This is a genomic window from Pseudomonas sp. Sample_23, assembly GCF_004307595.1.
In the GTDB taxonomy this organism is placed as follows: Bacteria; Pseudomonadota; Gammaproteobacteria; order Pseudomonadales; family Pseudomonadaceae; genus Aquipseudomonas; species Aquipseudomonas atacamensis.
In genome coordinates this window covers 1-56,079 of sequence record NZ_RCNX01000040.1, presented here as the reverse complement: position 1 = coordinate 56,079, position 56,079 = coordinate 1, and the positions used below count along the sequence as shown (strand labels likewise).

Sequence of the window (56,079 nt, the reverse complement as noted above, 5' to 3'; positions counted from 1 at the left end):
CCGATGGCATCGAATACGACGACGCTACCGAGTCCGACATCGAAGCTGCACTGTCGCGTCTGAACGCGCTGAACAACCGTACCGACGGTGAAGACGTTGCCACCCTGCGTCGCGAGCTGCAAAGCTGCATGCAGAACTACTTCGGTGTATTCCGTACCGGCGAATACATGCAGAAGGGCATCGCTCAGCTGGCCGATCTGCGCAAGCGTATCGCCAACGTGAAGATCAACGACAAGTCGCAAGCGTTCAACACTGCACGTATCGAAGCGCTGGAACTGCAGAACCTGCTGGAAGTGGCTGAAGCTACCGCCATCGCGGCCGAAGTACGTAAAGAGTCCCGCGGCGCTCACGCCCGTGAAGACTTCGAAGACCGTGATGACGAAAACTGGCTGTGCCACACCCTGTACTTCCCGGGTGACAAGCGCGTCACCAAGCGTGCCGTGAACTTCTCGCCGAAGACTGTTCCGACTTTCGAACCTAAAGTCCGGACTTATTAAGGGTGACCGCCATGTTGCAAGTCAGTGTTTATCGCTACAACCCTGATCAGGACGCCGCGCCGTTCATGCAGGATTTCCAGGTCGATACCGGTGGTAAAGACCTGATGGTGCTGGACGTGCTGGCCCTGATCAAAGAGCAGGACGAAGGTTTCTCCTATCGTCGCTCCTGCCGTGAAGGCGTCTGCGGCTCCGACGGCATGAACATCAACGGCAAGAACGGTCTGGCCTGCATCACGCCGCTGTCTGCCGTTGTAAAAGGCAACAAGCTGATCGTTCGTCCGCTGCCAGGTTTGCCGGTTATCCGTGACCTGGTCGTCGATATGAGCATCTTCTACAAGCAATACGAGAAGGTGAAGCCTTACCTGCAGAACGACACGCCGGCTCCGGCCATCGAGCGTCTGCAGTCGCCAGAAGAGCGCGAAAAGCTCGACGGTCTGTACGAGTGCATCCTGTGCGCCTGCTGCTCGACCTCTTGCCCGTCCTTCTGGTGGAACCCGGACAAGTTCCTGGGTCCAGCTGCGCTGCTGCAAGCCTACCGCTTCCTGGCAGACAGCCGCGACACCAAGACCAGCGAGCGTCTGGCTTCACTTGACGACCCGTTCAGCGTTTTCCGCTGCCGGGGCATCATGAACTGCGTCAACGTATGTCCGAAAGGCCTGAACCCGACTAAGGCCATCGGTCACATCCGTAACATGCTGCTTTCGAGCGGCGTGTGATTCAGCTGCTGTAACCGTTGCACCGTAGAGGCTGTGGCGCGGGCTTCAACCCGCGTCATGGCTATAACCAGAGCCGTAGCCATAAGCTGCAGCTCTTCTTTTGAAGAAATGAGACAAGCAGGGGCATCCGGGCTGGTACCCGGACTATCAGTGTGATCCTAGGTGGCTTGTTTTAGTCGCTGCATTCGGACTTCTGCAAGTTTGCTCGGTGTCGACACCGATGGTGTTCCCCTAACCGAGGGTGACCAAGCATGCAAGAAAGCGTGATGCAGCGCATGTGGAACAGCGCCTACCTTTCAGGTGGAAACGCTGCCTATGTGGAAGAGCTTTATGAGCTCTACCTGCACGACCCTAACGCTGTGCCAGAAGAGTGGCGCACCTACTTTCAGAAGTTGCCAGCCGACGGCAACTCTGCCACTGATGTTTCGCACTCGACGATTCGCGATCATTTCGTGCTGCTGGCAAAGAACCAGCGCCGCGCCCAACCGGTTTCCGCCGGCAGCGTGAGCAGTGAGCACGAGAAGAAGCAAGTTGAAGTGCTGCGATTGATCCAGGCCTACCGTATGCGTGGCCACCAGGCAGCCCAGCTTGACCCGCTGGGACTGTGGCAGCGTCCTGCACCTGCAGACCTGTCGATCAATCATTACGGCTTGACCAATGCCGATCTTGATACGACCTTCCGTGCCGGCGACCTGTTCATCGGCAAAGAGGAAGCGAGCCTACGCGAAATTCACGAAGCGTTGCAGCAGACATATTGCCGCACCATCGGCGCTGAATTCACGCACATCACCGATTCCGAGCAGCGCCAGTGGTTCCAGCAGCGTCTGGAAAGCGTGCGTGGTCGTCCGACGTACTCCGCCGACATCAAGAGCCACCTGCTTGAGCGCGTGACTGCCGGTGAAGGCCTGGAAAAATACCTGGGCACCAAATACCCGGGCACCAAGCGTTTCGGTCTGGAAGGCGGCGAAAGCCTGATTCCGATGCTCGACGAACTGATCCAGCGTTCCGGCTCGTACGGCACCAAGGAAGTCGTCATCGGCATGGCCCACCGTGGCCGTCTGAACGTACTGGTCAACACCTTCGGCAAGAACCCGCGCGAGCTGTTCGACGAGTTCGAAGGCAAGAAGAAGGTCGAGCTGGGTTCCGGTGACGTTAAATACCACCAGGGCTTCTCGTCCAACGTGATGACCACCGGCGGTGAAGTTCACCTGGCCATGGCGTTCAACCCGTCCCACCTGGAAATCGTTTCCCCGGTGGTTGAAGGTTCGGTGCGCGCCCGTCAGGACCGTCGCAACGACCTGACCGGTGAGAAAGTTCTGCCGATCTCCATCCACGGTGACGCGGCATTCGCCGGTCAGGGCGTGGTCATGGAAACCTTCCAGATGTCGCAGACCCGCGGTTTCAAGACCGGCGGTACCGTGCACATCGTGATCAACAACCAGGTTGGTTTCACCATCAGCAACCCGCTGGACTCGCGCTCCACCGAGTACGCCACCGACGTTGCCAAGATGATCCAGGCGCCGATCCTCCATGTGAATGGTGATGATCCGGAAGCCGTGCTGTTCGTGACCCAACTGGCCATCGACTACCGCATGCAGTTCAAGCGTGACGTGGTGATCGATCTGGTCTGCTACCGTCGTCGCGGCCACAACGAGGCCGACGAGCCAAGCGGCACCCAGCCCCTGATGTATCAGCAGATCACCAAGCAGCGCACCACCCGTGAGCTGTACGCTGATCGCCTGACCCAGGCCGGTGTGCTCGACGCTGAACGTGTTCAGGCCAAGGTCGACGAATACCGCAACGCGCTGGACAACGGTCTGCACGTGGTGAAATCGCTGGTCAAAGAGCCGAACAAAGAACTGTTCGTCGACTGGCGTCCGTACCTGGGCCACGCCTGGACCGCGCGTCACGACACGCGTTTCGATCTCAAGACCCTGCAAGAACTGTCCGCCAAGCTGCTGGAAATTCCGGAAGGCTTCGTCGTTCAGCGTCAGGTCGCGAAGATCTACGAAGACCGTCAGAAGATGCAAGCCGGCGGCCTGCCGATCAACTGGGGTTACGCCGAAACCATGGCGTACGCGACCCTGGCGTTCGAAGGTCACCCGATCCGCATGACCGGTCAGGACATCGGCCGCGGTACGTTCTCGCACCGTCACGCTGTGTTGCATAACCAGAAAGACGCGGGCACCTACATTCCGCTGCAGAACCTGTACGACGGTCAGCCACGTTTCGACCTGTACGACTCGTTCCTCTCTGAAGAAGCGGTACTGGCATTCGAATACGGTTACTCGACCACCACGCCAAACGCGCTGGTGATCTGGGAAGCCCAGTTCGGTGACTTCGCCAACGGTGCTCAGGTCGTGATCGACCAGTTCATCACCAGCGGCGAGCACAAATGGGGCCGTCTCTGCGGTCTGACCATGCTGCTGCCACACGGTTACGAAGGCCAAGGCCCTGAGCACAGCTCGGCACGTCTTGAGCGTTACCTGCAGCTGTGCGCCGAGCACAACATTCAGGTGTGCATGCCGACCACGCCAGCGCAGATCTACCACTTGCTGCGTCGTCAGGTGATCCGTCCGCTGCGCAAGCCGCTGGTCGTGCTGACGCCGAAGTCGCTGCTGCGCCACAAGCTGGCCATCTCGACACTGGAAGATCTGGCCGAAGGTTCGTTCCAGACCGTGATCCCGGAAATCGATGCACTGGACCCGAAAAAGGTCGAGCGCGTGGTTCTGTGCAGCGGCAAGGTCTACTACGACCTGCTGGAAAAACGCCGTGCCGAAGGCCGCGAAGATATCGCCATCGTGCGTATCGAGCAGCTGTATCCGTTCCCTGAGGACGACTTGAAAGAAGTCCTGGCTCCATACACCAACGTCAAACACGCCGTTTGGTGTCAGGAAGAGCCGATGAACCAGGGTGCCTGGTACTGCAGCCAGCATCACTTGCGTCGCAGCATCGCCAACCTCGACAAGACTCTCGTACTTGAGTACGCGGGCCGTGAGGCTTCGGCTGCGCCAGCTTGTGGTTACGCATCGATGCACGCCGAGCAGCAGGAAAAACTGCTGCAAGATGCTTTCACTGTTTAACGCCTTCGCGCTGACTGAAACCGAATTTTAAGGACCCACAGATAATGGCTATCGAAATCAAAGCCCCGTCATTCCCGGAATCGGTTGCCGATGGCACCGTTGCCACCTGGCACAAGAAACCAGGTGAGGCCGTCAAGCGTGACGACCTGATCGTCGACATCGAAACCGACAAAGTCGTGCTCGAAGTGTTGGCTGAAGCAGACGGCGTGCTGGGCGCAATCGTTGCCGAAGAGGGCGCTACCGTTCTGTCGAACCAGGTCCTGGGCTCGATCGAAGAGGGCGGCGCTGCTGCTGCCGCTCCTGCCGCCGCTGCTGCTCCGGCTGCTACTGCCACTGCCGCACCGGCTGCTGCCGATGGCGAAGATGACCCGATCGCAGCTCCTGCCGCGCGCAAGCTGGCTGAAGAGAACGGCATCAACATCGCTTCCGTTGCCGGCACCGGCAAGGGCGGTCGTGTGACCAAGGAAGACGTGGTAGCAGCAGTTGCTGCGAAGAAAGCCGCTCCGGCTGCCGCGCCTGCCAAGGCTGCTGCTCCTTCGGCTGCTGCGCCTGTGTTCGCTGCTGGCGACCGCATCGAGAAGCGCGTACCGATGACTCGCGTACGTGCCACCGTGGCCAAGCGTCTGGTTGAAGCCCAGTCGAACATGGCGATGCTGACCACGTTCAACGAAGTCGACATGACCGAAGTCATGGCCCTGCGTTCGAAGTACAAGGACCTGTTCGAGAAGTCCCACAACGGCGTACGCCTGGGCTTCATGTCGTTCTTCGTGAAAGCGGCCACCGAAGCGCTGAAACGCTTCCCGGCTGTCAACGCGTCGATCGACGGCGGCGACATCGTTTACCACGGCTATGCGGACATCGGCGTTGCCGTTTCCAGCGACCGTGGCCTGGTGGTACCGGTTCTGCGTAACGCCGAGCTGATGAGCCTGGCTGAAATCGAAGGCGGCATCGCAACATTTGGCAAGAAAGCCCGTGACGGCAAACTGTCGATGGACGAGATGACCGGTGGTACCTTCACCATCACCAACGGTGGTACCTTCGGTTCGATGATGTCGACACCGATCGTCAACCCGCCGCAGGCAGCGATTCTGGGCATGCACAACATCATCCAGCGTCCGATGGCCATCAACGGTCAGGTCGTGATCCGTCCGATGATGTACCTGGCTCTGTCCTACGATCACCGCCTGATCGATGGCAAAGAAGCTGTGACCTTCCTGGTGACCATCAAGAACCTGCTGGAAGATCCGGCTCGTCTGTTGCTGGATATCTAAAAAGCAGCTGCAAGCTTTCAGCTACAAGCCTCAAGCTCAAGGCGAGCGGGTGGACTTGCAGCTTGAAGCTTGCGGCTTGTAGCTTTATTGCTAAAGAGGATTTTTTGAATGTCGCAGAAATTTGACGTAGTAGTGATCGGTGCCGGCCCTGGTGGCTATGTAGCGGCCATCAAGGCTGCTCAGTTGGGCCTGACCACTGCCTGCATCGAGAAGTACACCGACGCAGAGGGCAAGCAAGCCCTGGGCGGTACCTGCCTGAACGTGGGTTGCATTCCTTCCAAGGCGCTGCTCGACAGCTCGTGGAAATACAAGGAAGCCAAAGAGAGCTTCAACGTTCACGGTATCTCGACCGGCGAAGTCAAAATGGACGTCGCTGCGATGGTTGGCCGCAAGGCTGGCATCGTCAAGAACCTGACCGGCGGCGTTGCCACCCTGTTCAAGGCCAACGGCGTTACTTCGATCCAGGGCCACGGCAAGCTGCTGGCCGGCAAGAAAGTCGAAGTCACCAAGCCGGACGGTTCGGTTGAAGTCATCGAAGCGGAAAACGTCATCCTCGCGCCAGGTTCGCGTCCGATCGACATTCCACCGGCTCCGGTTGACCAGAAAGTCATCGTCGATTCGACTGGCGCTCTGGAATTCCAGTCCGTACCTAAACGTCTGGGCGTGATCGGCGCTGGCGTGATCGGTCTGGAGCTGGGTTCGGTATGGTCGCGTCTGGGTGCAGAAGTGACTGTTCTCGAAGCACTGGACACTTTCCTGATGGCAGCGGACACCGCTGTTTCCAAGGAAGCGCTGAAAACCCTGACCAAACAGGGTCTGGACATCAAGCTGGGCGCTCGCGTTACCGGTTCGAAAGTCAACGGCGAAGAAGTCGTCGTCAACTACACCGATGCCAACGGCGAACAGACCATCACTTTCGACAAGCTGATCGTAGCCGTTGGTCGCCGTCCGGTGACCACTGATCTGCTGTCTGCCGACTGCGGCGTGGAAATCGACGAGCGCGGTTTCATCGCGGTCGATGACCATTGCGTCACAGCTGTACCGGGCGTCTTCGCCATCGGTGACGTGGTTCGCGGCATGATGCTGGCCCACAAGGCGTCCGAAGAAGGCATCATGGTTGTCGAGCGCATCAAGGGCCACAAGGCTCAGATGAACTATGATTTGATCCCTTCGGTTATTTATACTCACCCGGAAATCGCGTGGGTTGGCAAAACCGAGCAGGCGCTGAAGGCCGAAGGCGTTGAAGTCAACGTCGGCACCTTCCCGTTCGCCGCTTCCGGCCGTGCCATGGCTGCCAACGATACCGGTGGTTTCGTCAAGGTCATCGCCGATGCCAAGACCGACCGCGTATTGGGCGTGCACGTGATTGGCCCGAGCGCTGCAGAACTGGTTCAGCAGGGCGCGATCGGTATGGAATTCGGCACCAGCGCTGAAGACCTGGGCATGATGGTCTTCTCCCATCCGACCCTGTCCGAAGCCTTGCACGAAGCTGCTCTGGCAGTGAATGGCGGCGCCATTCACATTGCCAACCGCAAGAAGCGTTAAGACATAATAAGAAACCACGGCGGCAACGGCCCGTCGTGAGCCTTGCGAGCAAGACTCACCGCGGAATGTCCGCCGGACGCAGTCTTGCGTAGCCCAGCTACGCAAGCAGCAGTCACAGGTGGCGCGGCACTCAAACGAGCGCAGCGCCGAATGCGCAGTACCTAACGAAGACGGTAAAAAGCATGAATCTTCACGAGTATCAGGGTAAGCAGCTGTTCGCTGAATACGGCCTGCCAGTTTCCACTGGTTATGCAGTAGACACCCCGGAAGCAGCAGCAGAAGCTTGCGACAAGATCGGCGGCAACGAGTGGGTCGTCAAAGCCCAGGTTCACGCCGGTGGTCGCGGTAAAGCGGGCGGCGTAAAGCTGGTTCGCAGCAAAGAAGACGCCAAAGCCTTCGCACAGCAGTGGCTGGGCAAGCGTCTGGTGACTTACCAGACTGACGCCAATGGCCAGCCAGTCACCAAGATCCTGGTTGAATCGTGCACTGATATCGCTAAAGAGCTGTACCTGGGCGCTGTCGTTGACCGTTCGAGCCGTCGCATCGTGTTCATGGCTTCCACCGAAGGTGGCGTGGACATCGAGAAAATCGCTCACGACACTCCAGAAAAAATTCTCAAGGCCACTATCGATCCACTGGTTGGCGCTCAGCCATCCCAGGGTCGCGAGCTGGCATTCCAGCTGGGTCTGGAAGGCAAGCAGGTCACTCAGTTCGCCAAGATCTTCGTCGGACTGGCCAAGCTGTTCAAAGACCACGACCTGGCTCTGCTGGAAGTGAACCCGCTGGTGATCAAGGCTGACGGCGATCTGCACTGCCTCGACGCGAAGATCAACATCGACGCCAACGCCATGTACCGTCAGCCTAAGCTGAAGGCTTTCCACGATCCGTCGCAGGACGATCCGCGCGAAGCGCACGCTGCCAAGTTCGAACTGAACTACGTAGCCCTGGAAGGCAACATCGGCTGCATGGTCAACGGTGCCGGTCTGGCCATGGGTACCATGGACATCGTCAACCTGCATGGCGGCAAGCCAGCCAACTTCCTCGACGTAGGTGGTGGCGCTACCAAGGAACGCGTTACTGAAGCGTTCAAGATCATCCTGTCCGACCAGAACGTCGCGGCAGTACTGGTCAACATCTTCGGCGGCATCGTTCGCTGCGACATGATTGCCGAAGGCATCATCGGCGCTGTGAAAGAAGTCGGCGTGAAAATCCCGGTTGTTGTTCGCCTTGAAGGCAACAACGCTGAGCTGGGCGCTAAAGTACTGGCAGAAAGCGGTTTGAACATCATCGCTGCTACCAGCCTGACCGACGCTGCTCAACAAGTTGTCAAAGCTGCGGAGGGCAAATAATGAGCGTCCTGATCAATAAAGGCACCAAAGTTATCTGCCAGGGTATTACCGGTTCGCAAGGTAGTTTCCACACCCAGCAAGCCATCGAATACGGCACCAAGATGGTTGGTGGCGTAACTCCAGGCAAGGGCGGCACCGAGCACCTGGGTCTGCCAGTGTTCAACACCGTTAAAGACGCAGTAGCTGCCACTGGCGCTACCGCCAGCGTGATCTACGTTCCGGCTCCGTTCTGCAAGGACTCGATCCTGGAAGCGGCATTCGGCGGCATCAAGCTGATCGTCTGCATCACCGAAGGCATTCCTACCCTGGACATGCTGGACGCCAAAGTTAAGTGCGACGAGCTGGGCGTAGTCCTGATCGGCCCTAACTGCCCAGGCGTGATCACCCCAGGCGAATGCAAGATCGGCATCATGCCAGGTCACATTCACTTGCCAGGCAAGGTCGGTATCGTTTCGCGTTCCGGCACCCTGACCTACGAAGCTGTGAAGCAGACCACTGACGCCGGTTTCGGTCAGTCGACTTGCGTCGGCATCGGCGGTGACCCGATCCCGGGTTCTAACTTCATCGACATCCTGAAGCTGTTCCAGGAAGACCCGAAGACCGAGGCGATCGTGATGATCGGCGAGATCGGCGGTTCGGCTGAAGAAGAAGCGGCTGCCTACATCAAGGCTAACGTGACCAAGCCGGTTGTTTCCTACATCGCTGGTGTGACTGCTCCTCCGGGCAAGCGCATGGGCCATGCTGGCGCAATCATCTCTGGCGGCAAAGGCACTGCAGACGAGAAATTCGCTGCGCTGCAAGATGCAGGCGTTAAAACCGTGCGTTCGCTGGCAGACATCGGCAAGGCCTTGGCCGAGCTGACTGGCTGGGAAGTGAAGAAGTAAGCTTCGGCTGACTTTTTAGCTCCAGCAGCAAAGGCCACCTTCGGGTGGCCTTTGTCGTTTCTGGCGTATGAGAATTTTGAGCGCTGTTGTGGCGAGGGGATTTATCCCCGCTGGGCTGCGAAGCGGCCCCTATGCTAGCGTCCATGATCAGTCAGGCAGTTCCAGCTCGGATTCTTTGGGACTGCTGCGCAGTCCAGCGGGGATAAATCCCCTCGCCACAGGTTTGCTGTGATGAATACGTGTTCTCTGTATGAAAAATAGATATGTAAACGCGACACGGAAACGTCGCGTATCGGATAGTTCGCCCTCCAACAGTGCGTTTGTCAGCCAAATTCGTTAGGCTGGCAGCCATTTTTGCGTCCGCCGCCCACAAGGCAGCCACGCGCTTTAAGGGTCAGTCCCATACGGATCGACAGCATTTCCCTAATCCAACAGGGCAATCCCCCTCTAAATTCCGATTTCAGTAGTGTGGTATTACCTTAATGAAAGTTTTGAAAGGTCAGGACATCCTGGCACTTGGTTTTATGACGTTTGCCCTGTTTGTCGGGGCCGGTAACATCATTTTCCCGCCGATCGTCGGCTTGCAGGCCGGACCTCACGTCTGGATGGCTGCGCTGGGCTTTCTGATTACCGCCGTTGGTTTGCCGGTGGTCACCGTGGTGGCGCTGGCCAAGGTCGGCGGCGCGATGGATGCGCTGAGCAGCCCGATCGGCAAGATCGCCGGCGGTATCCTCGCGGCGGCATGCTATCTGGCTGTGGGTCCGCTGTTCGCCACTCCGCGTACCGCGACCGTTTCCTTCGAAGTGGGTCTGGCGCCGTTGACCGGCGAGAGCCCGCTGGCGCTGTTCCTCTACAGCTCGGTGTACTTCCTGCTGGTGTTCTTCATTTCGCTCTACCCTGGGCGTTTGCTGGATACCGTGGGCCGCTTCCTCGCGCCGCTGAAAATCATTGCGCTGGCAGTACTGGGCATCGCCGCGTTCGCCTTGCCGGCGGGTGACATCGGTCACGGCACTCCAGAGTATGTGGCGGCACCGTTTTCCCAAGGCTTCATCAATGGTTACCTGACCATGGATACCCTTGGCGCACTGGTATTCGGCATCGTTATCGTCAACGCGATCCGCTCCCGTGGCGTCGAGTCGCCAGCGCTGATCACCCGTTACGCGATCATTGCCGGGCTGATTGCCGGCGTCGGTCTGGCGCTGGTCTACGTCAGCCTGTTCCGCCTCGGTTCCGGCAGCCATGAAGTCGCGGTCGGCGCCACCAACGGCGCGGCGGTGTTGCATGCCTACGTGCAGCACACCTTCGGTTCGCTGGGCAGTGGTTTCCTTGCGGTGCTGATCTCGCTGGCGTGTCTGGTCACGGCGGTTGGCCTGACCTGTGCCTGTGCTGAGTACTTCAGCCGTGTGCTGCCACTGTCCTACAAGACGCTGGTGATTATCCTCGCAGCGTTCTCGCTGCTGGTCTCCAACCTTGGTCTGACCAAGCTGATTGCTTTCTCGATTCCAGTACTCACCGCGATCTACCCGCCGTGCATCGTTCTGGTCGCACTGAGCTTCTGCAAGGATTTCTGGCATGAGCACGGGCGCATTCTTGGCCCGGTGATGCTGGTTTCCTTCGTTTTCGGCACCATCGACGCCCTGAAAGGCGCTGGTCTGGCTGACTGGATGCCAACTCAGCTGACCCATCTGCCGCTGAGCGAGCAGGGTCTGGCGTGGCTGGTCCCGTGCGTGATGACCCTGGTAGTCGCCGTGGTCTGTGATCGCCTGCTGGGCAAGCGCAGCGAAGTCACTGCCTGACGGGGTTCGGACCCGCCACAAGTGGGTCAGCCCCGGTTAAACAGAAATGCCCCGTATCAATCGATACGGGGCATTTTTTATCAGAGCTGATAATCCTCAGCCCAGATAACGTACGACCAGAGCTCCCACATTGACGTTGTCGCTGTCACGGCTCAGGAGTATTCGCTTGTCGGGCTGCACTGCCACCGAGATCCATTGCATACCGGGCCCCATAGAGTGAGTTACGTATCCCTTGCCATCTCCAAAGGTTGTGTCCAGTTCACCCGTTGCCAGATAGCGGCAGGCAAGCATTTGCTCCCTGGTTATTTGCCCTGTACTCCCCACCACAACCAAGCCATCCTCAGGCTCCCCACTTAGATCGAACAAAGTGCAACCGTCGGTTAATCCAAGATCAGTGACTACAGGCTTACCCTGATTGAATGCGAGATTTGGTCTACCGTTCGGGTTGTACGCGGCCATCATTGCTTTGCGTCCTTTACCCCAAACGTCGTCAGGAGATGTGTCGACCTGGCCAGCAACAAAGAAGCTGCCGTCAGCACGTAACATCAGGCTTCGTACGCTGGCCGGGTAATCCGATGGAATGTAGACGGTCCCGGTGCCATCATCGCCGAAGTCTTTATGGGATGTTCCATCGACGTTCAGGCGCACAATCTTTCCTTCTCCAGCCCTCGAACCTGCGACTGTGATTACTCCATCCTCTGCCACTGAAATCGAAGCAATGCCCATTGCAAGGTCCAGCCAGCCTTTGTTGTTGAAAGCGGTATCGAAATCTCCTTTCTGATCAAGTCTGAACAGTCGGTCGCTTTGACCGACGAGGATTTTTTCATCAGCAGTCAGTACTAACCTGGTTCTGGATTGCGACTTGATGGAAGCTTCCGGTTTTGGCAATTGCGATTCGGACTGTGGCAGGAAAGGGACGTAAACCGTCCCATCGGGACCGAAATCGCGATCTCTTGCACCATCAGCGAAGAATCTGGCAAGGGCAAATCGAGTTCCTTGGTCCTCATCATATTGATACCCAAAAAGCAGCGCCTTACCGTCTTTATAAAGACAGGCGCCAGTTCCGCTGGCTTGTCCCGAACCTGTAAACGTACCTACGATCAAACCGTTTTCGTTGAAGCCAGTATCGTTAGTACCGTCCGCCAGTAATTGCGCCAAATGAAAACTGACCTTGCCCTCTACAACAGTTTGTCCCACGAGAAGGATCTTTCCATCCGGGCGCAAGCCTGCGATGTTCAAAGCCTGGCTTCCCGCAGCAAATGAATCGGCGTACCCCCGGTTGCCAAACGTTGTGTCAATGGGCAGCGCAGCGTTCAAAGGTGTCATGCTCAAATCCTTGTCTGATAGGGGAGCGGTCAGTGTTCCCGTTTGAGAAAACGACCTTATGCCTCGCCATACCCTCGGCGCTACTGTCAGAGTTGACAGGTATAAGCCTTTGAAAGCTGATAGCTGCGGTCTATTTTTGAATGTATTTGACTCTTCAATGAGCGTGTCTTTTTACGAGCCAACACGTCGAAACGAAGTGTTCCCTCCATCATTCCTCTTGCTCAGGACAACGAATGTCGTTCATCCAAGCCAATCTGATCCACTTGCTCGCCGCCGTCTGGTTTGTCGTCTGCTGGGGCGGTTACACCCGTTATGCCACCTGGAAGGCCCGTGATACGGCGTGTCTGGCCAGCGTGTTGCACCTTTACCGCGAAGACTGGATGCGCCGCATGCTGCTGCGTGACAACCGCATCGCCGATGCCAGCGTGATCGGCAATCTGGAGCGCAACGCCTCGTTCTTCGCATCCAGCACGCTGATCATCCTCGCCGGTATTCTCACCGTGCTCGGTGCGTCCGACCGAGCTGTGTCGTTGTTGGCGGATATTCCGATGGTGCAACAGGCCTCGCAAGGCATGTCGGAGATCAAGTTGCTGTGCCTGGCACTGGTGTTCGTCTATGCGTTCTTTACTTTCAGCTGGTGCATGCGCCAATACAACTTCGCGGCGATTCTGGTCGGTTCAGCGCCGATGATCGGCGAGCGCCAAGTGACCGAGCAGGAACGCAAGGCCTTCGCTTCACGGGCGGCGCGGGTGATTTCGATGGCGGCCAACCAGTTCAACTTCGGCCTGCGCTCTTATTACTTCGGCATGAGCATGCTGGCGTGGTTCGTCAGCCCGTGGCTGTTCATGATCATGAGCGCGGGCGTGGTGGTGGTGTTGTATCGCCGCGAGTTTCATTCCGACGTTCTCGATGTCATGGTCTATACCCCTACAGAGGCGCCCGTCCCTGAGGCGAACAAAGAGGCTGTTTGATGAGTATTCCGTTCTGGTGTGTGTTTATCAGTGCTTTATTGATCTACGTGGCGCGCATGCCGGTGGCCAAGGCCATGAAAGAGCAGGGCGGGTATGACAATCACTTGCCTCGGCAGCAGCAGGCGCAGTTGACCGGCTTCGGTGCGAGGGCGCTGGCGGCCCATCAGAACAGCATCGAGGCCTTCATTCTGTTCGCGGTCGGTGTGCTGATGGCGCACACCACGCAAACCGCGGGTTGGCTGATCGATGCGCTGGCGATCATCTTCGTGATCTCGCGAGTGTTCTATCTGTGGTTCTATCTGGCGGATCTGGCGAAGTTGCGCAGCCTGATGTGGCTAGTTGGCTTCATCTGTTCGTTGTTGCTGATGATTAGTCCGACTTTTAGAACCGTGTTGCTCTAACCGGTAAATCGCAGGCAAAAGAAAACCCGCACTTGGCGGGTTTTCTTTCACACCACAAAGCTTATTGCTTTTTGGCGGCTTCTTCTTGAGCAGCGGCGTTCGATTCAGCCTGAGCTTTGGCAGCTTCGGCGTTTTCTTTTGCTGCGTCGTTCACTTTATCCTGAGCTTTGTTCATGTCTTGCTGAGCTTGCTCAGCATGTTGGTTGGCATCTTGAGCTTTGTCCTCGGATTTTTTATCGCAGGCAGCGAGACCGAGGGAAGCGGTCAACATCAAGGCAATAGCTAAAGTCTTACGCATGGGGTGTATCTCCTTATGGAAAATAACTACTGGCCTTAAGAACTCGGCGCTACGGGTTAAGTTCCTCAATTGTTTCAGATATATAAGTTTGTTTTATCACGGAACTTTTGCCGCTTTTCTCACTACTGGCACAAGGCCCAAACGCGAGTAATTATCACATGGCCGAAAACCCCGTTTTTGAGCGCGCGACGCGCTTTTTATCGGCATTGCGACACTGTCAGGTCTTGGGTCTGCAAGTGCACAGTGCCTCCAGCGAAGGGCTGACGGTGATCCTGCCGTACAGCGAAAAAATCGTCGGCAATCCCGAAACCGGTGTCATTCATGGCGGCGCCATCACTTCATTGATGGACACCGCCTGCGGCATGTCGACCCTTTGCGTGCTGCCGGAGTTCGAAGTCTGTCCGACCCTCGATCTGCGCATTGACTACATGCACGCCGCTGAACCGAACAAAGCGGTGTACGGCTTTGCCCAGTGCTATCGCGTGACCACCGACGTGATCTTTGCCCGTGGTTTTGCTTACCAGGACGATCCCGAGCAACCGATTGCCCACGTCGTCGGCACATTCATGCGCATGGGCATCGGTCTGAAGGGCAGCAAGGGTTTCGCGGGCGCGATCAAGGGAGCGAGCCAATGAGCAACGATCTCAGGGAGCAGCTGCAACAGGCTCACGCGCAGGGCGATTACGCGCCGCTGCTGGCGTTGATTCCTTATGCCGGGCTGATCGGTATCGAATGCTCGCGAGTCGGCGATGAGTTGCTGTTCAAGCTGCCGGCGAACAAGGACAACATTGGTAACCCTTTATTACCGGCGATCCATGGTGGCGTGATTGCCGGGTTCATGGAGCTGGCCGCAGCCCTGCATTTGCTGATTTTCACCGGCACGCCGGGTGTGCCGAAGATCATCGATTTTTCCCTCGATTACCTGCGCGCCGGGCAGTTTCGCGACACTTGGGCCAGGTGTCAGGTCTGCCGTCAGGGCCGTCGCGTCGCTAACGTAGCGGTCACTGCCTGGCAGAGTACCGAGGCCGAACCGATCGCCACCGCCCGCGCGCACTTCAAAATTGATGAGCCCTTGAAATCCTGAACAGCGCCCCCAACTCAGATGACAACCCGCCGCAGACCATTTCGGGTCGCGGCCACTGCCATCTGATTGGAGTTTGATGACCATGAGTGTGGAAACTCAAAAGGAAACCCTGGGCTTCCAGACCGAGGTAAAGCAGCTGCTGCACCTCATGATCCATTCGCTGTATTCGAATAAGGAAATTTTCCTTCGCGAATTGATCTCGAACGCCTCTGACGCTGTCGACAAGCTGCGCTTCGAAGCCCTGGCCAAGCCTGAGTTGCTCGAAGGTGGCGCTGACCTGAAAATCCGTGTGAGCTTCGACAAGGACGCCAAGACCGTCACCCTCGAAGACAACGGTATCGGCATGAACCGTGACGATGTGATCACCCACCTGGGGACCATCGCCAAATCCGGCACCGCCGACTTCATGAAAAACCTGTCCGGCGATCAGAAGAAAGATTCGCACCTGATCGGCCAGTTCGGTGTCGGCTTCTATTCGGCCTTCATCGTCGCCGACAAGGTTGACGTTTACAGCCGTCGCGCCGGCACTGCCGCCAGCGAAGGCGTGCACTGGTCGTCGAAAGGCGAGGGCGAGTTCGAAGTCGCCACCATCGACAAGCCAGAGCGCGGCACCCGCATCGTCCTGCACCTGAAATCCGGCGAAGACGAATTCGCTGATGGCTGGCGTCTGCGCAACATCATCAAGAAGTACTCCGACCACATCGCTTTGCCGATCGAACTGCCGAAGGAAGTCACTGCGGCCGAAGGCGAAGAGGCTCCAGCCGTTGAATGGGAAACCGTCAACCGTGCCAGCGCCCTGTGGACCCGTCCGCGCACTGAAGTCAAAGACGAGGAATACCAGGAGTTCTACAAACACATCGCTCACGACTTCGAAAATCCGCTGTCGTGGAGCCACAACAAGGTTGAGGGCAAGCTCGAGTACAGCTCGCTGCTGTACGTGCCGGCCCGCGCACCGTTCGACCTGTACCAGCGTGAAGCGCCGAAAGGCCTGAAGCTGTACGTGCAGCGTGTGTTTGTGATGGATCAGGCCGAGTCGTTCCTGCCGCTGTACCTGCGCTTCATCAAAGGCGTGGTCGATTCCAACGACCTGTCGCTGAACGTGTCGCGTGAGATCCTGCAGAAAGACCCGATCATCGATTCGATGAAAACCGCGCTGACCAAGCGTGTGCTCGACATGCTGGAAAAACTGGCGAAGAACGAGCCTGAGCAATACAAAGGCTTCTGGAAAAACTTCGGTCAGGTCATGAAAGAAGGCCCGGCAGAAGATTTCGCCAACAAAGAAAAAATTGCCGGTCTGCTGCGTTTTGCATCGACCCAGGGCGACGACGGCGAGCAGGTTGTCGGTCTGGCTGACTACCTGGCCCGCGCCAAGGAAGGTCAGGACAAGATCTACTACCTCACCGGCGAAACCTACGCGCAGGTCAAGAACAGCCCGCACCTGGAAGTCTTCCGCAAGAAAGGCATCGAAGTGCTGCTACTGACCGATCGCATCGACGAGTGGCTGATGAGCTACCTCAGCGAATTCGACGGCAAGACGTTTGTCGATGTGGCGCGCGGTGACCTCGATCTGGGCAATCTGGACTCGGAAGAGGACAAGAAAGCCGCAGAAGAAGTCGCCAAGTCCAAAGAAGGCCTGGTCGAGCGTCTGAAAACTGCTCTGGGTGATTCCGTGGCTGAAGTCCGCGTATCCCATCGTCTGACCGATTCGCCGGCCATTCTGGCCATCGGCGAACAGGACCTGGGCCTGCAAATGCGCCAGATCCTCGAAGCCAGCGGGCAGAAAGTCCCGGATTCGAAGCCGATTTTCGAATTCAACCCGAGCCACCCGCTGATCGAGAAACTCGATGGCGAGCAGAGCGAAGAGCGTTTTGGCGACCTGTCGCACATCCTCTTCGATCAGGCCGCCCTGGCGGCGGGCGACAGCTTGAAGGATCCGGCCGCTTACGTGCGCCGGCTGAACAAGCTGCTGGTTGAACTGTCGGTTTGATCACGTTGTAGGAAAAACCCGCTTCGGCGGGTTTTTTCGTTCTGGTGTTTACTCAATCAGGAGTCAGAAATGAGCCAAGTCACTGTACGTTCCGTGGTCTATCAGATTGACGGCCAGGCCTATGAAGGTCGCCTGGCGTTCGATGCCGAGCATAAGGCTGCGCGCCCGGGTTTGCTGATGGCGCCGAACTGGATGGGCGTCAGCGCCGGTGCCGAAGACATCGCCAAAGCGGTAGCGGCCAAGGGTTACGTGGTGCTGATCGCGGATGTCTACGGCCAGAGCGTGCGTCCGCAGAACGCTGATGAGGCGCTGGCAGCGATGATGCCGCTCAAGGACGACCGCGCGCTGTTGCGCAAACGTCTGCAAGTGGCTTTCGAGCAATTGCAGAGCCAGGGCGAAGCCGCGGTGGATACTTCGAAACTGGCGGTGTTCGGTTTCTGCTTCGGTGGTTGCTGTGCGCTGGACCTGGCCCGCACGGGTGCGCCGGTGAAAGCGGCGGTGTCGTTCCACGGCACGCTGGATTCGCCGAACCCGGCGGATGCGCAGAACATCAAGGGCTCGGTGCTGGTGCTGCATGGCGCATCCGATCCGTTGGTGCCGAAGGAGCAACTGCCAGCGTTCGAAGAGGAAATGAACGCAGCGAAGGTCGACTGGCAACTGTTCAGCTACGGCGGCGCGGTGCACTCGTTTACCGATCCGCACGCCAACGTACCGGGCAAGATGATGTACGACGAAAAGACCGCCAAGCGCGCGTTCAAGTCGATGCATGATCTGCTGGATGAAGTGTTCAACGGTTAAAAGCGAAAAGCGAAAAACCCCTCACCCTAGCCCTCTCCCGGAGGGAGAGGGGACTGATTGGGGGGGCTCGGGAGTGGCGTCGACCTGAACGTGAATAGGCGAATCCATAATCGCCGAGATTTTTCAGGTCGATGTATAACGCAAGACACCTCACCCCAGCCCTCTCCCTCTGGGAGAGGGCTGGGGTGAGGGTAAGCGGCCTAGCGCGGTAATTCGATCCGCTCGACTTCCCCCGGCACCGTCGGCCAATCCTTGGCCGCCCACTTGCGCCGTGCCTCATCAATCGCCGCCGGATCACTAGCAACAAAATTCCAATTGATCCGTCTCGGTCCGTCCAGTGCCGCGCCGCCGAACACCACCGCGTGCACATCGCTTTCGGCAAACAGGCTCATCTCTTCGCCGGCCGGCAACACCACCAGCGCATGCGGCTCGATCGCCTCGCCATTCAACTGCGCATCCCCGCTCAACACATACACCGCGCGTTCTTCATGCTCGGCCGGAATCAGCAATGTGGTCGCGGTCTGCATCTTCACTTCCGCATACAACGTAGGAGAAAGCACCGGCACCGGCGATTCCAGGCAAAAGCCTGACCCGGCAATCATGCGAATCTGCACGCCAAGGTTATCGCTGACCGGCAACGTCGCTGCCGGGTGATGGCTGTAATGCCCCGGGCCCTGTTCGTGCGCCTTGGGCGAGGCCAGCCAGACTTGCAGGCCGTGCAGGGTGAAGGTTTCGGCGAGCAGTGGCGCAGGCGTGCGCTCGACGTGGGCGATGGCGCTGCCAGCGGTCATCCAGCTGACATCGCCGGCGCCGACCACTTGATCGGAGCCCAGACTGTCCTTGTGCTGCAATTGCCCTTCGAACAGATAGGTAAGTGTCGACAGGCCAATGTGCGGATGCTGTCGGATGTCCATACCTTTGCCCGTCGGATAAATCGTTTCGAGCATGTGGTCGAAAAACACGAAAGGCCCGACGTTGCGGCATTTGGCTGACGGCAGCGGGCGCAGAATCGGCTGGCCTTCAACGTCTTCGGCGCGCGGGCGGATGATCAGGAGTGGCGTGTCCATGGTGCATTCCAGGCTGAGCGGGTGATGCCAGAAGCATAACCCGCCGCTGGCATCGGGAGGATTATTGGCTGTCGAAGCCTTGTGGTGCGTGAGTTTCGATGCTGACTTCGCTGGTGGTCATCAATTTGTGAATCGGGCAGCGATCGGCCACACGCAGCAGTTCCTCGCGCTGGGCGTCGGTGAGTACGCCTTTAAGGGTAAGGGTGACATGCAGGGCGTATTTGCCTTTCTGTTCCTGGCTGTTGTCGCGCTTTACCTCGACTCCCACGCCTGTCAGCGGGATGTTTTTTTTCTTCGCATACATCTTCACAGTCAGCGCTTTGCAGGCGCCCAGCGCAGCGTCGAAGTAATCGTGTGGCTCTGGTGCGGTGCCTCCACCTCCGGCGGTTTTCGGTACATCGGCAAACAATTCGTGGTCGTCGATCTGGACGGTGTGACGAAAACCTTCGGCAGAGACGGTATTGACGGTAACAGTCATGGAAACCTCACAGGCGGCAGGAGAAATCGTTCGATCAAAGCAGACCTTGCAGTTATAGAGCATTCGCGGCAGTGGGCGTTCCGCTTTTCGGCAGGGATGAACCCTTGTCGTTCGGGCGCGGTCTAGGCTATGCCCATCTGCCGGAGATTACTTGTGTCCTTGTCTCGTCTGAGTCTTGCCTGTCTGCTGCTGTTCGCTGGCAGCGCCAGTGCCCGCGAATACACCTACAGCGATGCGCACCTGCATTACGTGGATTTTTTCCAGGAAAGCGCCGGCATGCAGAAATTGCTCACGGCAATGAAAGAAAATTCCATCGAGCACGTGATGATTTCCGGCATTCCCGTGGCGAAGAAATGGCATGAAGACGAACCCAAGCGCCCGCGTTATTACGCCGGCGATGACGCCGATGCCTATTGGTACAGCGCCACCGATGTGATCATTGCCGATGCGGTGCAGAAACTGGCGCCGGAGCAGCGCCAGTACTTTCATCCATTCCTGTCCGGCTTCAATCCCAATGACAAGAATTCCGCCGCGCACATTCAGCGCATGCTCGATCTGTATCCGGGGTTGTGGCAGGGCATTGGCGAGGTGTTCACCCGGCACGATGATCTGACGGCGCTGACCTCCGGCGACACACCCCGGGCCAACAACGAGGCGATGACCAAGATCTATCACCTCGCCGCGGAAAACGATCTGCCGGTGATGCTGCATTCCAACATCACCTCCAAGCGTGAGAAAAATCCGCTCTATCTGAAGGAAGTTGAAGAGCCGCTGCGCAATCATCCGCACACGCGATTCATCTGGGCGCACGCCGGCACCAGCGCCGAGATTCATCGGCATCAAACGCAATTACCGTTTTTGTTGCCAACCCTGACGCGCATGCTTGAGGCTTATCCAAACCTGTTTATCGACCTGTCGTGGAGCATGCTCACGCCGTACTTGCTGGACGAGCAGGGCAAGCCGCGCGCCGAATGGCTGGCGCTGGTGGAAAAGTATCCCGAGCGCTTCATGCTCGGCTCTGACGTGGTAGGACGGTTCAACAAGCTCGGTGAGGAAATGCACAGCTACAAACCATTTCTCGATGCGCTGCCGGAGGCGGTGGCGCGCAAAGTCGCGCGCGATAACTTCCTGGCAATACTGCCGCGCAACACAGAAAAACCCGCTGCTCCGCGCTGAAACGTCAAAGCCACGGGTTCGGACTAGCCGCTCGTCTGCCTATCGCTTTTTCGTCTTATGCAATTTCACGGCAATGCCGATACCTTCTAAAGCAACCCGCTGCAGGCTGATGCAGCGCTTTTGGAAGGAGCCAGAGTGATGAATATCCGTAGTCTCAATATTGCCCCGCGTGCCGGTCTCGGTTTTGGCCTGCTGGCCCTGATGGTGTTTGCCCTTGGCGCGTTCGCCTTGCTGCAAATGTCGAACATGCGTGCGCAGTCCGATGAAGTCGACAACAACTGGCTGCCAAGCGTGATGGCGGTCGGTGAGATGAGTCAGGACATGCTGCGCCTGCGCGCACTGACCATGCGCCTGTTGCTCAACCGTGACCCCAAGGCACTGGAGCAGAATGTCGCCAAGCTCGACGAGCTGCGCAGTGGCTTGAGCGAAGCGCAGCAGCGTTATGACGCGTTGATCGTTTTGCCGGAAGAGCGCGCGCTGTTTGATCGCTTCAAGGTTGCCGAGCACAAATACCTGGAACTGCAGGCGCAAGTCCTGCAGCTGTCAGCGCAGAATCGGGTGGCAGACGCTTCGGCGATTCTCAATGATCAGATGAGTCCGCTGGCCGATGAGATTGCTTTGACTCTGCGCGATCTGGTCGAGTTGAACAAGCAAAATGCCGGTCTCGCCACTGAGGCAGCGCGCTTGGTCTTCAAACAATCGCGGGTGTGGGTCGCAGTAATGATCGCCATGGCTGCGCTGATTACCGTCGGCCTGGCGTTGCTGCTGACGCGCAGCATTGTCGTGCCGTTGTCGCAATCGCTCAGCGTGGCCGAAGTGGTGGCCGGTGGGGATTTGACCGGTGACATTCACATCGTTGGCAAAGACGAGCCGGCGCGTCTGCTGCAAGCGCTGAAAAGCATGCAGCACAATCTGCGCGACACGATCCGCCGAATCTCCGAGTCGTCCACGCAATTGGCCTCGGCTGCCGAAGAACTCAGCAGCGTCACTGAAGACGCCACTCGCGGCTTGCATCAGCAAAGTCAGGAAATCGAACAGGCCGCCACTGCGGTCAACCAGATGACAGCAGCGGTGGAAGAGGTGGCGAACAACGCCGTGGCCACGTCTGAAGCTTCCCGCGAATCCGACCGCATCGCCCGCCAAGGGCGCGAGCAAGTGCAGCAGACGGTGACGTCGATCGAGTTTCTCGCTGGCGATGTCACCAATAATGCCGCGCAGGTCGAGGCGCTGGCGCAAAAGGTTCATGGCATCAGCAAAGTGCTGGACGTGATTCGCTCGATCGCCGAACAGACCAATCTGCTCGCCCTCAACGCCGCGATCGAAGCCGCGCGCGCCGGCGATGCCGGGCGTGGCTTTGCAGTGGTGGCGGATGAAGTGCGGGCGCTGGCTCATCGCACCCAGCAGTCGACCCAGGAAATCGAGCAGATGATCGGCGGGATTCAGCAGGGCACCGATTCGGCGGTCAGCTCGATGCAGCAGAGCAATTCTCGGGCACGCTCGACCCTCGAGCTGGCGAAGAGCGCAGGCTCGGCCCTGGACGAAATTGCCTCGGCGTTTACCTTGATTAACGAGCGCAATCTGGTCATCGCCAGCGCCTCGGAAGAGCAGGCAGCGGTGGCGCGCGAGGTGGATCGCAATCTGATGAATATTCGTGATCTGGCAATGCAGACATCGGCGGGGGCCAATCAGACCAGTGCGGCGAGTCAGGAGTTGTCGAAGTTGGCGGTGGATCTGAACGGGATGGTGGCGCGGTTTTCGGTGTGAGTTTGACCTTCAAAAGCCCCTCACCCTAACCCTCTCCCGGAGGGAGAGGGGACTAATCCTGCGATGCTTTGGAATCCATATTCGACTCGGTTTCTCAGCTCGATGGTTAGCGGCAGTCACCTCGGTCGGCTCCCTCTCCCTCGGGAGAGGGCTGGGGTGAGGGGTAGGCCGCCGCGCAGTATCATCGAACAGATAAACAAAAGCCCCGCGTTCGCGGGGCTCTTTGTTCTGCTATGGATCAGCTGCCTTTAACGGTTTTGCCGTTAACCGTGCCGTCCTGGAGCATGATGTTGTACTCCTTGCCGTCAGTCTCGACCTGTTGCAGACGCACCAGCAGGTAATCCCAGTCCTTGGCGAACCACAGCACGGTGATGCGCTTGCTTTGTGTCGGATCGCGCACGCGTTCGACCTTGATCGCGTCGATCTGGCCGGCCTTGGTGTCGACCTTTTCCGAACCCAGCACGCGGAAGTCATAGGTATCGACTTCGCCATCATCAACCACCTGATAGCTCATGCTTTTCTTGCCGGCGGCAACGTCGTGCTGCAGCGCCAGTTGGTAGGTCGACTTGTCGACCATGCCACGGTTCAGCGGGATTTTCACCGCGTCGCCACGGTCGGTGCCGGTCACCAGTTTGTTGGCCCAGTCGAAGTCCAGATCAGCCTTTTTCGCTTTGCCCAGACCGCCACGCTCAAAGTGGTAGGACTGCGGCAGCAGCGTGTCCTTGTCCAGCTTCAGGGTGCTTTCTTCAGTCAGGCTGGCGATCATCATCGATGCCTTGAAGCTGAGCTTCCAGACGCCGTCGGCTTCCTTGGTCAGGCTGCGTTCGGCGGTGCCGCTCATGGGCAGCTGCTTCCAGTCGGCGGTGTAGCTGGCGGAGAACGGTTGAAGGTCCGCTGCCTGCGCGAAGGGCAGGGCGAGCAGAGCGCAAGCGAAGAGCAGGGCGCGACGCATAATATCTCCTAGTGTCGAATCAAGTGGCCGCTGGCGGCGAGTAACTGGCCGTCGAGTAAAGCACCCTGGTCACCGAGTGTCAGCCTGCCTTCGGCAAACCAGTGTACTGCCATCGGGTAGATCAGGTGTTCCTGAGCGTGGACTCGTTGCGCCAGACTCTGCGGCGTGTCGTGCAACTCTACCGGTAATACTGCTTGTACGACCAGTGGTCCGCCATCGAGTTCCTCGGTGACGAAGTGCACGGAGCAGCCATGTTCCGTATCGCCGGCCTCCAGCGCACGCTGATGAGTGTGTAACCCTTTGTATTTGGGCAGCAGCGACGGGTGGATGTTAAGCAGGCGACCCTGGTAGTGGCGCACGAAATCAGCGCTGAGAATGCGCATGAAGCCGGCCAGTACCACGAGTTTGGGGTTGAATTGGTCGATCAGTTCGATCAGCGCGGCATCGAAGGCCTCGCGGCCATCGAATGCTTTGTGATCCAGCGAGCGGGTGACGATACCCGCGTCGCGGGCGCGTTGCAGGCCGTAGGCGTCGGCGCGGTTGGAAATCACCGCAGCGATGCGGACCGGGCTGTCGCCGGTCCGCGTGCTGTCGATCAGAGCCTGCAAGTTACTGCCGGTGCCGGACAACAGCACCACGACATCACAGGACTTTGGCATCAGTGAGCCTTGAGGTTCTTCAGCTCGACCTGCGCAGCGCCCTCGGCGGCCACGGCGATCTGACCGATGACCCAAGGCTGCTCGCCAGCGTCACGCAGAGTGTTCAGGGCCACTTCGACGTGCTCCTGAGCTACGCAGATGACCATGCCGACGCCGCAGTTCAACACGCGGTGCATTTCGGTTTCATCAACGTTGCCTTTCTCTTGCAGCCAGTCGAACACGGCCGGGCGAGTCCAGCTGGCCACATCAACTACAGCCTGAGCGCCTTTTGGCAACACGCGCGGGATGTTGTCGAGCAGGCCGCCACCGGTGATGTGGGCCATGGCCTTCACAGCGCCAGTGTCCTTGATCAGCTTGAGCAGTGGCTTGACGTAGATGCGGGTCGGGGCCATCAGCAGGTCGGTCAGCGGTTTGCCGTCGAGCTGGGTGTTTTCGATGTCGGCACCGGAGACTTCGATGATCTTGCGGATCAGCGAGTAGCCGTTGGAATGCGGGCCGGACGATGGCAGGGCGATCAGCGCGTCACCGGTGGCGACTTTCGAGCCATCGATGATTTCCGCCTTTTCCACGACGCCGACGCAGAAGCCGGCCAGGTCGTAGTCTTCGCCTTCATACATGCCTGGCATTTCAGCGGTTTCGCCGCCAACCAGCGAGCAACCCGACAGTTCGCAGCCAGCGCCGATGCCGGTGACAACCTGGGCAGCGGTGTCGACGTTGAGTTTGCCGGTGGCGTAGTAGTCGAGGAAGAACAGCGGCTCGGCGCCGCACACCACCAGATCGTTGACGCACATGGCGACCAGGTCGATGCCGATGCTGTCGTGCTTGTTCAGGTTCAGCGCCAGACGCAGCTTGGTGCCGACGCCGTCGGTGCCGGAGACCAGCACTGGCTGCTTGTAGCCGGCCGGGATTTCGCAGAGGGCGCCGAAACCGCCCAGGCCGCCCATGACTTCCGGGCGCGCAGTGCGCTTGGCGACGCTCTTGATGCGTTCGACCAATGCTTCACCGGCGTCGATGTCTACACCGGCGTCCTTGTAGCTCAGGGAGGGTTGCTTGCTCATGATCCAGGCCTTTAGGGGAGGGGATTCAGGGGTTACGACCGAGTTCAGCGGGAACATCGAACTCGATGGGCGATCGCCTCACGCGAGTTTCGAGGGGCCCGGCTGTTGCCGGTCTGCGAAGGCGCGCGATTTTATCAGGCTTGAGGGGCAGCGGCCATCCTCGCACCGACGGGCAGGGCCATATCGGCGGAAATTTTTTGCAATCGCAGGGTATGACTGCCTGTATAAGGTGTGGCGATTAACCGTCTATCGTTAGGACTGTGCAAAAACTTACCGCCACCGTGTGAATGTTTTGCCAGGGGAGGGGGTCACAGCCTTGCTCAAACGGTTCACGCGGCGTGTTCCAGCCGCTCCTGTCGACGGGAATTTTCCATGCGTTTTTGTAAATTGTTGTTTGTAGGCTGCCTGACGCTGGTCAGCCTGGCGAGCCATGCCGAAAACCTCAAAGGCCTGTATCAGGTGCGTCAGCCAGTCAACGGCCAGGCACCGCAAGAGCGTGATCGCGCCACGCAGGCGGCGCTCGATACCTTGGTGCTGCGCCTGACCGGCGACCCGAAAGCCGCGCAGAACCCGGGGCTGGCGCCGATTCGCAAGGATCCGCAGCAGATCATCAGCCAGTTCGGTTTCGACGCCGGGCCACCGGAAGTGCTGAAAGTCGACTTCGATCCGGCAACCACCGAGCAGGCCTTGCGCCGGGCCGGGTTGCCGGTGTGGGGCGCCAGTCGACCGTCGATCCTCGGCTGGTGGCTGAACGACTCGACCGAAGGTGCGAGTCTGGTCGGTGACGGTCAAACCGCAGCCTCAGCATTGCGCACAGCCGCACAACATCGCGGTTTGCCACTGCGTTTGCCACTCGCTGATCTCAGTGAGCAACTGGTTGCCACCGCACCGGCGCTGGAAAGCGCTGATCCCGCGCCCCTGCGCAGTGCTTCGGAACGCTACAACGCCGACGCCTTGCTGGCGGTGCACGCGCGCGAAGAGGGCGGGCAGTGGCAGGCGAAATGGCGCTTGTGGCTCGGTGATCAGAAAGAGGCCGGCAGCGTACAGGGCGCCGATCAGGCAGCTGTTGCCGATGCGGTGATGCTGGCGGTAGCCGAGCGTCTGGCGCCGCGATTTGTCGCCAAGCCCGGCGCGTCGGGTCAGCAGACCCTGGAAGTGCAGGGCATGAATCTGGAGCATTATGCGGCGCTGCTGCGGTTACTCGAACCGTTCGGCGTGCGTCTGCAAAGCGTGCAGGGTGATCGCATCGTCTACCGGGTCAATGGCAGCGTCGATCAATTGCGCGCGCAATTGTCGCTGGCGAAGTTGCAGGAACTGCCGGCCGAAGCGCCGGCCCCGGTGGCGCCTGCCCAGCCAGCGGCGGATGGTACGCCTGCGGTCGCAGCGCCAACCCCGGCAGCGGCGCCGTCGTTGCGGTTTCGCTGGTAAGTCTTTCCTTATATAGAAGCATCAGGAGTGGTAAATGGCCGATACGCGGCGTTGGTTCTGGCTCGGTGGGGTAGTCCTGCTTTGCGCGTTTGTATGGTTGCTGCACCCGATCCTCACGCCGTTTCTGGTCGCGTTGTTGCTGGCTTATCTGTTCGACCCGCTGGTGGATCGTCTGGAACGGCTCGGGCTGTCGCGAACCTGGGGTGTGATCGCCGTGTTTGCCTTGTTCACCTTGATCGTCACCGCGTTGCTGCTGGTGCTGGTACCAATGCTCGCCAAGCAGTTGCTGCGTCTGTACGAGCTGGCGCCGCAGATGCTCGACTGGTTGCAGCACACCGCTGTGCCGTGGGCGCAAGCGAAACTGGGGCTGTCGGACGGCTTCTGGAAATTCGATAAGGTCAAAGCTGCGATCAGCGAGCACATGGGCCAGACCACCGACATCGTCGGCGTGGTGCTGAGTCAGGCGACGGCCTCGAGCCTGGCGCTGATCGGCTGGCTGGCAAACCTGGTGCTGATTCCGGTGGTGAGCTTCTATCTGTTGCGCGACTGGGACGTGATGATGGGCAAGATCCGCAGCCTGCTGCCCCGTGATCGCGAAGAGCGCGTGGTTTCGCTGGCGGGCGAGTGCCACGAAGTGCTCGGCGCGTTTGTGCGCGGGCAGTTGCTGGTGATGGTTGCGTTGGGGGTGATCTACGCGGCTGGCCTGATGATCGTCGGTCTCGAGCTGGGGCTGTTGATCGGCTTGATTGCCGGGCTCGCGGCGATCGTGCCGTACATGGGTTTTGTCATCGGCATTGGCGCGGCGCTGATCGCCGGATTGTTCCAGTTCGGTGGCGATCTGTACCCGATGGTCGGGATTGTCGCGGTGTTCATGGTCGGTCAGGCACTGGAAGGCATGGTGTTGACGCCGCTCCTGGTCGGGGATCGGATCGGCCTGCACCCGGTGGCGGTGATCTTCGCGATCCTCGCTGGCGGCGAGCTGTTCGGTTTCACCGGCGTTCTGCTGGCGTTGCCGGTGGCGGCGGTGATCATGGTGCTGGTGCGTCATGTCCACGACTTGTATAAGGATTCCGGGATCTACAGCGGCGTTGACGAACCTGAGCTGTGATGGCGCGGGCGGCCCGGCGCTTGGCCGGGCTGCCCCGTTTCGTTCGGGCGAGGGCGCCAGAGAATCTGCCATCAAACCGCTGCGTCAACGCAAACCTTTGATTTTGCTTGGGGTCTGTCGCATTGTGCGCTCAGCCTCACGGGTATAAACTTCGCCAACTTTACACAGAGGCCACTAACGGTTCCTTTGAGAACTGTTCAGTCAGCATGAAACCGATTCAGCTGCCCCTAGGTGTGCGTCTGCGTGACGACGCCACCTTCATCAACTACTACCCAGGCGCCAATGCCGCTGCACTCGGCTATGTCGAGCGTCTCTGCGAAGCCGACGCCGGGTGGACGGAGAGCCTGATCTACCTGTGGGGCAAGCACGGCGTCGGGCGCACGCATCTGTTGCAGGCCGCGTGCCTGCGCTTCGAGCAGATGGGCGAACCGGCGGTGTATCTGCCGCTGGCCGAGTTGATGGACCGCGGCGTGGAAATCCTCGACAACCTTGAACAGTACGAACTGGTCTGCCTGGATGACTTGCAGGTGATTGCTGGCAAGGCGGACTGGGAAGAGGCGATGTTTCATCTGTTCAATCGTCTGCGTGACAGCGGCCGGCGCCTGCTGATCGCCGCGTCCACTTCGCCGCGCGAACTGCCTGTGAAGCTGGCTGACCTGAAATCCCGCCTGACCCTGGCGCTGATCTTCCAGATGCGCCCGCTCTCCGATGAAGACAAATTGCGTGCGTTGCAATTGCGCGCATCCCGTCGCGGTCTGCACCTGACCGATGAAGTCGGGCACTTCATTCTCACTCGCGGCACGCGGAGCATGAGCGCGCTGTTCGATCTCCTCGAGCAGCTTGATCAGGCTTCCTTGCAAGCGCAACGCAAGCTGACCATTCCCTTCCTCAAGGAAACTCTGGGCTGGTAGTAGTGGGCTTTTGCCAGCTTTCAGGCGCCAGAAAACCCGCGTCCCTGCGCCGATTCACCGGCCAGACGAGTTACGCGCTTAGATGTAAACGCGAAACCGGGAAGTCACATAAAGTTCGATTGAATTTGCAAATGAGGACGATAGCGGGCATAGTCTCGGCTTCTTTACAACTACCAGCCACGGTCGTGCCCATGCTAAAGCGCTTCGCACCCCTCGTGCCTCTCGCACTCGTTACCCTGTTATTCGGTTGTGCTGCTCATTCTCCGGTTCAAGAGCCGCCGCAACAGGTCAAGAATTCTGCTACTGCCCAGTCTTCCGTTATTTACCAGGAAGAGCTGGACACCGAAAAAGAACTCAACCAGTTCAACGGCAGCAAGCCTTATCAGCTTCCTGTACTGGCTGACAGCATCCTCGAACGCGGCATGTCCCTGATCGGTACCCGTTACCGTTTCGGCGGTACCTCTGAAGCCGGCTTCGATTGCAGCGGTTTCATCGGTTACCTGTTCCGCGAAGAGGCGGGCATGAACCTGCCGCGCTCGACTCGCGAAATGATCAACGTTGATGCGCCGCTGGTCTCGCGCAGCAACCTTGAGCCGGGTGATCTGCTGTTCTTCGCCACCAATGGTCGTCGCGGTCGTGTCAGTCACGCCGGGATCTACCTGGGTGACAATCAGTTCATCCACTCCAGCAGTCGTCGCAGCGGCGGTGTTCGCATCGACAGCCTGGGTGACAGCTACTGGAGCAAGACTTTCATCGAAGCCAAGCGCGCACTCGCCATGGCGCCGACCGTGGTCACCGCTCGCAAGTAAACTGCATGTCGCTGCGTTCGCGGCGACAAAACGGCACGGCAATGGAGTAGACCTAAACTTTACAAGGTGAAGTTAAAGTCTTACTTGAAGTTTGCCGCGTAGCCGCTAGAATCCTGAATCTATATTGATGGCAAACCGCCTGCGTGATGACGCAGGCGGTTTTGTTTCTGTCCATTCGGCAGAGAAAGCCGCAGCCAGATCAGGATGTTCTGCTTATGACGATGTCGGCCCGCCTCACCTTGATCCTTTGCGCCGCGCTGCTCAGCGCCTGCGCCAGCCGTACACCGCCGCCAGCCCCCGTGGTTCGCGCGCCGATCGTGTTCGGTCCTTCCCAGGCTTTTTCTCCCGTTGCTGAAGACGTGCTGTTCCGCGCCCTCGGCCTGGTCGGCACGCCGTATCGCTGGGGCGGCAACACGCCAGATTCCGGTTTCGATTGCAGTGGTCTGATCGGTTTCGTCTACCGCGACGCGGCGGGAATTTCGCTGCCACGCTCGACCCGCGAAATGATCATCATGCAGGCGCCGAATGTCGGCAAGGAAGGCTTGCAGACCGGCGACCTGATTTTCTTCGCCACCAATGGCGGCTCGCAGGTGAGTCACGCGGGGATTTACGTCGGCGAGGGTCGCTTCGTGCACGCACCGGCCACGGGTGGCACGGTCAAGCTCGATAGCCTGTCGAAGGCCTATTGGCAGAAGGCGTATCTGAGCGCCAAGCGGGTGTTGCAGCCGGGGCAGCTGGCGCATAACCCGTAGTAAAAATCGCATACATTCTAATGTGGGAGCGAGCCTGCTCGCGAAAGCGGTGTATCAGCCAATTCAATGGAGGCTGACACTACGCATTCGCGAGCAGGCTCGCTCCCACAGTTGTTTCAAGTCACATTCAACATCACTTCATGGCCGACACACGCCACACTTTGTTCCCGACATCATCCGCCACCAGCAAGCCACCTTGCTGATCGATGACCACGCCAACTGGGCGGCCCAGCGCATTCTCGTCCTTGTCGAGGAAACCGGTCAGCACATCCACCGGTTGCCCGGTCGGTTTGCCGCCAGTGAACGGCACGAAAATCACCTTGTAGCCACTGTGCGGTTTGCGGTTCCACGAGCCGTGCTGGCCAATGAATGCGCCTTCCTTGAATTGCGCCGGCAAGCGGTTGCCATCGGCGAAGGTCAGGCCCAGCGAAGCGGTGTGCGGACCGACCGCGTAATCCGGAGCGATGGCCTTGGCCACCAGATCCGGATTCTGCGGTTTGACTCGCACATCGACGTGCTGGCCATAGTAGCTGTACGGCCAGCCATAGAAGCCGCCGTCCTTGACCGAGGTGATGTAGTCCGGCACCAGATCGCTGCCGATTTCGTCACGCTCGTTGACCGCTGTCCACAATGCGCCGCTGGTAGGTTCCCAGGCGAGGCCGTTGGGGTTGCGAATGCCCGAAGCAAAGATCCGATGATTGCCGGTCGCGCGATCGACTTCCCAGATCGCCGCGCGGCCTTCTTCCTGATCCAGACCGTTTTCGCCGACGTTACTGTTCGAGCCGACGGTGACGTAGAGCTTGTTGCCGTCCTTGCTGGCGATGACGTTCTTGGTCCAGTGGTGATTCAGCGTGCCGCCGGGCAAGTCGACGACTTTGATCGGTTGGGTCTTGATCTCGGTGGCGCCCGGCTCGTAGTTGAAGCGCAGCAGGCGGTCGGTGTCGGCAACGTACAAATCGTTGCCGACCAGCGTCATGCCAAACGGCGAATTGAGGTTCTGCAGGAACACCGTGCGGGTTTCCGCGACGCCATCGTGGTCGGCATCACGCAGCAGGGTGATGCGGTTCGGGCTGGGCACGCCGGCGCCGGCCTTGCCCATGACTTTCTTCATCACCCAGCCACGAATGCCTTTGCTGTCATCGGGCTTGGGCGGCGCGTTGGTTTCCGCCACCAGAACATCGCCGTTGGGCAGCACATAGAGCCAGCGCGGGTGATCGAGGCCTTCGGCAAACGCTGCGACCTGAGTGCCGGCCGCAGCGGTCGGTTTCGCACCTTCCGGCCAGCCCACCGCCGGGGCGATGTTGACTGTCGGGATCAGCGTCTTGTTCGGTTCGGGCAGTTTCGGTGACGGACCGGTGCCGTCGGAGACTTGCAGGCTGGAGGTTTCACCGCAGGCAGCGAGCCCGCCAGCGACGGCGATGATGAGAGCGAGTGGGGCCTTGCGCATTGCTGATCTTCCCTATGAATGCATTCCTAAACATAGAGGAGGGCGCAGGCCCGATGGTTCAACTGCTCACCCGCGGGCTTCCTTGAACAGCACGGCGATGCCCGGATGATAGTTGCCCGCGTCGCTGTGCAATTTGCGATAGGCGTAGGGGAAATACCAGGCCACGGCGCAGGTGTGTTCCTTTTGCAGGTCGTCGACCATGTCCTGCAGTTCCTCGGGGCTGGCGCTGTGCTGGGCTTTTTGCGGAGCAACAAAGAGGCAGCCGAGCTTGAGATCGCTGGCGTAGCTGATGCGCTTGGCATCAACGGTGATGTCGAGCAGGGCCTGGGTCAGGTTGAGGTTGTTGACCCGTGGCCAGCGTTGCGTGGCCTGAATGAATGCACGGTCTTCGCTGCCGGCAATCAACAGATCGGCGCGGGCATTGCGTTCGCCTTCTTCGTTCTGTTTGCGCGTGGCGGTGTCGTTCAGCGTGACCATTTCAGCCATCCACGCCGCTGCCGCGAGCAGGCCCAGATTGGCTTTCTCGTCGTGCCAGTACGGCGTGTCGTTGTCGCCGCGAACGGTGTTGTAGCGATCGATACAGTCAAACCAGCGTTCCAGCACCGGGCGCAGGAATTCCAAGCGCGGGTTGCTGATGATCATGCCTTGCATCGTCGTCATCCTTATTGTTGTAGTGGGCTTTTCGGAAAAAGCATGGCTCTTTGATATCACTTGTCACAGTCTGGCACAAGATTGCCGCTGCACATTTGATCAGCGGCAGTTATTCGCGCGCAAAGCGCCTCTTCAATTGACGCTCCACCCCCAACCCTCTAACCTTCGCCGCTTGTTTCAGGTGCTCTGTGGCCCCGCGTCGACAGAGTGAAACAGGGAAGCCGGTGAGTGTGGTCTTCAAGCGAAGCCACGACGATCCCGGCGCTGCCCCCGCAACGGTAAATGAGTGAAAACTGCGCCTTGAGCCACTGCCTCGAAAGAAGCGGGAAGGCGCGCAGTCAGGCGAAACGCCGCTCATGAGCCCGGAGACCGGCCTGATCCATCTCAGCGGCATCACGGTGGGCGATGCCAGGCTTTTTGCCGTCTATTCTTGTGCCTGCCCGCCGTTATCCAGCCTCAACGGAGAGCTCCCCCCATGACTGATTCCCCCGAGCGTGACGAACGCCATTTGGCGCGCATGCAGCGCAAGAAAGCCGTGATCGACGAACGCATCGCCAACTCGCCCGACGAATGTGGCCTGGTGCTGGTGCTGACCGGCAATGGCAAAGGCAAAAGCAGTTCGGCGTTCGGCATGCTCGCCCGCGCCATGGGCCACGGCATGCAATGCGGCGTGGTGCAGTTCATCAAGGGCCGCAACAGCACCGGCGAAGAATTGTTTTTCCGCCGCTTCCCCGAGCAGGTGCGTTTCCACGTCATGGGCGAAGGCTTCACCTGGGAAACCCAGGATCGTCAGCGCGACATCGCCGCGGCGACCGCCGCTTGGGAAGTCTCGCGCGAATTGTTGCGCGACCCTTCGATCGGTCTGGTGGTGCTCGACGAATTGAACATCGCCCTCAAGCACGGCTACCTCGATCTCGATCAGGTGCTCAGCGATTTGCAGGCGCGTCCGCCGATGCAGCACGTGGTGGTCACCGGTCGCGGCGCCAAGCCGGAAATGATCGAGATGGGCGACACGGTCACCGAGATGGGCATGCTCAAGCACGCCTTCCAGGCCGGGATCAAAGCGCAGAAAGGCGTCGAACTTTGAAGCAACCACGTCACTGCCCGGCGGTGTTGATCGCCGCGCCGGCCTCCGGTCAGGGCAAGACCACCGTCACCGCTGCACTCGCCCGTTTGCATCGCAATCAGGGGCGCAAGGTGCGCGTATTCAAATGCGGTCCGGACTTTCTCGACCCGATGATCCTCGAGCGCGCCAGCGGTGCGCCGGTGTATCAACTGGACATGTGGATGGTCGGCGAGCAGGAAAGTCGCCGCCTGTTGTGGGAAGCCGCCGCCGAGGCTGATCTGATTCTGATTGAAGGGGTGATGGGCCTGTTCGACGGCACGCCATCCAGCGCTGATCTGGCGCGCCACTTCGGTGTGCCGGTGCTCGGCGTGATCGACGGCACCGCCATGGCGCAGACCTTTGGCGCCTTGGCGCTGGGCCTGGCGAAGTATCAGCCGGACTTGCCGTTCGCTGGCGTGCTGGCCAACCGCGTCGGCACCTTGCGCCATGCGCAATTGCTCGAAGGCAGCCTCACCGAAGGTTTGCGCTGGTACGGTGCGCTGTCCCGCGAGACCGGCATCGAATTGCCGAGCCGCCACCTCGGTCTGGTCCAGGCCAGCGAATTGAATGATCTGGATCTGCGTCTCGACGCGGCTGCCGATGCGCTGGCCAGCAGTTGCCAAGTCGCGCTGCCACCTGCGGTTGAATTCGCCGCGCCTGACCTCATCGCCGCCGAGCCTTTATTGAATGGTGTGCGCATCGCCGTCGCCCGCGATGAAGCCTTTGCCTTCACCTATGGCGCCAGCCTCGATCTGCTGCGGGCGATGGGCGCCGAGCTGCAATTTTTCTCGCCGATCCGCGACACGCAATTGCCCGAGGCGGACAGCCTGTATCTGCCGGGCGGCTATCCAGAGTTGCATCACGTCGCGCTGGCGCAGAACACCTCGATGCTTGCAGCAATCCGCGCGCACCACGCGGCGGGCAAGCCGTTGCTCGCCGAGTGTGGCGGCATGCTTTATCTACTGGATTCGCTGACCGACGTGGAAGGCACCCGTGCTGAGCTGGTCGGTTTGCTCAAGGGCGAGGCGGTGATGCAGAAGCGTCTCGCGGCGTTGGCGTTGCAGGCGGTTGAGCTGCCGGAAGGTTCCTTGCGGGGGCATACGTATCACCATTCGCTGACTACAACCGAGCTGACGCCGATTGCCCGTGGGCTGAGTCCCAATGGCGGGCGCGGCGCTGAGGCGGTTTATCGCGAGGGACGGATGACGGCGTCGTACGTGCACTTTTATTTCCCATCGAATCCGACTGCGATTGCGTCATTGTTTGCGCCAGACAGTGAGGCCGGCTTCGCGAGCAAGCTCGCTCCCACAATGGATGACCTGAACCCTGCGGGAGCGAGCCTGCTCGCGAAAGGGCCATGACCGACAACACATTCTCCGAAGCCGAACGCGCGGCGGTCTACAAGGCCATCGCCGAACGCCGCGACATGCGCCACTTCACCGGCGGCAGCGTCGAACCGCAGCTGCTGCGTCGTCTGCTCGAAGCCGCTCATCAAGCGCCGAGCGTCGGCCTGATGCAGCCGTGGCGCTTCATCCGCATCAGCGATCGCGCTCTGCGCGGGCAGATCCGCGATCTGGTGGAAGAAGAGCGCATCCGCACCGCCGAAGCCCTTGGCGAGCGCAGCGATGAGTTCATGCAGCTCAAGGTCGAAGGCATCAACGACTGCGCTGAGGTGCTGGTCGCGGCGCTGATGGACGATCGCGAAAAACACATCTTCGGTCGGCGCACGTTGCCGGAAATGGACATGGCCTCGTTGTCCTGCGCGATCCAGAATCTGTGGCTGGCCTCCCGCGCTGAAGGCTTGGGCATGGGCTGGGTCTCGCTGTTCGAGCCGCAAGCGTTGGCGGATTTGCTCAAGTTGCCGGCCGGTGCCAAGCCGCTGGCGGTGTTGTGTCTCGGCCCGGTCAAGGAATTCTACCCGGCGCCGATGCTGGTACTTGAAGGCTGGGCGCAGGCGCGACCGCTGAACGAGCTGCTGTACGAAAATTATTGGGGAGTGAGTCAATGAGTGTGGCGTTGCTGAGTGTCGCTGCGGTAGCGCTGGATGCGCTGCTCGGTGAACCGAAACGCTGGCATCCGCTGGTGGCGTTCGGCAATTTTGCCGGACGCATTGAGCAACGCTTCAACGCCGGCGGCCGTGGCTGGCGCAGCCATGGCGTGACCGCGTGGGTTATCGCGGTACTGCCGCTGACCTTGCTCGCCACGGCATTTTCTTGGGCGCCTTATGTCGGCTGGATTGTCGAGATTCTCGCGTTGTATTGCGCCCTCGGCATGCGCAGCCTCGGCGAACATGTTGCGCCGGTTGCGGCGGCGTTGCGCGCCGATGATCTGGACGAGGCGCGCAAGCGTGTCGGTTATCTGGTCAGCCGCCAGACCGATGAACTCGACGGCACTGCGGTTGCCCGCGCCGCGACTGAGTCGGTGCTGGAGAACGGCAGCGATGCGGTGTTCGCTGCGCTGTTCTGGTTTGTCGTCGCCGGCGCGCCGGGCGTGGTCCTGTATCGCTTGAGCAATACCCTCGATGCGATGTGGGGTTATCGCAACGAACGCTTCGAGCGTTTCGGCTGGGCGGCGGCGAAAATCGACGACGTGTTGAACTACATTCCTGCGCGTCTGGTGGCATTGACCTACGCGCTGCTCGGCAAAACCCGACTCGCGCTCAAGTGCTGGCGCACCCAGGCGCCAAAGTGGGACAGCCCCAACGCCGGCCCGGTGATGGCGGCCGGTGCCGGTGCGCTGGGCGTCGAGTTGGGTGGCCCGGCGATCTATCACGGCGAACTGCATGAACGTCCGCAACTGGGCGAAGGTGCGCCGGCTGATGCCGATTCCATCGACCGTGGCTGGCAATTGGTCCAGCGCGGCGTATGGTTATGGCTGCTGATGCTTTGCCTGGGGGCGGAATTTTATGCTTGAGCACGGTGGCCGGCTGCGCAAGGCTGCACTCGATTACGGGATTGCCGAAGCCGACTGGCTCGACCTGTCCAGCGGCCTCGCGCCATGGCCGTTCCCGATCCCGGAGATCCCGCTACGCGCCTGGGCGCGCTTACCGGAAACCGATGACGGTCTGGAACAGGCGGCCTGCGATTATTACGGCGCCGCGCAGGTGCTACCGGTGGCCGGCTCGCAAATGGCTATCCAGTTGCTGCCGCGTCTGCGCCGGGCCGGCAAGGTCGGCGTGTTGTCGCCGTGCTATGCCGAGCATGCCGAAGCGTGGCGGCGCAGCGGTTACATTGTCCGTGAAGTGCTCGAGCAGGAAGTCGAATTCTTTCTCGACAGTCTTGATGTGCTGGTGGTGGTCAATCCGAACAACCCGACCGGCCTCAGCCTGACCCCGGCGCGCCTGCTCGACTGGCATGCGCGGCTGGCGCAACGCGGCGGCTGGCTGGTGGTCGATGAAGCGTTCATGGACAACACGCCGCAACTGAGCCTGGCGCCCTATGCGCATCAGGTCGGGCTGGTGGTGTTGCGTTCGTTCGGCAAGTTTTTCGGTCTGGCCGGGGTGCGCCTCGGTTTCGTTCTGGCCGAGCGCAAGTTGCTCAAACTGCTCGCCGAACAGGTCGGACCGTGGGCGGTGAGCGGGCCGACGCGGGTGCTCGGTACGGCGTGCCTGCAAGACACCGAGGGCCATACCCGTCAGCGGATTCGCAGCGATGAAGCGAGCGAACGGTTGGCGGCGCTGCTGACCCGTTGCGGTTTTGCACCGCAGGGTGGCTGCGCACTGTTTCAGTGGCTGATCACCGAGCACGCCGAAGCGCTGCACGAATTCCTCGCTCGGCGCGGCATCCTCCTGCGCCTGTTCAGCCACAACAGCAGCGTGCGTTTCGGCCTGCCAGCGGATGCCGCGCAAGAGCTGCGTCTCGAACAAGCTTTGCAAGCTTTCACCAAGGACAATCCATGACCACTCTGATGGTGCAAGGCACCACGTCCGATGCTGGCAAAAGCACTCTGGTGACGGCGTTGTGCCGCTGGGCCACCCGCCAGGGCGTGGCGGTGGTGCCGTTCAAACCGCAGAACATGGCGCTCAACAGCGCAGTCACCGCTGACGGCGGCGAGATCGGCCGCGCGCAGGCAGTGCAGGCGCAAGCGGCCGGTCTTGAACCGCACACCGATATGAATCCGGTATTGCTCAAGCCCAACAGCGACACCGGCGCGCAAGTGATCATTCATGGCCGCGCGGTGACGACGATGAACGCCGTCGCCTATCACGATTACAAGGCCATCGCGATGCAAGCGGTGCTCGCCTCGCACGAGCGACTCAGCGCTGCGTATCCGCTGGTAATGGTCGAAGGCGCCGGTTCGCCGGCGGAGATCAATCTGCGCGCCGGCGACATTGCCAACATGGGCTTTGCCGAGGCGGTGGATTGCCCGGTTTTGCTGATCGCCGACATCAATCGCGGCGGCGTGTTTGCGCATTTGGTCGGCACGCTGGAATTGCTTTCGCCGAGTGAACAGGCGCGGGTCAAAGGCTTCATCATCAACCGCTTTCGCGGCGATATCGCCTTGCTGCAACCGGGCCTCGACTGGCTGGAGCAGCGCACCGGCAAATCGGTGGTCGGCGTGTTGCCCTACGTGATGGACCTGCACCTCGAGGCCGAGGACGGCATCGACCAACGCCAGACCGACAAGGCCGAGCAGGTGTTGAAAGTAGTGGTGCCGGTGCTGCCGCGCATCAGCAATCACACCGACTTCGACCCGCTGCGTCTGCATCCGCAGGTGGATCTGCAATTTGTCGGCCCGGGGCAGGCGATTCCCGCCGCCGACCTGATCATCCTGCCGGGCTCGAAAAGCGTGCGCAGTGATCTGGCTTATCTGCGCGCCAACGGCTGGGACGCGGCAATCAATCGGCATCTGCGCTACGGCGGCAAGGTGCTGGGGATTTGCGGCGGTCTGCAGATGCTCGGCGAGCAGGTGCACGACCCCCTCGGGCTGGAAGGCACTGCCGGCTCCAGCGCGGGGCTGGGTCTGCTGGCGTTCGAAACGCAGCTCGAAGCCGAGAAGCAACTGCGCAACGTGCGCGGGCGGCTGGCGCTGGAAAACGCCGCAGTCAGCGGTTATGAAATCCATGCTGGCGTGACCACCGGGCCGGCTCTGGAAAATCCGGCGGTGCATCTGGACGACGGTCGTTGCGATGGCGCGCAGAGTGCCGATGGTCAGGTGTTCGGCACCTATCTGCATGGCTTGTTCGAATCCCCCGAGGCGAGCGCGGTGTTGCTGCGCTGGGCCGGGTTGAGTGATGTGCAGGAAGTCGATTACCACGGCTTGCGCGAACGCGACATCGAGCGGCTGGCGGATCTGGTGGAGAAGCATCTGGATACCGGGCTGTTGCGTCAGCTCTGTGGGATTTGAGTTGTCCGGGCTGGCCTCTTCGCGAGCAGGCTCGCTCCCACAGGGAGACTCGATCAACGGTGGGAGCGAGCCTGTTCGCGAAGAGGCCGGTTGTCTCACCACACATTTTTGGATGAACCCATGCTCCAACTGATCCTCGGCGGCGCCCGCTCCGGCAAGAGTCGTCTGGCGGAAAAACTCGCCAGCGACAGCCATCTGGCGGTCACCTACATCGCCACCAGCCAACCGCTCGACGGCGAAATGAATCAACGCGTCGCCCATCATCGCGCACGTCGCCCGGTCGAATGGGCGTTGATCGAAGAGCCGCTGGAACTGGCCCGCGTACTGCGCGAATCCGCCGGCGCCGAGCGCTGCCTGCTGGTCGATTGCCTGACCCTGTGGCTGACCAATCTGCTGATGCTCGACGACACCGAACGTCTCGCCGCCGAGCGTGAAGCGCTGCTCGACTGCCTGGCGTCGTTGCCGGGTGAAATCATTTTTGTCAGCAACGAGACCGGAATGGGTGTCGTGCCGCTGGGCGAATTGACCCGCCGCTATGTCGATGAAGCCGGTTGGCTGCATCAAGCTCTGGCCGAGCGCTGTCAGCGAGTTGTCCTGACCGTCGCCGGCCTGCCCCTGACTTTGAAAGGACCTGCGTTATGAGCCCGACCTGGTGGCTGAACCCGTGCAAAACCGAGAACGCCGAAATCGTTGCGCAAGCGACCGAGCGCCAGCAGCAACTGACCAAACCGGCCGGTTCGCTGGGGCGCCTTGAATCGGTGGCCGTGCACCTGGCCGGTCTGCAAGGTCAGCTCAAGCCAACGCTGGATCAAGTCTGGATCGCGATTTTCGCTGGCGACCATGGCGTGGTAGCCGAAGGCGTATCGGCTTATCCGCAGGAAGTCACCGGGCAGATGCTGCTCAACTTTGTCAGCGGCGGCGCGGCGATCAGCGTGCTGGCGCGTCAGCTCGGCGCGCAGCTGGAAGTGGTCGATCTGGGCACGGTGAATCCGGCGCTGAATCTGCCCGGCGTGCGCCATCTGAACATCGGCGCGGGAACGGCGAACTTCGCTCAGGGCGCAGCGATGACTCAGGCGCAGGGCGAATCGGCCTTGCAGGCCGGTCGCGACAGCGTCTTGCGCGCGAAAGCCGCCGGCACGCAGTTGTTCATCGGCGGCGAAATGGGCATCGGCAACACCACGGCGGCCAGTGCGCTGGCCTGCGCCTTGCTCGATTGCCCGGTGGCGCACCTGACCGGTCCCGGCACCGGGCTGAATGCCGCTGGCGTCAGCCACAAGGCACAGGTGATCGAACGCGCGCTGGCGCTGCATGCCGCGCAGCGTGGCGATGCCTTGCAGACGCTGTTCAATCTCGGCGGCTTCGAGATTGCCGCGTTGGTCGGCGCTTATCTGGCCTGCGCGCAGGAAGGCATTGCGGTGCTGGTCGACGGCTTCATCTGCACGGTCGCGGCACTGGTCGCGGTGCGCTTGAATCCGGCCTGTCGCCAGTGGCTGTTGTTTGGCCATCGCGGTGCCGAGCCGGGCCATCGCCATGTGCTGGAAACCTTGAGCGCCGAGCCGCTGCTCGAGCTCGGCCTGCGCCTGGGCGAGGGCAGTGGCGCGGCGTTGGCGGTGCCGTTGTTGCGTCTGGCCTGTGACCTGCACGGGCAAATGGCGACGTTCGCCGAAGCAGCCGTGGCGGATCGCCCGGCATGAGCCTGCGCCTGGATCTGCTGCGCCATGGCGAAACGGAACTCGGCGGCGGCTTGCGCGGCAGCCTCGACGATGCGCTGACCGCAAACGGCTGGACGCAGATGCGTGCAGCGGTGGTCGACGGCGGGCCGTGGGATCGTATCGTCAGTTCGCCATTGCAGCGCTGCGCGCGCTTCGCAGCTGAACTCGGCGAGCAACTGAATCTGTCCGTGCATCTGGACAAGGATCTGCAGGAACTGCATTTCGGCGCTTGGGAAGGGCAGAGCGCGGCGGCATTGATGGAGACGGATGCCGAAGCGCTGGGGCTGTTCTGGGCTGATCCCTATGGCTTCACGCCACCGCAGGGGGAGCCGGTCAGCGCGTTTTCCGCGCGGGTGTTGGCGGCGGTCGCGCGATTGCACGCGGCTTACGCCGGCGAACGGATTCTGCTGGTCAGCCACGGCGGCGTGATGCGTTTGTTGCTGGCGCAGGCACGAGAGCTGCCACGTGAACAGTTGCTCAATGTCGAGGTCGGCCACGGCGCGCTGTTTGCGCTGACGGTCGAGGCTGATGGCGCGCTCAAGGAAGGTCACTGAGATGTTGCCGCTGTGGATCGCCTTGCAGTTTCTCAGCAGCCTGCCGATTCGCCTCCCGGGCATGCCCGAGCCGCAACAGCTCGGCCGTTCGCTGCTGTTTTATCCGCTGGTGGGATTGCTGTTCGGGCTGATCCTCTTCGCGTTGAATCTGTTGTTGGCCGGCGCGCCGATGTTACTGCATGCGGCGCTGTTGCTGACCGTGTGGGTATTGCTCAGCGGCGCGCTGCATCTCGATGGCCTGGCCGACAGCGCCGATGCCTGGCTCGGCGGTTTTGGTGATCGCGAGCGCACGCTGACGATCATGAAAGATCCGCGCAGCGGGCCGATCGCGGTGGTCACGCTGGTGCTGGTCCTGTTGCTCAAATTTGCCGCGCTGCTGGCACTGATCGAGCAAGGGCATACCCTGGGGCTGATCATCGTGCCGGTGCTCGGGCGGGCGGCGCTGTTGGGGTTGTTTCTGACCACGCCGTATGTGCGTGCGGGTGGCTTGGGTCAGGCCCTGGCCGATCATCTGCCGCGTAAAGCGGGGTGGTGGGTGCTGGGGTTGAGTGCGCTGGGCTGCGTGTCCATCGCGGGTATTGGCGCGGTGCTGATTTCGCTGGTCGGGTTTGTCTGGCTGCGGCGTTTGATGATGCGGCGGTTGGGCGGGACTACCGGGGACACGGCGGGGGCGTTGCTGGAATTGCTGGAGATGGGGGTGTTGGTGGGGCTCGCTTTGGTCTGAAGGATTTGCGGAGATGATGCCGGCCCCTTCGCGAGCAGGCTCGCTCCCACCTTCGAAATGCAATCCCCTGTGGGAGCGAGCCTGCTCGCGAAGGCGGCCTCACCGGCAACAATGATGTGCAGAGTAAACTCATCTGTAACTTGATTTAACACACTCGCGGGTATATACACGCATCATGCTTCCTTCTCAGTGTTTATGCACCAACCTGCGTCGCGCCGCGCGTGGCGTCAGCAGGCATTACGACGGCGCTCTCGACGGCTTCGGGATCAACGTTGCCCAGTATTCTCTGCTGTGTAATCTGCAGCGGCTGGAGCAACCGAGCATTTCCGAACTGGCCGAAGCCATGGGCCTGGATCGCAGCACTCTCGGGCGCAATTTACGTGTGCTGGAGGGCGAAGGTCTGGTGGCGCTGGCCGAAGGCGAGGACATGCGCAACCGTATCGTGCGCCTCACCGAAACCGGCGTGCAGCGCCTGGCAGCAGCATTGCCGGCGTGGGAAGCGGCGCAACAGCGGCTGATCGACCGTCTCGGTGCCGAGAAGCGCGAAACTTTGCTCAAACTGCTCGACGAACTGGCCTGACGCCGGTTTTTTCGCGCTCAAGCGGGTATATACCCGCGACTGGAGAATAACAATGACATCGATGTGGCGTACGTGCGGTTGGGTGTTGCTGGGGAGTGCGCTGATCCTGGCATTGTCATTGGGCGTGCGCCACGGGTTCGGCCTGTTCCTGTCGCCAATGAGCGCGCAGTTCGGCTGGGGTCGCGAAGTGTTTGCCTTCGCCATCGCCCTGCAAAACCTGATCTGGGGCCTGGCGCAGCCATTCACCGGCGCCCTGGCCGACCGCTTCGGTGCGGCGAAAGTGGTGTTGCTCGGTGGGATCCTCTACGCGGCGGGCCTGGTGTGCATGGGCCTGTCTGATTCGGCAGTGACTCTGTCACTGAGTGCCGGCCTGCTGATCGGTATCGGTCTTTCGGGCACTTCGTTTTCGGTCATTCTTGGTGTTGTGGGTCGCGCTGTGCCGCCAGAGAAACGCAGCATGGGCATGGGTATCGCCAGCGCCGCCGGTTCGTTCGGCCAGTTTGCGATGTTACCGGGCACGCTGGGCCTGATCGGCTGGCTCGGCTGGTCGGCCGCGCTGTTGGTGCTGGGCCTGTTGGTGGCGATGATTGTGCCGCTGGTGAGCATGCTCAAGGACAAGCCGCTGCCGGTGCTTGGCCATGAACAGACTCTTTCCGAAGCGCTGCGTGAGGCCTGCTCGCACTCCGGTTTCTGGCTGCTGGCGTTCGGCTTTTTTGTCTGCGGTTTTCAGGTGGTGTTCATCGGTGTGCACTTGCCAGCGTATCTGGTCGATCAGCATCTGCCCGCCAGTGTCGGCACTACGGTGCTGGCGTTGATCGGACTGTTCAATATCTTCGGCACTTACACCGCCGGCTGGCTTGGTGGACGCATGTCCAAACCGCGTCTGTTGACTGCGCTGTATCTGTTGCGCGCAGTGGTGATCGTGCTGTTCCTGTGGTTGCCGGTGACCACCACCACGGCGTATCTGTTCGGCATGGCCATGGGCTTCCTGTGGCTGTCGACGGTGCCGTTGACCAACGGTACGGTGGCGACCTTGTTCGGCGTGCGCAATTTGTCCATGCTCGGTGGCATCGTCTTTCTGTTCCATCAGCTCGGCTCGTTCCTTGGCGGTTGGCTGGGCGGGGTGGTGTACGACCGAACCGGGAGTTATGACTTGATCTGGCAAGTGGCGGTTCTCTTGAGCCTGCTGGCAGCGGCCCTGAACTGGCCGGTGCGCGAGCGTCCGGTGGCGCGCCTGCAAGCTGCGGCGAGTGCAGCATGAGCCGGATCTGCGCGCGGGTCGTTGTTGCCGCACTGGCTGCGGCGCTGTTGGCGCTGGTGTGGTGGGGCTGGCAGCGCGGCGGTCTGGCGCTGATGCAGTTGGGCATGAGTATTTGCTAGATGGCAGCGTGGCGAGTAACGTCGAAGCCTGATGACTGCCCAAGGAAATTCGACATGTTGATGCGCTGGTGTGCTGTTCCCGCGTTGCTGATGGCGTTGACTGGCCTGGCCCAGGCCGCCGACTGTCCTGAGCTGCTGCAAGGCTCGCTGCCCAAGCTGCGCGCCAAGGAATCCATCGATCTGTGCAAGCAGTACGCCGACAAGCCGCTGGTGGTAGTCAATACCGCCAGCTTCTGCGGTTTCGCCCCGCAGTTCGAAGGCCTCGAGGCGCTGAACAAGCGCTACAAGGCGCAAGGGCTGGAGATGCTCGGCGTGCCGTCCAATGACTTCAAGCAGGAGTCCAAGGACAGCGCCGAAACCGCCAAGGTCTGCTACGCCAACTATGGCGTGACCTTCAACATGACCGAGCCGCAGAAGGTTCGCGGCGACGACGCCACGCATCTGTTCCAGGTGCTGGCCGCGCAGAGCAATGCGCCGAAGTGGAATTTCTACAAGTATGTGGTCGACCGGCAGGGCAAGGTGGTGGCGAGTTTTTCCAGTTTGACCAAACCGGATGATCCGGAATTTATTGCGGCGATCGAAAAGGCCATTGCCTCCAAACCGCTGAAGCCCTGATTAATGCTGTTCTCTGTGGGAGCGGGCCTGCTCGCGAAGCGATGTGTCAGTTAGCAAATCTACATCTGACATACCGCCTTCGCGAGCAGGCTCGCTCCCACAAGGGTGATTTTGTCGTTCCAGTGAAAAGTTGCAGGCAAGAAAAAGCCCCGCCTCTGTAAAGAGAGCGGGGCTTTTTGGTGGGCGAGGGGTTAGCCTCGCCACGGTGCATCAGAAGCGGTAAGTCGCGCCGACACCGAAGCCGTTTGCCGAGTTTTCATACTTGGCATCGTAGGTCTGGCCACGCGCGTTTTCGTTGCGGATGTTGACCGACTCTTCTTTGAGGTACGAGTACGCGACGTCGATGGTCAGGTCGTCCGTCGGGCTCCAGCCGGCACCGATACTGAAGATGGTGCGGTCGCCAGTCGGGATACGCGGCGAGCGGTCTTCGTTATTGGTTGGCGACTGGTCGAAGGTCAGACCGGTACGCAGCACCCATTCCTTGTTCAACTGGTACGAGGTACCCACGGCATAGGCCCAGGAGTCATGCCAGTTCTGGTCTTCGTTGATCGAGCCGAACTGACCGGCCAGCAGAGGTTGCACGCCGGAGTTCTTCACGGTGATCTTCTCGAGCTGGCTCCAGCGGGTCCAGGTGGTGCCGGCATATACGTTCCAGCGATCGTTGATTGCCTGGGTGACCGACAGGTCCACGGATTCCGGCGTGGTGATCTTCAGCGAAGCGTCGTACTTCTGGTTGGCGCCAACGCCCACAAGCGCCAGGGCGTTGTAGTTGACCTTGGTGTCGCCTTCGAGCTTGTAGTCGACCTTGGAGTGGTAGGTCAGGCCGACACGGGTGGTGTCGGTGGCCTGGACCAGCAAGCCGACGTTGTAACCCAGCGCGGTATCGTCACCCTTGATCTTGACCTTGCCGTCCGGCAGTGCCTGGGTGATCGACAGGTTGGATTCCAGCGAGCCGTCGATGCGGTTGATGGTCGGGCCGAAACCGATCGACACCTTGTCGTTGAAGGCGTAGCTGACGGTTGGCTGGAAAGTGATGACTTGCACTTCGGACTTGCTGCCGAAGTAACGACCGGCGAAGCCGTTTTCGTAATCCGTGATCAGACCGAACGGTACGTACACACCGAGACCGAATGCCCAGTGGTCATCGATCGGTTTTACATAGAAGCCCATAGGTACAGCGGTGAAGGGCACCATGTCGCCTTTGTTGCTGCCGCCGTTAGGGCTGGAGCTGGCGTTGCTGATATCGGTGTGTGCATCGACAACGGCGACACCACCGGTGACTTGTTCGCGCTTGATGCGCGCCATGCCGGCCGGGTTGCCATAAACAGTGCTTGCGTCGTCGGCAGAAGAAGATCGCCCGGCAAAACCAGTCCCCATCCCACTGATGCTTTGTTCGTTGAGGGCAAAACCTGCCGCGAAGATTTGTGTGGAGGCAAGGGTAACGGCGAGGCTAAGGGTGGTTTTGAGCATGACTTTTTTCATTATTAGAACTCCTGGTGATCACCGGGGCGAAAATTACCAACATTTTCGTCCCAGCGCTATAGCCTGTATGCCTTGAGTTAGAGCGGTTTTGTAGGACAATCCGACCAAAATGGCGACCTGATGGTAGAACTTGTGAAACCGCCCGGTCAGCAAGCGACCTGATTCAGCGGTGAAACACAGGTTTGCCAGGCATAGGTGAAGTCGCGCAAACGGCCTTGCGGTTGAAAGGTCTGGCGCCAGATACGCGCCATGCCGAGCAGGTCGGTCGGAGCGGGGAGGGTGGGGTTTTGTTCTTCTACCAGCAGCCAGGCGATGGCCGTGGCGTAACGCAGGTTGACGGTCAGTTCCAGATGCGGGCCGCTGAGGAACGCATGCTGACTGGCCAGGCCGCGCACCAGGCTGGCGCGCTCCGGATCGAGCGCCAGATAATCATCCCAGAGCGCCTGATGGCGATGCTCGGCAATCCGGTATAGGCCGTGGCCACGGCGGTCATGCAGGGCAGACCCGAGGGCGGACTGGCTGGCGGCGATACCCAGCAGCAGGGATTCGGCAGTTGCGCAGTGGCGTCCCAGATAAATCAGTGTGGGACGGATCACATAGCGGCACAGTTCGCTGGCAGCGATACCCATAACACCCTCGGTTCTTGTTGTTGAGGGCGAGTCCTGAAGGGGCCTTGGCAGCAGTGGATCGACTCAGGCTCGCCGCAAGCGGGTCAAGCCGCTTGAGTTGAAGTGTAGTGTCATATTCAGCGTGTAAAGGTCTGTTTTTAAAATATTTCCACCATCGCATCCCGGGCGTTAGATCGGAACATGCTTAGAAGCGCAGCGCTAAAAGTGAAATATCAGGCAATAAAAAGCCCCGCTTTTCAGCAGGGCTTTGCTTTTGCAGCCTGTCCGGCTTTCAGGCAACCAGTGCCTGACGGGTACGCTCGATCACGGCCTGCAGCGGTTCGGCGCTGGAGTATTGATCGGGGTACAAACGCTCGCTGTGACGAGCGATGCCGTGTTCATTGACCACGGTGAAGCTGAAGCAGCCTTTGCGAGCGGCCATGATCAGGCAGTTCATTGGAGCAAAAGCGTTGGTTAGGGTGCGAATGGCATCCTGAGTCTGGATTTGAGTAGACATAGTTATTAGGTGTTCCTACAAATGACACGGATAAGAACCGTGCAACGTTAAAACGTTCCAGTAACGTTGATCACCATTGATCGAACGAAGAACCCGACTGGAACAAAGCAGCCAGTTTGAAGCGCTGATAAGTGAGCGCGCTTGGGCTGGCAGGTAGGTACTTAGGAGGACAGGCATCACAGCGAGGGCAAAGGTTCTGGGCCCGGGGTGAAGATCCTGATCAATTTGCAGGTTGGTTCGGTCAGAGTAAGTGTTCTTCGCAACGCCCTTTGTTTTCGTTCAAAGGCAGCGTCGTCGCAAGATTTACCTGGAAACCATCGAGGGGTCGTTCCCGCTGTTTTCGGCAGTGGCTTCCTGTTGGAAGTTGACCGTGGGGAGATGTTCGACCGGAATTGACTTTCAGCTTGGTACTAACGCCGCGGATAGTAACGGATCCGTTCGGGCGAAGCAAACCCCATGACCAAAAAAAGGATCACAGGGAGAGGTCGTGTCGCACCGTCCGTCGGCGTGCATGCTTTTCGCAGAGCCTCTCGGTCGCTCGCAGCTGCGCAAAATGACCCGAAAAAGCGCACGCATATAACCGGCTCGCAGGTACTTGTGCACATTAGTTGCGCAGAGCGTAACGCAACTGTCACATCGATCCTGACTCCAGTCGCTGCCTGTATCAAAAGTTTAAGTCAATGAAAAATATCGTCTTTTTTTGTTGGTGAAAAAATCGTCAGTTTGACTGCGAGCCCCATTCCATAAGGCTTTGCGGGGATCGTAGAGCGGTTGTCCACTGACTTATCCACAGCTTCTGTGGATTGTCCCTAGCGCTTGCTCTAGGACGGGCGTGCCGGGTTTTTTTCGACTTTACCTGTAAGAAAAAGAGAGTAAAGTGGCGCGCCTTCCGATCTGTCCCGCAGTGCTTTATGAAGTTTCGCTCAGTATCAGACTCTGTTACCTCCAACCCGACCTCTGTTACCGCTCCCAAGCGTTTTTCCGTGCGTGTGGCCGAATGGCTGCTCGATGCGCCGCGCCTGAGCGACAGTCCCAGCGCCAAGCACCTGGCCGGCCGTCTGCTCAAGCAACCGGCCCGTGAAGGTGTGGTCGCTGCACAGAGCCGCCTCGGCCAATTGATTTGCCGGGAGTGCGGCAATGCCCGTGACCGGCGTATCGGCCAGGAGCTGCTGCGTCAGGCCGCCCGTGCCGGTGACCGTCGCGCGCAGCAGGAACTCGGTCTGATCGAAGACTGAGCTGTCCAAGCCCAGACACCTTGGTTAACCTTCAGGCTTTATCCGATTGGCAGGAGTCGCTATGGCTATGGACTTGACCAGCATATTGCTTGGTCTTGCGGCAGCAGGGGTGCCGCTGCTGGCGCTGGCCTGGCAACTGCAACGCCGGGCCAGCAACGCCCAGGCCGATCTGGCCTTGCTCGAAGAGCGCCTGGCCATGGCGCAACTGGCCCAGGACGGCCTCTCCGCGCAGCTTGAAGCGAGCCGCGATGAAATCGCCGATCTCGGCCAGGCCAATGCCGCCAAACAGGCAGACCTTGCCGCGCTGCGCCGCGAAGTTGAATTGCTGCAGATCGAGCGCGACGACGCCCGCGACGCCTCCCACGCCTGGAACCTCGAACGCGCCAACAAGGACGCTGAGTTACGCCGCCTCGACGCCCACGCTGCCTCGCTGAGTGCCGAACTGCGAGAGCAACAGGAGAGCCATCAACAACGTCTCAACGACCTGCAAGGCTCACGCGATGAACTGCGCGCGCAATTCGCCGAGCTGGCCGGCAAGATCTTCGATGAGCGTGAGCAGCGCTTTGCCGAAACCAGCCAGCAGCGGCTTGGGCAGTTGCTTGATCCGTTGAAAGAGCGCATCCAGTCCTTTGAAAAACGCGTTGAAGAAAGCTATCAGGCCGAAGCCCGCGAGCGCTTCTCGCTGGCCAAGGAGCTGGAGCGTTTGCAGGCATTGAATCTGCGTTTGAGCGACGAAGCGACCAACCTGACTCGCGCGCTCAAGGGCCAGAAAACCCAGGGCAATTGGGGCGAACTGATCCTCGAGCGCGTTCTTGAGCACGCGGGTCTGGAGAAGGGCCGCGAGTATCAGACTCAGGTCAATCTCAAAGGCCCGGACGGTGAGCGCTTCCAGCCCGATGTGATCATTTATCTGCCCGGCGACAAGCAGGTGGTGGTCGACTCGAAAGTCAGTCTCACGGCCTATCAACAATATGTTGCGGCTGATGACGACACATTGGGGCAGATCGCGATCAAGCAGCACGTATTGTCGCTGCGCAATCATGTGAAAGGTCTGGCCGGCAAGGATTACAAGCGTCTGGAAGGCTTGCACAGCCTCGATTTCGTTTTGCTGTTCGTACCGATTGAAGCGGCATTTTCTGCGGCATTGCAGGCTGAGCCGTCGCTGTTTCAGGACGCTTTCGACCGCAATATCGTGATCGTCAGCCCGACTACGCTGCTGGCCACGTTGCGGGTGATCGACAGTTTGTGGAAGCAGGAACGGCAGAGCCAGAATGCCCGGGAAATCGCCGAGCGCGCGGGCTGGCTGTACGACAAGTTCGTGTTGTTTATTCAGGATCTGGACGAAGTGGGCAATCGTCTGCAGCAGCTGGACAAGGCTTACAGCTCGGCGCGTAACAAGCTCACAGAAGGGCGCGGTAATCTGGTCAGCCGCAGTGAACAGTTGAAGTTGCTCGGTGCGCGGGCGAGCAAGAGCTTGCCGGCGGATTTGCTGGAGCGGGCGATGACGGATGTTGATGGGTTGGTTGAGTTGCCTGAGTAAATTCAAAGGCTCGTTTTTTTCTGGCTGATTGGGGGCATATCCGTTGCTGCGGTCGTGGCGGCTGGCGGTTTCGCCTGACGGCGACTTACTTTTTTACAAGCGCCAAAAAAAGTAAGCAAAAAACGCTAGCTCCTGCGTTCGGCCCTCGCAGGCTCGGGTTCCTTCGCTGCGGGACTGATCCGGGCGCAGCGGCTCCGGTTTGCTTCGCTGCACCTCCTTCCGCTGTGTCTGGCTGCGCCAGACGGTCGCTGCGCTCCCACGCCCGGATCAATCCCTCCGCTCAGCCTTCCGACGTCGCCGGTGAATCAAGATCAAAAGCACTCGAGCTTGCGCTCATTGTTGAGTGGGGCGGCTGCGCCGCAGGCAGCTTCGCTGCTTTGCTTTTCTGTGGGAGCGAGCCTGCTCGCGAAGGCGTCTGCAAGATCACTCTCTACAACGGCAAAAACCGACTCAAAAGCGCCCGCAACGCCGCCGGCTTCACCGGTTTGGCCAGGTAATCCAGGCCCGCCGCATGCACTTGCGCCACGGTCTCCGGGCGTCCATCCGCGCTGATGACCACGCCGGGCACGGGCTCGCCCAGGCGCGTGCGCAACCACGCCATCAGCTCTGTGCCGGTATCGCCGTGGTCGAGGTGATAGTCGACCAGCGCCAGTTGTGGCCGCACACCTTCATTCAATATCGCTGCGCATTCTTCGCGATTGCGCGCCGTCCACACTTGGCAGCCCCAGCGGCTCAGCAGGCTGTTCATGCCGATCAGGATGCTGTCTTCGTTATCGATGCACAGTACCTGCGCGCCGCTGAGCAGTTTTCCGTTCAGTTCCACCGTCGCGCTAACTGGTGGCGTTTGCGTGCGGGCGATCGGCACTGTCACGCTGAACACACTGCCGCGCCCCGGCCAGGAGCGAACGCGCAGGGTATGCCCGAGCACGCGGCACAAGCCATCGGCGATCGCCAGACCCAGGCCCAGGCCTTTTTCGGCGCGGGTCTGGTGGCTGTCGAGGCGTTTGAATTCTTCAAAAATCACCTGCTGCTTGTCTTCCGGAATGCCCGGGCCGCGATCCCAGACTTCCAGGCACAGCTCGCCACCGCGCCGACGCACGCCCAGCAGCACCGGACCCTTGGCGTAGCGGAACGCGTTGGTGAGGAAATTCTGCAGAATCCGCCGCAGCAGTTTGATGTCGCTGTCGATGCGCAATTGACTGCCACGCACCCGGAACGTGAGTTTTTGCTCTTGGGCGAGCGCCTTGAATTCCGCGCCGAGGGTGTCGAACAGTTCGTTGACGGCGAAGGCTTTGCGATCCGGGTTGATCTTGCCGTTTTCCAGACGCGAGATGTCCAGCAGATCGCTGATCAGGTCTTCCGCCGAACGCAGCGAGCTGTCGAGGTGTTGCACCAGCTGCTGCGCCTCTGCGCTCAAGCCTTCGTTCTGGTGGGAGAGGGCGGCGGAGAACAGTCGCGCGGCGTTCAGCGGTTGCATCAAGTCGTGGCTGACGGCGGCGAGGAAGCGGGTTTTCGACTGGTTGGCCGCCTCGGCATTGCCCTTGGCTTCGGTGAGCGCGACGTTGAGTTGCGACAGTTCCTGGGTGCGCTCGCTGACCCGTTGCTCGAGCCCTTCGTTCGCCTCGGTCAGCGCCTGTTCGGCTTCGCGGAACGCGGTAATGTCGGTGAAGCTCATGACAAATCCGCCGCCGGGCATCGGGTTGCCGATCAGCTCGATCACCCGGCCATTGGGGAACAGCCGTTCAGAAGTGTGCGCGCGGCCCTGGCGCATCCAGTGCAGACGCCTCGCAACGTGCACTTCCGCTTCGCCGGGGCCGCACAAACCGCGTTCGGCGTTGTAGCGAATGATGTCGGCAATCGGCCGGCCGACGCTGATCAGGCCGTCGGGGTAGTTGAACAGCTCCAGATAACGCCGGTTCCACGCCACCAGTTTCAGCGACTGGTCGACCACGCTGATGCCCTGGGTGATGTTCTCGATCGCGCCTTGCAGCAACGCGCGGTTGAACTGCAGCACTTCCGAGGCTTCGTCAGCGATTCGGACTACGTCCTCCAGCTGCATTTCCCGACCTTCGATGGCGGCTTTTACTACAGCGCGCGTGGAAGAAGCGCCGAGGACACCGGCCAGCAAACGTTCGGTATGGGCGATCCATTCGCTGTCGGCGTTCTGGTTGGGGTTGAAGCCCTTGCCCTGACGGTAAGCGAAGCGAATGAAGCTCTGCCGCGCGCGTTCTTCGCCGACAAAACGCGCCGCCAGTTGCAGCAGATCGTCGATCTGTACCGCCAGCATCGAACGGGCATTAGGTCGCGCGCTGATTTCCTGGCCGATGAAACGCCCGGCCTGCCAGTGCTCGGAAACCCGCGTGCGCGAGAGCACCGAGACCCAAGCGAACAGGGTGAAATTACCCGCCAGCGACAGCACTACGCCTTGAGTCAGCGGGGTGATCGGCAGGTTCAGTGGATTGCTGTGCAGCCACGCCAACCCGGGGAAGCTCGCCAGCGACCAGCCGAGACTGTGCGCGGCAATCGGCAGCACCAGTGTGTAAAACCACAGGAAAGTGCCGGTGGCGAGGCCGGCGAACACGCCCCGGCGGTTGGCCTGTTTCCAGTACAGCGCGCCGAGCATGGCTGGCGCCAGTTGCGTCACTGCGGCGAAGGCGATCTGGCCGATGGTCGCCAGGCTCGCGGTCGAGCCGAGCAAGCGATAACTGACGTAGGCCAGTAGCAGAATCACCACGATGCTCACGCGGCGCACCGAGAGCATCCACTGGCGGAAAACTTCGAACGGGCGCTCGGCGTTGTTGCGGCGCAACAGCCACGGCAACAGCATGTCGTTGGAAACCATGGTCGACAGGGCGACGCTGGCGACAATCACCATGCCGGTCGCTGCCGATGCGCCACCAATAAACGCCAGCATCGCCAGCGCCGGATGGGCCTGGGCCAGCGGGAGGCTGATCACGAACGAGTCGGGCAGCACATCACTAGGCAGCATCATCTGACCGGCGAGAGCGATCGGGACTACAAACAGCGCCGCCAATGCCAGATAGGCGGGGAAGACCCATTTCGCCAGACGTAGATCCTGCGGGTCGATGTTCTCCACCACGGTCACGTGAAATTGTCGCGGCAGGCAAATGATCGCCATCATCGCCACGCCGGTCTGCACCACCATCGATGGCCAGTTGATGGTTTCCTTCCAGTACGCCTCAAGGCGCGGGGCGAGCATTGCCTGATTGAACAGGTCGTCGAAACCGTCATACAGACCGTATGTGACGAAGGCGCCGACGGCGAGAAAGGCGAACAGCTTGACCAGCGACTCGAACGCGATCGCCAGCACCATGCCACGGTGGTGTTCGGTGGCGTCGAGGTTGCGCGTACCGAAAACGATGGTGAACAACGCCAGCACCAGCGACACGATCAGCGCCGTGTCTTGAGCGCGGGTGCCCATGGCATCGGCGCCGGCGCCGATCAACAGGTTCACGCCAAGGACGATGCCTTTGAGTTGCAGGGCAATATAAGGCAAGACGCCGACCAGGCAGATCAGCGCCACCACCACCGCCAGCGATTGTGACTTGCCGTAGCGCGCGGCGATGAAGTCGGCGATGGAGGTGATGTTCTCCTGTTTGCTGATCATCACCATTTTCTGCAGGACCCACGGCGCGCCGACCAGCAGCAGGATCGGCCCGAGGTAGATCGGCAGGAATGACCACAGTTGTTCCGCCGCCTGACCGACCGCGCCGAAGAACGTCCAGCTGGTGCAGTAAACCGCCAGCGACAGGCTGTACACCCAGGCGCGCACCCGTGGCGGCAACGGTGTGCTGCGACGGTCGCCGTAGAAGGCGATAGCGAACATGATGGCCATGTAGGCCAGGGCAACGACGGCGATCAGCCCGGTGGACAACGACATGCAGCACTCCCGACAAATGACTCCCCGGCACTCCTGCCCGGGCGGACAGTCTCGCACGGGCGCGGCGGTTAGTCAGTGTCGACCAAGGTCGTGGCGTGGCGGGGTGTCGCAGGCGGGGTACCGGGTGGTTTTTGTGGTGACCGGGCGGGCCTCTTCGCGAGCAGGCTCGCTCCCACAATTGGAATGCATTTCCTTGTGGGGGCGAGCGCGTCAGTCCAGACGCAGCGCAATATCGATCAGGCGATGGAGCTCATCAACCTCCAGCGCCGCCGCCGAAAACAGAATCCGGAACACCACCGGCGCCACCACCAGATTGATCAAGCGGTCGACACTCGGCGCCTTCTCATGCGGATAGCGATCGACGATGGTCTGCAACTGCGCACCGATGATCGTCACGCAATAGCCCGGCGTAGCGCTGGCCTGCACGTCGCGCATCATGTTGCGCCCGACTTCCGAACTCATCTCGTCGAGATATTGCTCGGCCCAGGCGCGGATATCGCCGCGCAGGCTGCCAGTGCTCGCCGGCTCGCTGTCCGGGCGCATGCGGGCGAGGGCGACGTCCGCCAGCAATGCCGCCAGATCGCCCCAGCGGCGGTAGATCGTCGACGGCGTTACCCCCGCGCGGGCGGCAATCTGCGGGACGGTCACGGTGGAACGTTCCTGCTCTTGCAGCAGCGCATTGACCGCCGAATGAATCGACTCCTGCACCCGGGCACTGCGGCCACCGGGGCGTAAACCTTCTTTAATAGCCATGCGGCAGACCTTAACACAAAGAATTTGCTTTAAGCGCTGGGCGGTAGCACACTCCGCAAAAGCAAAAAATTAGCTTTTGCGGAGTGTGCCCATGACCAGCCCCTTGAATAGTGTCGCTTCCCACCGGTCGAGCTTGTGGTTTCTGGCGATCACCTTACTCAGTTTTCTCGCCGCTTCCACCGCGCCGACGCCGTTGTATCACTTGTATCAGGATCAACTGCATTTCTCGGCAGCGATGTTGACGCTGATCTTCGCCGTTTACGCTTTCAGTCTGTTGGCAGCGTTGCTGACGGTGGGTTCGCTTTCCGACCATCTCGGACGCAAACCGGTGATCTTCAGTGCAGTGCTGCTCAATGCGCTGGCCATGTTGCTGTTCATCTATGCCGATAGCGTGGCTTGGTTGATCAGCGCACGGGTGTTGCAAGGTTTCGCCACCGGCATGGCCACTGCCGTATTGAGTGCAACGCTGCTCGACACCGACCGTCAGCAGGGGCCGCTGATCAACAGTGTCGCGCCGTTACTCGGGATGGCTCTGGGCGGTTTGGGCTGTGGCTTGCTGGCAGAATTTGCGCCGGCGCCGTTGCAGCTGACTTACTGGTTACTGTTGGCACTGTTTGTGTTGCAAGGCGTGTATGTCTGGCGCCTGCCGGAGAGTGTCTCGCGGCAAGGTGGGGCGCTGGCGTCGTTGCGGCCGACCCTGCACGTGCCGGTGCAAGCGCGTTCAACGTTGTGGCGAGTGCTGCCGCTGAACACCGCAACCTGGGCGCTCGGTGGTTTTTATGCCTCGCTGGCACCGTCATTGGTGCGCACGACCACTGGTTCTACCTCCAATCTGATCGGCGGCGCTACGGTCGCGGCGCTCACCGTGACCGGTGCGTTGATGATTTTCATGATGCGCAATCGTCCGGCCGCTCAGGCGTTGCGGCTGGGTGCGAGCTTGCTGCCGGTTGGGCTAGTGCTGATTCTGCTCGGCGTGCATGGCGCCAGTCTGTCGTTGTTTTTCTTCGGCACACTGGTCGCCGGTTGCGGCTTTGGTTCGGGCTTTCTCGGAGCGGTGCGCAGCCTGGTGCCGCTGGCCTTGCCGCATGAACGAGCCGGCTTGATGTCGGCGTACTACGTGCTCAGTTATCTGGCGTTCTGTTTGCCGGCGTTGCTGGCCGGGTATCTGGCGCGCAACTTTGGACTGCTGGCGACCACTGATGGTTACGGCGTTGTGTTGATCGTGCTGGCCTTGGCTGCGCTGCTGCTCAGTCTGCGTCCGCAGACAGGCAGAGTTTGCAGCGCTCCTTGAGCGCATGTAGAGACTTATCTGCAAAACAGATAACAGTTAGAGATATTACCCGTTATATCGATATTCGATTCGGATCTACCATGGACTCAACCTCACCAGAGGACAGGAGTTCATGATGATTTGCCCCAACAGTGTCACCCCCGGCTACAAACCTTTCAGTCAGCTTCAACATCCTCGTGAAGTGATCCGCCAGTTCACGCCGAACTGGTTCGCCGCGACCATGGGTACCGGTGTGCTGGCATTGGCGCTGGCTCAGTTACCGCTGGCCATTCCCGGATTACGCGTCGTGGCCGAGGGGCTGTGGCTGTTCAACATTCTGTTGTTCAGCTTGTTTACTGCTGCCTACGCCGCGCGCTGGATTTTGTTCTTTGACGAGGCGCGGCGGATTTTCGGTCATTCCACCGTGTCGATGTTCTTCGGCACCATTCCCATGGGCCTGGCGACGATCATTAACGGCTTTCTGTTGTTCG

Annotated in this window: 52 protein-coding genes, 1 pseudogene and 1 riboswitch (1 of these 54 only partly in view); of the genes and pseudogenes, 39 read left to right on the top strand and 14 right to left on the bottom strand. The window is 60.2% G+C overall.

Features of this window, described 5'->3' with window-relative positions; all coding sequences use genetic code 11:
• The 8 genes from sdhA to brnQ form a co-directional block, all read left to right on the top strand.
• A protein-coding gene (sdhA, locus tag D8U82_RS10800; protein WP_024012149.1) for a succinate dehydrogenase flavoprotein subunit crosses the window boundary here: on the top strand, positions 1-497 show its 3' portion. 1,276 nt of this gene lie to the left of the window's left edge; 497 of the gene's 1,773 nt are visible here — the last part of the coding sequence; its start codon lies beyond the left edge, outside the window; its stop codon occupies positions 495-497.
• An 11-nt stretch (positions 498-508) separates the two neighbouring features.
• The gene (locus tag D8U82_RS10795; protein ID WP_016773675.1) at positions 509-1,213 is read left to right on the top strand and encodes a succinate dehydrogenase iron-sulfur subunit; all 705 of its coding nucleotides are present in this window, start codon (positions 509-511) and stop codon (positions 1,211-1,213) included.
• A 251-nt stretch (positions 1,214-1,464) separates the two neighbouring features.
• On the top strand, positions 1,465-4,296 hold the full coding sequence (locus D8U82_RS10790) for a 2-oxoglutarate dehydrogenase E1 component (protein ID WP_041479560.1): 2,832 nt from the start codon (positions 1,465-1,467) through the stop codon (positions 4,294-4,296).
• A 44-nt stretch (positions 4,297-4,340) separates the two neighbouring features.
• Positions 4,341-5,567, top strand: a complete 1,227-nt coding sequence (gene odhB, locus D8U82_RS10785; protein WP_125927004.1) for a 2-oxoglutarate dehydrogenase complex dihydrolipoyllysine-residue succinyltransferase — start codon at positions 4,341-4,343, stop codon at positions 5,565-5,567.
• 108 nt (positions 5,568-5,675) lie between these two features.
• The gene (lpdA, locus tag D8U82_RS10780) at positions 5,676-7,112 is read left to right on the top strand and encodes a dihydrolipoyl dehydrogenase (protein WP_016773678.1); all 1,437 of its coding nucleotides are present in this window, start codon (positions 5,676-5,678) and stop codon (positions 7,110-7,112) included.
• Between the two features lie 182 nt (positions 7,113-7,294).
• A complete protein-coding gene (gene sucC / locus D8U82_RS10775) occupies positions 7,295-8,461 on the top strand; it encodes an ADP-forming succinate--CoA ligase subunit beta (RefSeq protein ID WP_016773679.1) in 1,167 nt (388 codons plus the stop codon).
• Complete coding sequence (gene sucD / locus D8U82_RS10770) at positions 8,461-9,345, top strand: succinate--CoA ligase subunit alpha (RefSeq protein WP_130902189.1); 885 nt, start codon at positions 8,461-8,463, stop codon at positions 9,343-9,345. Before sucC ends, sucD begins: the two co-directional genes overlap by 1 nt.
• A gap of 482 nt (positions 9,346-9,827) precedes the next feature.
• Complete coding sequence (gene brnQ, locus D8U82_RS10765) at positions 9,828-11,141, top strand: branched-chain amino acid transport system II carrier protein (RefSeq protein ID WP_016773681.1); 1,314 nt, start codon at positions 9,828-9,830, stop codon at positions 11,139-11,141.
• 96 nt (positions 11,142-11,237) lie between these two features.
• On the opposite strand, the gene D8U82_RS10760 is transcribed toward brnQ, so the two are convergent.
• Positions 11,238-12,467, bottom strand: coding sequence for a hypothetical protein (locus tag D8U82_RS10760; protein ID WP_130902188.1), 1,230 nt, complete (start codon positions 12,465-12,467; stop codon positions 11,238-11,240).
• Positions 12,468-12,700: 233 nt separating this feature from the next.
• Between D8U82_RS10760 and D8U82_RS10755 the strand changes: the two genes are divergently transcribed.
• Together D8U82_RS10755 and D8U82_RS10750 are read left to right on the top strand one after the other, a co-directional pair.
• A complete protein-coding gene (locus D8U82_RS10755) occupies positions 12,701-13,438 on the top strand; it encodes a DUF599 family protein (RefSeq protein ID WP_016773682.1) in 738 nt (245 codons plus the stop codon).
• Positions 13,438-13,839, top strand: coding sequence for an MAPEG family protein (locus D8U82_RS10750; RefSeq protein WP_016773683.1), 402 nt, complete (start codon positions 13,438-13,440; stop codon positions 13,837-13,839). The genes D8U82_RS10755 and D8U82_RS10750 overlap by 1 nt, the downstream gene beginning before the upstream one ends.
• Positions 13,840-13,900: 61 nt before the next feature.
• Here D8U82_RS10750 and D8U82_RS10745 read toward each other — a convergent pair whose 3' ends face one another.
• Positions 13,901-14,137 carry a hypothetical protein gene (locus D8U82_RS10745; protein ID WP_007959016.1) on the bottom strand — a complete coding sequence of 79 codons (237 nt, stop codon included), beginning with the start codon at positions 14,135-14,137 and terminating at the stop codon, positions 13,901-13,903.
• Positions 14,138-14,295: 158 nt separating this feature from the next.
• Here D8U82_RS10745 and D8U82_RS10740 point away from each other — a divergent pair, with 158 nt between their 5' ends.
• The 4 genes from D8U82_RS10740 to D8U82_RS10725 all read left to right on the top strand — a co-directional run bounded on the left by D8U82_RS10740 (position 14,296) and on the right by D8U82_RS10725 (position 18,006).
• Positions 14,296-14,772, top strand: coding sequence for a PaaI family thioesterase (locus tag D8U82_RS10740; protein ID WP_024012154.1), 477 nt, complete (start codon positions 14,296-14,298; stop codon positions 14,770-14,772).
• Positions 14,769-15,221: a PaaI family thioesterase gene (locus D8U82_RS10735; protein ID WP_016773686.1), complete on the top strand. Its 453-nt coding sequence runs from the start codon at positions 14,769-14,771 to the stop codon at positions 15,219-15,221. The genes D8U82_RS10740 and D8U82_RS10735 overlap by 4 nt, the downstream gene beginning before the upstream one ends.
• An 82-nt stretch (positions 15,222-15,303) precedes the next feature.
• A complete protein-coding gene (gene htpG / locus D8U82_RS10730; RefSeq protein WP_038861952.1) occupies positions 15,304-17,208 on the top strand; it encodes a molecular chaperone HtpG in 1,905 nt (634 codons plus the stop codon).
• A 69-nt stretch (positions 17,209-17,277) separates the two neighbouring features.
• The gene (locus tag D8U82_RS10725) at positions 17,278-18,006 is read left to right on the top strand and encodes a dienelactone hydrolase family protein (RefSeq protein WP_130902187.1); all 729 of its coding nucleotides are present in this window, start codon (positions 17,278-17,280) and stop codon (positions 18,004-18,006) included.
• Between the two features lie 200 nt (positions 18,007-18,206).
• On the opposite strand, the gene D8U82_RS10720 is transcribed toward D8U82_RS10725, so the two are convergent.
• Together D8U82_RS10720 and D8U82_RS10715 are read right to left on the bottom strand one after the other, a co-directional pair.
• Positions 18,207-19,073 (bottom strand): pirin family protein, encoded by an 867-nt coding sequence (locus D8U82_RS10720; protein ID WP_130902186.1) that lies wholly within the window; start codon positions 19,071-19,073, stop codon positions 18,207-18,209.
• 61 nt (positions 19,074-19,134) lie between these two features.
• Positions 19,135-19,551 carry an OsmC family protein gene (locus D8U82_RS10715; RefSeq protein WP_130902185.1) on the bottom strand — a complete coding sequence of 139 codons (417 nt, stop codon included), beginning with the start codon at positions 19,549-19,551 and terminating at the stop codon, positions 19,135-19,137.
• A 129-nt stretch (positions 19,552-19,680) separates the two neighbouring features.
• On the opposite strand from D8U82_RS10715, the gene D8U82_RS10710 reads away from it, so the two are divergent.
• Both D8U82_RS10710 and D8U82_RS10705 read left to right on the top strand, forming a co-directional pair.
• Positions 19,681-20,727: an amidohydrolase family protein gene (locus D8U82_RS10710; protein WP_130902184.1), complete on the top strand. Its 1,047-nt coding sequence runs from the start codon at positions 19,681-19,683 to the stop codon at positions 20,725-20,727.
• 138 nt (positions 20,728-20,865) lie between these two features.
• Positions 20,866-22,491, top strand: coding sequence for a methyl-accepting chemotaxis protein (locus tag D8U82_RS10705; protein ID WP_130902183.1), 1,626 nt, complete (start codon positions 20,866-20,868; stop codon positions 22,489-22,491).
• Positions 22,492-22,729: 238 nt separating this feature from the next.
• On the opposite strand, the gene D8U82_RS10700 is transcribed toward D8U82_RS10705, so the two are convergent.
• Genes D8U82_RS10700 through purM form a run of 3 tightly spaced genes read right to left on the bottom strand, consistent with a single transcriptional unit; the run spans position 22,730 to position 25,160 of the window.
• Positions 22,730-23,443 (bottom strand): DUF3108 domain-containing protein, encoded by a 714-nt coding sequence (locus D8U82_RS10700; RefSeq protein ID WP_056783915.1) that lies wholly within the window; start codon positions 23,441-23,443, stop codon positions 22,730-22,732.
• Positions 23,444-23,451: 8 nt separating this feature from the next.
• Positions 23,452-24,102, bottom strand: a complete 651-nt coding sequence (gene purN / locus D8U82_RS10695; RefSeq protein ID WP_125926995.1) for a phosphoribosylglycinamide formyltransferase — start codon at positions 24,100-24,102, stop codon at positions 23,452-23,454.
• The gene (purM, locus tag D8U82_RS10690) at positions 24,102-25,160 is read right to left on the bottom strand and encodes a phosphoribosylformylglycinamidine cyclo-ligase (RefSeq protein ID WP_016773695.1); all 1,059 of its coding nucleotides are present in this window, start codon (positions 25,158-25,160) and stop codon (positions 24,102-24,104) included. Before purM ends, purN begins: the two co-directional genes overlap by 1 nt.
• A gap of 372 nt (positions 25,161-25,532) precedes the next feature.
• Between purM and D8U82_RS10685 the strand changes: the two genes are divergently transcribed.
• The 5 genes from D8U82_RS10685 (at position 25,533) to D8U82_RS10665 (ending at position 30,168) form a co-directional block, all read left to right on the top strand.
• Positions 25,533-26,588, top strand: a complete 1,056-nt coding sequence (locus D8U82_RS10685; protein WP_130887145.1) for a DUF2066 domain-containing protein — start codon at positions 25,533-25,535, stop codon at positions 26,586-26,588.
• Positions 26,589-26,622: 34 nt separating this feature from the next.
• A complete protein-coding gene (locus tag D8U82_RS10680) occupies positions 26,623-27,696 on the top strand; it encodes an AI-2E family transporter (RefSeq protein ID WP_130887144.1) in 1,074 nt (357 codons plus the stop codon).
• 206 nt (positions 27,697-27,902) lie between these two features.
• Positions 27,903-28,607, top strand: coding sequence for a DnaA regulatory inactivator Hda (gene hda, locus D8U82_RS10675; RefSeq protein WP_007919828.1), 705 nt, complete (start codon positions 27,903-27,905; stop codon positions 28,605-28,607).
• A 191-nt stretch (positions 28,608-28,798) separates the two neighbouring features.
• Entirely contained in the window at positions 28,799-29,416 is a 618-nt protein-coding gene (locus D8U82_RS10670) for an NlpC/P60 family protein (RefSeq protein ID WP_016773699.1), read from the top strand.
• 215 nt (positions 29,417-29,631) lie between these two features.
• Positions 29,632-30,168 carry a C40 family peptidase gene (locus D8U82_RS10665; protein WP_130902182.1) on the top strand — a complete coding sequence of 179 codons (537 nt, stop codon included), beginning with the start codon at positions 29,632-29,634 and terminating at the stop codon, positions 30,166-30,168.
• A gap of 133 nt (positions 30,169-30,301) precedes the next feature.
• On the opposite strand, the gene D8U82_RS10660 is transcribed toward D8U82_RS10665, so the two are convergent.
• Both D8U82_RS10660 and D8U82_RS10655 read right to left on the bottom strand, forming a co-directional pair.
• On the bottom strand, positions 30,302-31,615 hold the full coding sequence (locus tag D8U82_RS10660) for a sorbosone dehydrogenase family protein (RefSeq protein ID WP_130902181.1): 1,314 nt from the start codon (positions 31,613-31,615) through the stop codon (positions 30,302-30,304).
• A 66-nt stretch (positions 31,616-31,681) separates the two neighbouring features.
• Positions 31,682-32,266, bottom strand: coding sequence for a hypothetical protein (locus tag D8U82_RS10655; protein ID WP_130902180.1), 585 nt, complete (start codon positions 32,264-32,266; stop codon positions 31,682-31,684).
• A gap of 162 nt (positions 32,267-32,428) precedes the next feature.
• A riboswitch (cobalamin riboswitch) is annotated at positions 32,429-32,659 on the top strand.
• 82 nt (positions 32,660-32,741) lie between these two features.
• Between D8U82_RS10655 and cobO the strand changes: the two genes are divergently transcribed.
• The 14 genes from cobO (at position 32,742) to D8U82_RS10590 (ending at position 44,282) form a co-directional block, all read left to right on the top strand.
• Positions 32,742-33,353, top strand: coding sequence for a cob(I)yrinic acid a,c-diamide adenosyltransferase (gene cobO, locus D8U82_RS10650; protein ID WP_016773703.1), 612 nt, complete (start codon positions 32,742-32,744; stop codon positions 33,351-33,353).
• The gene (locus D8U82_RS10645; protein ID WP_130902179.1) at positions 33,350-34,732 is read left to right on the top strand and encodes a cobyrinate a,c-diamide synthase; all 1,383 of its coding nucleotides are present in this window, start codon (positions 33,350-33,352) and stop codon (positions 34,730-34,732) included. The genes cobO and D8U82_RS10645 overlap by 4 nt, the downstream gene beginning before the upstream one ends.
• On the top strand, positions 34,729-35,379 hold the full coding sequence (gene bluB, locus D8U82_RS10640; RefSeq protein WP_024012169.1) for a 5,6-dimethylbenzimidazole synthase: 651 nt from the start codon (positions 34,729-34,731) through the stop codon (positions 35,377-35,379). Before D8U82_RS10645 ends, bluB begins: the two co-directional genes overlap by 4 nt.
• Positions 35,376-36,284: an adenosylcobinamide-phosphate synthase CbiB gene (cbiB, locus tag D8U82_RS10635; protein WP_130902178.1), complete on the top strand. Its 909-nt coding sequence runs from the start codon at positions 35,376-35,378 to the stop codon at positions 36,282-36,284. Before bluB ends, cbiB begins: the two co-directional genes overlap by 4 nt.
• The gene (cobD, locus tag D8U82_RS10630; protein WP_122505967.1) at positions 36,277-37,269 is read left to right on the top strand and encodes a threonine-phosphate decarboxylase CobD; all 993 of its coding nucleotides are present in this window, start codon (positions 36,277-36,279) and stop codon (positions 37,267-37,269) included. The genes cbiB and cobD overlap by 8 nt, the downstream gene beginning before the upstream one ends.
• Complete coding sequence (locus tag D8U82_RS10625; RefSeq protein WP_130902177.1) at positions 37,266-38,717, top strand: cobyric acid synthase; 1,452 nt, start codon at positions 37,266-37,268, stop codon at positions 38,715-38,717. The genes cobD and D8U82_RS10625 overlap by 4 nt, the downstream gene beginning before the upstream one ends.
• 120 nt (positions 38,718-38,837) lie before the next feature.
• The gene (gene cobU, locus D8U82_RS10620) at positions 38,838-39,359 is read left to right on the top strand and encodes a bifunctional adenosylcobinamide kinase/adenosylcobinamide-phosphate guanylyltransferase (RefSeq protein ID WP_130902176.1); all 522 of its coding nucleotides are present in this window, start codon (positions 38,838-38,840) and stop codon (positions 39,357-39,359) included.
• Positions 39,356-40,411, top strand: coding sequence for a nicotinate-nucleotide--dimethylbenzimidazole phosphoribosyltransferase (gene cobT, locus D8U82_RS10615; protein WP_130888578.1), 1,056 nt, complete (start codon positions 39,356-39,358; stop codon positions 40,409-40,411). Before cobU ends, cobT begins: the two co-directional genes overlap by 4 nt.
• Entirely contained in the window at positions 40,408-40,983 is a 576-nt protein-coding gene (cobC, locus tag D8U82_RS10610) for an alpha-ribazole phosphatase family protein (RefSeq protein ID WP_125918404.1), read from the top strand. Before cobT ends, cobC begins: the two co-directional genes overlap by 4 nt.
• A gap of 1 nt (position 40,984) precedes the next feature.
• A complete protein-coding gene (locus D8U82_RS10605; protein WP_130902175.1) occupies positions 40,985-41,707 on the top strand; it encodes an adenosylcobinamide-GDP ribazoletransferase in 723 nt (240 codons plus the stop codon).
• A 175-nt stretch (positions 41,708-41,882) separates the two neighbouring features.
• A complete protein-coding gene (locus D8U82_RS10600) occupies positions 41,883-42,287 on the top strand; it encodes a MarR family transcriptional regulator (RefSeq protein WP_016773714.1) in 405 nt (134 codons plus the stop codon).
• A 52-nt stretch (positions 42,288-42,339) separates the two neighbouring features.
• On the top strand, positions 42,340-43,548 hold the full coding sequence (locus D8U82_RS10595) for an MFS transporter (RefSeq protein WP_130902174.1): 1,209 nt from the start codon (positions 42,340-42,342) through the stop codon (positions 43,546-43,548).
• Entirely contained in the window at positions 43,545-43,667 is a 123-nt protein-coding gene (locus D8U82_RS28590; RefSeq protein WP_016773715.1) for a hypothetical protein, read from the top strand. Before D8U82_RS10595 ends, D8U82_RS28590 begins: the two co-directional genes overlap by 4 nt.
• Before the next feature lie 54 nt (positions 43,668-43,721).
• Positions 43,722-44,282 carry a hypothetical protein gene (locus D8U82_RS10590; protein WP_071171497.1) on the top strand — a complete coding sequence of 187 codons (561 nt, stop codon included), beginning with the start codon at positions 43,722-43,724 and terminating at the stop codon, positions 44,280-44,282.
• A 210-nt stretch (positions 44,283-44,492) separates the two neighbouring features.
• On the opposite strand, the gene D8U82_RS10585 is transcribed toward D8U82_RS10590, so the two are convergent.
• From D8U82_RS10585 to D8U82_RS10575, 3 genes are all read right to left on the bottom strand, one after another.
• The gene (locus D8U82_RS10585) at positions 44,493-45,764 is read right to left on the bottom strand and encodes an outer membrane protein transport protein (protein ID WP_130902173.1); all 1,272 of its coding nucleotides are present in this window, start codon (positions 45,762-45,764) and stop codon (positions 44,493-44,495) included.
• A 146-nt stretch (positions 45,765-45,910) separates the two neighbouring features.
• A complete protein-coding gene (locus tag D8U82_RS10580) occupies positions 45,911-46,393 on the bottom strand; it encodes a hypothetical protein (protein ID WP_024012180.1) in 483 nt (160 codons plus the stop codon).
• A 271-nt stretch (positions 46,394-46,664) separates the two neighbouring features.
• Entirely contained in the window at positions 46,665-46,889 is a 225-nt protein-coding gene (locus D8U82_RS10575; RefSeq protein WP_016773719.1) for a hypothetical protein, read from the bottom strand.
• Positions 46,890-47,800: 911 nt separating this feature from the next.
• Here D8U82_RS10575 and D8U82_RS10565 point away from each other — a divergent pair.
• Together D8U82_RS10565 and rmuC are read left to right on the top strand one after the other, a co-directional pair.
• The gene (locus tag D8U82_RS10565) at positions 47,801-48,124 is read left to right on the top strand and encodes a hypothetical protein (RefSeq protein ID WP_024012181.1); all 324 of its coding nucleotides are present in this window, start codon (positions 47,801-47,803) and stop codon (positions 48,122-48,124) included.
• A 175-nt stretch (positions 48,125-48,299) separates the two neighbouring features.
• On the top strand, positions 48,300-49,664 hold the full coding sequence (gene rmuC, locus D8U82_RS10560; protein WP_177434128.1) for a DNA recombination protein RmuC: 1,365 nt from the start codon (positions 48,300-48,302) through the stop codon (positions 49,662-49,664).
• Between the two features lie 430 nt (positions 49,665-50,094).
• Here rmuC and D8U82_RS10555 read toward each other — a convergent pair whose 3' ends face one another.
• A complete protein-coding gene (locus D8U82_RS10555) occupies positions 50,095-53,565 on the bottom strand; it encodes a PAS domain-containing hybrid sensor histidine kinase/response regulator (protein WP_130888573.1) in 3,471 nt (1,156 codons plus the stop codon).
• A gap of 210 nt (positions 53,566-53,775) precedes the next feature.
• The gene (locus D8U82_RS10550) at positions 53,776-54,318 is read right to left on the bottom strand and encodes a TetR/AcrR family transcriptional regulator (protein ID WP_024012184.1); all 543 of its coding nucleotides are present in this window, start codon (positions 54,316-54,318) and stop codon (positions 53,776-53,778) included.
• Positions 54,319-54,421: 103 nt separating this feature from the next.
• Between D8U82_RS10550 and D8U82_RS10545 the strand changes: the two genes are divergently transcribed.
• A complete protein-coding gene (locus D8U82_RS10545) occupies positions 54,422-55,609 on the top strand; it encodes an MFS transporter (RefSeq protein ID WP_130902190.1) in 1,188 nt (395 codons plus the stop codon).
• 115 nt (positions 55,610-55,724) lie between these two features.
• Positions 55,725-56,079 (top strand): annotated as a pseudogene (locus D8U82_RS10540) (C4-dicarboxylate ABC transporter); the annotation flags it as partial.

Bases quoted from the DNA above. Each gene is read 5' to 3' on its own strand.
- D8U82_RS10595 (WP_130902174.1), top strand. From the start codon at position 42,340: ATGACATCGATGTGGCGTACGTGCGGTTGGGTGTTGCTGGGGAGTGCG.
- D8U82_RS10565 (WP_024012181.1), top strand. From the start codon at position 47,801: ATGAAGTTTCGCTCAGTATCAGACTCTGTTACCTCCAACCCGACCTCT.
- sucD (WP_130902189.1), top strand. From the start codon at position 8,461: ATGAGCGTCCTGATCAATAAAGGCACCAAAGTTATCTGCCAGGGTATT.
- D8U82_RS10720 (WP_130902186.1), bottom strand. From the start codon at position 19,073: ATGGACACGCCACTCCTGATCATCCGCCCGCGCGCCGAAGACGTTGAA.
- D8U82_RS10680 (WP_130887144.1), top strand. From the start codon at position 26,623: ATGGCCGATACGCGGCGTTGGTTCTGGCTCGGTGGGGTAGTCCTGCTT.
- brnQ (WP_016773681.1), top strand. From the start codon at position 9,828: ATGAAAGTTTTGAAAGGTCAGGACATCCTGGCACTTGGTTTTATGACG.
- purM (WP_016773695.1), bottom strand. From the start codon at position 25,160: ATGAGCAAGCAACCCTCCCTGAGCTACAAGGACGCCGGTGTAGACATC.
- bluB (WP_024012169.1), top strand. From the start codon at position 34,729: ATGACCGACAACACATTCTCCGAAGCCGAACGCGCGGCGGTCTACAAG.
- D8U82_RS10725 (WP_130902187.1), top strand. From the start codon at position 17,278: ATGAGCCAAGTCACTGTACGTTCCGTGGTCTATCAGATTGACGGCCAG.
- D8U82_RS10710 (WP_130902184.1), top strand. From the start codon at position 19,681: ATGCCCATCTGCCGGAGATTACTTGTGTCCTTGTCTCGTCTGAGTCTT.
- D8U82_RS10760 (WP_130902188.1), bottom strand. From the start codon at position 12,467: ATGACACCTTTGAACGCTGCGCTGCCCATTGACACAACGTTTGGCAAC.
- cobU (WP_130902176.1), top strand. From the start codon at position 38,838: ATGCTCCAACTGATCCTCGGCGGCGCCCGCTCCGGCAAGAGTCGTCTG.
- D8U82_RS10705 (WP_130902183.1), top strand. From the start codon at position 20,866: ATGAATATCCGTAGTCTCAATATTGCCCCGCGTGCCGGTCTCGGTTTT.
- D8U82_RS10660 (WP_130902181.1), bottom strand. From the start codon at position 31,615: ATGCGCAAGGCCCCACTCGCTCTCATCATCGCCGTCGCTGGCGGGCTC.
- D8U82_RS28590 (WP_016773715.1), top strand. From the start codon at position 43,545: ATGAGCCGGATCTGCGCGCGGGTCGTTGTTGCCGCACTGGCTGCGGCG.
- D8U82_RS10735 (WP_016773686.1), top strand. From the start codon at position 14,769: ATGAGCAACGATCTCAGGGAGCAGCTGCAACAGGCTCACGCGCAGGGC.
- D8U82_RS10580 (WP_024012180.1), bottom strand. From the start codon at position 46,393: ATGGGTATCGCTGCCAGCGAACTGTGCCGCTATGTGATCCGTCCCACA.
- D8U82_RS10575 (WP_016773719.1), bottom strand. From the start codon at position 46,889: ATGTCTACTCAAATCCAGACTCAGGATGCCATTCGCACCCTAACCAAC.
- D8U82_RS10625 (WP_130902177.1), top strand. From the start codon at position 37,266: ATGACCACTCTGATGGTGCAAGGCACCACGTCCGATGCTGGCAAAAGC.
- D8U82_RS10555 (WP_130888573.1), bottom strand. From the start codon at position 53,565: ATGTCGTTGTCCACCGGGCTGATCGCCGTCGTTGCCCTGGCCTACATG.
- D8U82_RS10685 (WP_130887145.1), top strand. From the start codon at position 25,533: ATGCGTTTTTGTAAATTGTTGTTTGTAGGCTGCCTGACGCTGGTCAGC.
- D8U82_RS10790 (WP_041479560.1), top strand. From the start codon at position 1,465: ATGCAAGAAAGCGTGATGCAGCGCATGTGGAACAGCGCCTACCTTTCA.
- D8U82_RS10550 (WP_024012184.1), bottom strand. From the start codon at position 54,318: ATGGCTATTAAAGAAGGTTTACGCCCCGGTGGCCGCAGTGCCCGGGTG.
- cbiB (WP_130902178.1), top strand. From the start codon at position 35,376: ATGAGTGTGGCGTTGCTGAGTGTCGCTGCGGTAGCGCTGGATGCGCTG.
- hda (WP_007919828.1), top strand. From the start codon at position 27,903: ATGAAACCGATTCAGCTGCCCCTAGGTGTGCGTCTGCGTGACGACGCC.
- D8U82_RS10655 (WP_130902180.1), bottom strand. From the start codon at position 32,266: ATGCAAGGCATGATCATCAGCAACCCGCGCTTGGAATTCCTGCGCCCG.
- D8U82_RS10670 (WP_016773699.1), top strand. From the start codon at position 28,799: ATGCTAAAGCGCTTCGCACCCCTCGTGCCTCTCGCACTCGTTACCCTG.
- D8U82_RS10600 (WP_016773714.1), top strand. From the start codon at position 41,883: ATGCTTCCTTCTCAGTGTTTATGCACCAACCTGCGTCGCGCCGCGCGT.
- D8U82_RS10750 (WP_016773683.1), top strand. From the start codon at position 13,438: ATGAGTATTCCGTTCTGGTGTGTGTTTATCAGTGCTTTATTGATCTAC.
- htpG (WP_038861952.1), top strand. From the start codon at position 15,304: ATGAGTGTGGAAACTCAAAAGGAAACCCTGGGCTTCCAGACCGAGGTA.
- cobT (WP_130888578.1), top strand. From the start codon at position 39,356: ATGAGCCCGACCTGGTGGCTGAACCCGTGCAAAACCGAGAACGCCGAA.
- D8U82_RS10745 (WP_007959016.1), bottom strand. From the start codon at position 14,137: ATGCGTAAGACTTTAGCTATTGCCTTGATGTTGACCGCTTCCCTCGGT.
- purN (WP_125926995.1), bottom strand. From the start codon at position 24,102: ATGCCAAAGTCCTGTGATGTCGTGGTGCTGTTGTCCGGCACCGGCAGT.
- cobC (WP_125918404.1), top strand. From the start codon at position 40,408: ATGAGCCTGCGCCTGGATCTGCTGCGCCATGGCGAAACGGAACTCGGC.
- cobD (WP_122505967.1), top strand. From the start codon at position 36,277: ATGCTTGAGCACGGTGGCCGGCTGCGCAAGGCTGCACTCGATTACGGG.
- D8U82_RS10605 (WP_130902175.1), top strand. From the start codon at position 40,985: ATGTTGCCGCTGTGGATCGCCTTGCAGTTTCTCAGCAGCCTGCCGATT.
- D8U82_RS10665 (WP_130902182.1), top strand. From the start codon at position 29,632: ATGACGATGTCGGCCCGCCTCACCTTGATCCTTTGCGCCGCGCTGCTC.
- D8U82_RS10795 (WP_016773675.1), top strand. From the start codon at position 509: ATGTTGCAAGTCAGTGTTTATCGCTACAACCCTGATCAGGACGCCGCG.
- cobO (WP_016773703.1), top strand. From the start codon at position 32,742: ATGACTGATTCCCCCGAGCGTGACGAACGCCATTTGGCGCGCATGCAG.
- odhB (WP_125927004.1), top strand. From the start codon at position 4,341: ATGGCTATCGAAATCAAAGCCCCGTCATTCCCGGAATCGGTTGCCGAT.
- D8U82_RS10755 (WP_016773682.1), top strand. From the start codon at position 12,701: ATGTCGTTCATCCAAGCCAATCTGATCCACTTGCTCGCCGCCGTCTGG.
- D8U82_RS10715 (WP_130902185.1), bottom strand. From the start codon at position 19,551: ATGACTGTTACCGTCAATACCGTCTCTGCCGAAGGTTTTCGTCACACC.
- lpdA (WP_016773678.1), top strand. From the start codon at position 5,676: ATGTCGCAGAAATTTGACGTAGTAGTGATCGGTGCCGGCCCTGGTGGC.
- D8U82_RS10700 (WP_056783915.1), bottom strand. From the start codon at position 23,443: ATGCGTCGCGCCCTGCTCTTCGCTTGCGCTCTGCTCGCCCTGCCCTTC.
- D8U82_RS10590 (WP_071171497.1), top strand. From the start codon at position 43,722: ATGTTGATGCGCTGGTGTGCTGTTCCCGCGTTGCTGATGGCGTTGACT.
- sucC (WP_016773679.1), top strand. From the start codon at position 7,295: ATGAATCTTCACGAGTATCAGGGTAAGCAGCTGTTCGCTGAATACGGC.
- D8U82_RS10585 (WP_130902173.1), bottom strand. From the start codon at position 45,764: ATGAAAAAAGTCATGCTCAAAACCACCCTTAGCCTCGCCGTTACCCTT.
- D8U82_RS10740 (WP_024012154.1), top strand. From the start codon at position 14,296: ATGGCCGAAAACCCCGTTTTTGAGCGCGCGACGCGCTTTTTATCGGCA.